The organism is Streptococcus suis (assembly GCF_002964045.1).
GTDB lineage: Bacteria > Bacillota > Bacilli > Lactobacillales > Streptococcaceae > Streptococcus > Streptococcus suis_U.
Map to the genome: position 1 here is coordinate 1 of NZ_POPB01000317.1, position 57,671 is coordinate 57,671.

General features: G+C 41.8%; 55 protein-coding genes and 1 pseudogene (1 of these 56 running past the window's edge). 42 read left to right on the forward strand and 14 right to left on the reverse strand.

Going from position 1 to position 57,671, the window contains the following annotated elements; translation table 11 throughout:
* Nucleotides 1-418 precede the first annotated feature (418 nt).
* On the reverse strand, nucleotides 419-1,279 hold the full coding sequence (gene metF / locus C1E99_RS05460; protein ID WP_105206862.1) for a methylenetetrahydrofolate reductase [NAD(P)H]: 861 nt from the start codon (nucleotides 1,277-1,279) through the stop codon (nucleotides 419-421).
* A 3-nt stretch (nucleotides 1,280-1,282) separates the two neighbouring features.
* Entirely contained in the window at nucleotides 1,283-3,532 is a 2,250-nt protein-coding gene (gene metE, locus C1E99_RS05465; RefSeq protein WP_105206863.1) for a 5-methyltetrahydropteroyltriglutamate--homocysteine S-methyltransferase, read from the reverse strand.
* A gap of 379 nt (nucleotides 3,533-3,911) precedes the next feature.
* Here metE and C1E99_RS05470 point away from each other — a divergent pair, with 379 nt between their 5' ends.
* The 14 genes from C1E99_RS05470 to C1E99_RS05535 all read left to right on the forward strand — a co-directional run bounded on the left by C1E99_RS05470 (nucleotide 3,912) and on the right by C1E99_RS05535 (nucleotide 20,339).
* Nucleotides 3,912-4,601, forward strand: coding sequence for a gamma-glutamyl-gamma-aminobutyrate hydrolase family protein (locus C1E99_RS05470; protein ID WP_105206864.1), 690 nt, complete (start codon nucleotides 3,912-3,914; stop codon nucleotides 4,599-4,601).
* 110 nt (nucleotides 4,602-4,711) lie between these two features.
* The gene (locus tag C1E99_RS05475; protein ID WP_105206865.1) at nucleotides 4,712-8,692 is read left to right on the forward strand and encodes a hypothetical protein; all 3,981 of its coding nucleotides are present in this window, start codon (nucleotides 4,712-4,714) and stop codon (nucleotides 8,690-8,692) included.
* Between the two features lie 181 nt (nucleotides 8,693-8,873).
* A complete protein-coding gene (locus tag C1E99_RS05480) occupies nucleotides 8,874-9,731 on the forward strand; it encodes a MetQ/NlpA family ABC transporter substrate-binding protein (protein ID WP_105206866.1) in 858 nt (285 codons plus the stop codon).
* Nucleotides 9,732-9,886: 155 nt separating this feature from the next.
* Nucleotides 9,887-11,254: a M20/M25/M40 family metallo-hydrolase gene (locus C1E99_RS05485; RefSeq protein WP_105206867.1), complete on the forward strand. Its 1,368-nt coding sequence runs from the start codon at nucleotides 9,887-9,889 to the stop codon at nucleotides 11,252-11,254.
* Nucleotides 11,247-12,311 (forward strand): methionine ABC transporter ATP-binding protein, encoded by a 1,065-nt coding sequence (locus C1E99_RS05490; protein WP_105206868.1) that lies wholly within the window; start codon nucleotides 11,247-11,249, stop codon nucleotides 12,309-12,311. The genes C1E99_RS05485 and C1E99_RS05490 overlap by 8 nt, the downstream gene beginning before the upstream one ends.
* Nucleotides 12,312-13,004, forward strand: a complete 693-nt coding sequence (locus C1E99_RS05495; RefSeq protein ID WP_105206869.1) for a methionine ABC transporter permease — start codon at nucleotides 12,312-12,314, stop codon at nucleotides 13,002-13,004.
* Between the two features lie 280 nt (nucleotides 13,005-13,284).
* On the forward strand, nucleotides 13,285-14,046 hold the full coding sequence (locus tag C1E99_RS05500; RefSeq protein ID WP_105206870.1) for an elongation factor Tu: 762 nt from the start codon (nucleotides 13,285-13,287) through the stop codon (nucleotides 14,044-14,046).
* A 195-nt stretch (nucleotides 14,047-14,241) separates the two neighbouring features.
* Nucleotides 14,242-15,159 (forward strand): glycine--tRNA ligase subunit alpha, encoded by a 918-nt coding sequence (glyQ, locus tag C1E99_RS05505; RefSeq protein WP_105206871.1) that lies wholly within the window; start codon nucleotides 14,242-14,244, stop codon nucleotides 15,157-15,159.
* Nucleotides 15,159-15,530, forward strand: coding sequence for a hypothetical protein (locus tag C1E99_RS05510; protein WP_105206872.1), 372 nt, complete (start codon nucleotides 15,159-15,161; stop codon nucleotides 15,528-15,530). Before glyQ ends, C1E99_RS05510 begins: the two co-directional genes overlap by 1 nt.
* A complete protein-coding gene (gene glyS, locus C1E99_RS05515) occupies nucleotides 15,508-17,544 on the forward strand; it encodes a glycine--tRNA ligase subunit beta (RefSeq protein WP_105206873.1) in 2,037 nt (678 codons plus the stop codon). The genes C1E99_RS05510 and glyS overlap by 23 nt, the downstream gene beginning before the upstream one ends.
* A gap of 10 nt (nucleotides 17,545-17,554) precedes the next feature.
* Nucleotides 17,555-18,454, forward strand: a complete 900-nt coding sequence (locus C1E99_RS05520; RefSeq protein ID WP_105206874.1) for an RES domain-containing protein — start codon at nucleotides 17,555-17,557, stop codon at nucleotides 18,452-18,454.
* Between the two features lie 21 nt (nucleotides 18,455-18,475).
* Nucleotides 18,476-18,733: a DUF896 family protein gene (locus tag C1E99_RS05525; RefSeq protein WP_105107262.1), complete on the forward strand. Its 258-nt coding sequence runs from the start codon at nucleotides 18,476-18,478 to the stop codon at nucleotides 18,731-18,733.
* Nucleotides 18,734-18,813: 80 nt separating this feature from the next.
* Nucleotides 18,814-19,890, forward strand: coding sequence for a site-2 protease family protein (locus tag C1E99_RS05530; RefSeq protein WP_105206875.1), 1,077 nt, complete (start codon nucleotides 18,814-18,816; stop codon nucleotides 19,888-19,890).
* A 77-nt stretch (nucleotides 19,891-19,967) separates the two neighbouring features.
* Nucleotides 19,968-20,339 carry a hypothetical protein gene (locus C1E99_RS05535; RefSeq protein ID WP_105206876.1) on the forward strand — a complete coding sequence of 124 codons (372 nt, stop codon included), beginning with the start codon at nucleotides 19,968-19,970 and terminating at the stop codon, nucleotides 20,337-20,339.
* 24 nt (nucleotides 20,340-20,363) lie between these two features.
* Here the strand turns inward: C1E99_RS05535 and C1E99_RS05540 are convergent, their stop codons facing one another.
* The 4 genes from C1E99_RS05540 to C1E99_RS05555 all read right to left on the reverse strand — a co-directional run bounded on the left by C1E99_RS05540 (nucleotide 20,364) and on the right by C1E99_RS05555 (nucleotide 24,599).
* Nucleotides 20,364-21,701, reverse strand: a complete 1,338-nt coding sequence (locus tag C1E99_RS05540) for an MATE family efflux transporter (RefSeq protein ID WP_105206877.1) — start codon at nucleotides 21,699-21,701, stop codon at nucleotides 20,364-20,366.
* 68 nt (nucleotides 21,702-21,769) lie between these two features.
* Nucleotides 21,770-22,435, reverse strand: coding sequence for a potassium channel family protein (locus tag C1E99_RS05545; protein ID WP_105206878.1), 666 nt, complete (start codon nucleotides 22,433-22,435; stop codon nucleotides 21,770-21,772).
* Between the two features lie 153 nt (nucleotides 22,436-22,588).
* Nucleotides 22,589-23,938: a TrkH family potassium uptake protein gene (locus C1E99_RS05550; RefSeq protein WP_105206879.1), complete on the reverse strand. Its 1,350-nt coding sequence runs from the start codon at nucleotides 23,936-23,938 to the stop codon at nucleotides 22,589-22,591.
* Nucleotides 23,939-24,059: 121 nt separating this feature from the next.
* Nucleotides 24,060-24,599, reverse strand: coding sequence for a Gx transporter family protein (locus C1E99_RS05555; protein ID WP_105206880.1), 540 nt, complete (start codon nucleotides 24,597-24,599; stop codon nucleotides 24,060-24,062).
* Between the two features lie 259 nt (nucleotides 24,600-24,858).
* Between C1E99_RS05555 and C1E99_RS05560 the strand changes: the two genes are divergently transcribed.
* The 3 genes from C1E99_RS05560 (at nucleotide 24,859) to menA (ending at nucleotide 27,410) form a co-directional block, all read left to right on the forward strand.
* Nucleotides 24,859-25,338 (forward strand): FMN-binding protein, encoded by a 480-nt coding sequence (locus C1E99_RS05560; RefSeq protein WP_105206881.1) that lies wholly within the window; start codon nucleotides 24,859-24,861, stop codon nucleotides 25,336-25,338.
* 73 nt (nucleotides 25,339-25,411) lie between these two features.
* Nucleotides 25,412-26,461, forward strand: coding sequence for an FAD:protein FMN transferase (locus C1E99_RS05565; protein ID WP_105206924.1), 1,050 nt, complete (start codon nucleotides 25,412-25,414; stop codon nucleotides 26,459-26,461).
* Nucleotides 26,454-27,410: a 1,4-dihydroxy-2-naphthoate polyprenyltransferase gene (gene menA, locus C1E99_RS05570; RefSeq protein ID WP_105206882.1), complete on the forward strand. Its 957-nt coding sequence runs from the start codon at nucleotides 26,454-26,456 to the stop codon at nucleotides 27,408-27,410. Before C1E99_RS05565 ends, menA begins: the two co-directional genes overlap by 8 nt.
* Before the next feature lie 41 nt (nucleotides 27,411-27,451).
* Here the strand turns inward: menA and C1E99_RS05575 are convergent, their stop codons facing one another.
* The 6 genes from C1E99_RS05575 to C1E99_RS05600 are packed head-to-tail and all read right to left on the reverse strand — an operon-like array spanning nucleotide 27,452 to nucleotide 30,125.
* Nucleotides 27,452-27,880 carry a NusG domain II-containing protein gene (locus C1E99_RS05575; RefSeq protein WP_105206883.1) on the reverse strand — a complete coding sequence of 143 codons (429 nt, stop codon included), beginning with the start codon at nucleotides 27,878-27,880 and terminating at the stop codon, nucleotides 27,452-27,454.
* Nucleotides 27,881-27,932: 52 nt separating this feature from the next.
* A complete protein-coding gene (locus C1E99_RS05580) occupies nucleotides 27,933-28,280 on the reverse strand; it encodes a hypothetical protein (RefSeq protein ID WP_105206884.1) in 348 nt (115 codons plus the stop codon).
* On the reverse strand, nucleotides 28,277-28,615 hold the full coding sequence (locus C1E99_RS05585) for an MFS transporter (RefSeq protein ID WP_105206885.1): 339 nt from the start codon (nucleotides 28,613-28,615) through the stop codon (nucleotides 28,277-28,279). Before C1E99_RS05585 ends, C1E99_RS05580 begins: the two co-directional genes overlap by 4 nt.
* A gap of 12 nt (nucleotides 28,616-28,627) precedes the next feature.
* Nucleotides 28,628-29,710: a DUF3278 domain-containing protein gene (locus C1E99_RS05590; RefSeq protein ID WP_105206886.1), complete on the reverse strand. Its 1,083-nt coding sequence runs from the start codon at nucleotides 29,708-29,710 to the stop codon at nucleotides 28,628-28,630.
* A gap of 10 nt (nucleotides 29,711-29,720) precedes the next feature.
* On the reverse strand, nucleotides 29,721-29,921 hold the full coding sequence (locus C1E99_RS05595) for a hypothetical protein (RefSeq protein WP_105206887.1): 201 nt from the start codon (nucleotides 29,919-29,921) through the stop codon (nucleotides 29,721-29,723).
* Nucleotides 29,922-29,936: 15 nt separating this feature from the next.
* Nucleotides 29,937-30,125 (reverse strand): helix-turn-helix transcriptional regulator, encoded by a 189-nt coding sequence (locus tag C1E99_RS05600; protein WP_002942681.1) that lies wholly within the window; start codon nucleotides 30,123-30,125, stop codon nucleotides 29,937-29,939.
* Nucleotides 30,126-30,539: 414 nt separating this feature from the next.
* Here C1E99_RS05600 and rsmH point away from each other — a divergent pair, with 414 nt between their 5' ends.
* The 24 genes and pseudogenes from rsmH (at nucleotide 30,540) to greA (ending at nucleotide 55,867) form a co-directional block, all read left to right on the forward strand.
* Nucleotides 30,540-31,490 carry a 16S rRNA (cytosine(1402)-N(4))-methyltransferase RsmH gene (gene rsmH / locus C1E99_RS05610; RefSeq protein ID WP_105206889.1) on the forward strand — a complete coding sequence of 317 codons (951 nt, stop codon included), beginning with the start codon at nucleotides 30,540-30,542 and terminating at the stop codon, nucleotides 31,488-31,490.
* Nucleotides 31,491-31,501: 11 nt separating this feature from the next.
* Nucleotides 31,502-31,825 (forward strand): cell division protein FtsL, encoded by a 324-nt coding sequence (gene ftsL, locus C1E99_RS05615; protein ID WP_002942683.1) that lies wholly within the window; start codon nucleotides 31,502-31,504, stop codon nucleotides 31,823-31,825.
* On the forward strand, nucleotides 31,825-34,074 hold the full coding sequence (gene pbp2X, locus C1E99_RS05620; protein WP_105206890.1) for a penicillin-binding protein PBP2X: 2,250 nt from the start codon (nucleotides 31,825-31,827) through the stop codon (nucleotides 34,072-34,074). The genes ftsL and pbp2X overlap by 1 nt, the downstream gene beginning before the upstream one ends.
* Before the next feature lie 7 nt (nucleotides 34,075-34,081).
* Nucleotides 34,082-35,080 carry a phospho-N-acetylmuramoyl-pentapeptide-transferase gene (gene mraY, locus C1E99_RS05625; RefSeq protein WP_105206891.1) on the forward strand — a complete coding sequence of 333 codons (999 nt, stop codon included), beginning with the start codon at nucleotides 34,082-34,084 and terminating at the stop codon, nucleotides 35,078-35,080.
* A 115-nt stretch (nucleotides 35,081-35,195) separates the two neighbouring features.
* Nucleotides 35,196-36,539 (forward strand): DEAD/DEAH box helicase, encoded by a 1,344-nt coding sequence (locus C1E99_RS05630; RefSeq protein ID WP_024406634.1) that lies wholly within the window; start codon nucleotides 35,196-35,198, stop codon nucleotides 36,537-36,539.
* 18 nt (nucleotides 36,540-36,557) lie between these two features.
* The gene (locus C1E99_RS05635) at nucleotides 36,558-36,782 is read left to right on the forward strand and encodes a DUF4059 family protein (protein WP_105206892.1); all 225 of its coding nucleotides are present in this window, start codon (nucleotides 36,558-36,560) and stop codon (nucleotides 36,780-36,782) included.
* A gap of 11 nt (nucleotides 36,783-36,793) precedes the next feature.
* Nucleotides 36,794-37,711 carry a thioredoxin-disulfide reductase gene (gene trxB / locus C1E99_RS05640; protein ID WP_029996834.1) on the forward strand — a complete coding sequence of 306 codons (918 nt, stop codon included), beginning with the start codon at nucleotides 36,794-36,796 and terminating at the stop codon, nucleotides 37,709-37,711.
* A 9-nt stretch (nucleotides 37,712-37,720) separates the two neighbouring features.
* Nucleotides 37,721-38,260 (forward strand): YceD family protein, encoded by a 540-nt coding sequence (locus tag C1E99_RS05645; RefSeq protein ID WP_029996835.1) that lies wholly within the window; start codon nucleotides 37,721-37,723, stop codon nucleotides 38,258-38,260.
* Between the two features lie 87 nt (nucleotides 38,261-38,347).
* Nucleotides 38,348-39,775 carry an NADP-dependent phosphogluconate dehydrogenase gene (gndA, locus tag C1E99_RS05650; protein ID WP_105206893.1) on the forward strand — a complete coding sequence of 476 codons (1,428 nt, stop codon included), beginning with the start codon at nucleotides 38,348-38,350 and terminating at the stop codon, nucleotides 39,773-39,775.
* 80 nt (nucleotides 39,776-39,855) lie between these two features.
* Nucleotides 39,856-40,545, forward strand: coding sequence for a response regulator transcription factor (locus tag C1E99_RS05655; protein ID WP_105206925.1), 690 nt, complete (start codon nucleotides 39,856-39,858; stop codon nucleotides 40,543-40,545).
* 342 nt (nucleotides 40,546-40,887) lie between these two features.
* Nucleotides 40,888-42,018, forward strand: coding sequence for an AI-2E family transporter (locus C1E99_RS05660; RefSeq protein WP_105206894.1), 1,131 nt, complete (start codon nucleotides 40,888-40,890; stop codon nucleotides 42,016-42,018).
* 71 nt (nucleotides 42,019-42,089) lie between these two features.
* Nucleotides 42,090-42,581, forward strand: coding sequence for a transcriptional regulator NrdR (gene nrdR / locus C1E99_RS05665; protein ID WP_105107285.1), 492 nt, complete (start codon nucleotides 42,090-42,092; stop codon nucleotides 42,579-42,581).
* Nucleotides 42,568-43,719 carry a replication initiation/membrane attachment protein gene (locus C1E99_RS05670; RefSeq protein WP_105206895.1) on the forward strand — a complete coding sequence of 384 codons (1,152 nt, stop codon included), beginning with the start codon at nucleotides 42,568-42,570 and terminating at the stop codon, nucleotides 43,717-43,719. The genes nrdR and C1E99_RS05670 overlap by 14 nt, the downstream gene beginning before the upstream one ends.
* Complete coding sequence (dnaI, locus tag C1E99_RS05675; RefSeq protein ID WP_105206896.1) at nucleotides 43,719-44,618, forward strand: primosomal protein DnaI; 900 nt, start codon at nucleotides 43,719-43,721, stop codon at nucleotides 44,616-44,618. The genes C1E99_RS05670 and dnaI overlap by 1 nt, the downstream gene beginning before the upstream one ends.
* Nucleotides 44,615-45,328: pseudogene (locus C1E99_RS05685) on the forward strand (NADPH-dependent oxidoreductase). Before dnaI ends, C1E99_RS05685 begins: the two are co-directional and overlap by 4 nt.
* A gap of 236 nt (nucleotides 45,329-45,564) precedes the next feature.
* Nucleotides 45,565-46,875 carry a ribosome biogenesis GTPase Der gene (gene der / locus C1E99_RS05690; RefSeq protein ID WP_099810276.1) on the forward strand — a complete coding sequence of 437 codons (1,311 nt, stop codon included), beginning with the start codon at nucleotides 45,565-45,567 and terminating at the stop codon, nucleotides 46,873-46,875.
* Nucleotides 46,876-46,944: 69 nt separating this feature from the next.
* Complete coding sequence (locus C1E99_RS05695; RefSeq protein ID WP_105206899.1) at nucleotides 46,945-47,283, forward strand: MFS transporter; 339 nt, start codon at nucleotides 46,945-46,947, stop codon at nucleotides 47,281-47,283.
* Between the two features lies 1 nt (nucleotide 47,284).
* Entirely contained in the window at nucleotides 47,285-47,593 is a 309-nt protein-coding gene (locus C1E99_RS05700) for a hypothetical protein (protein ID WP_105206900.1), read from the forward strand.
* 119 nt (nucleotides 47,594-47,712) lie between these two features.
* Nucleotides 47,713-50,805 carry a DEAD/DEAH box helicase gene (locus C1E99_RS05705; RefSeq protein ID WP_105206901.1) on the forward strand — a complete coding sequence of 1,031 codons (3,093 nt, stop codon included), beginning with the start codon at nucleotides 47,713-47,715 and terminating at the stop codon, nucleotides 50,803-50,805.
* 80 nt (nucleotides 50,806-50,885) lie between these two features.
* Nucleotides 50,886-51,548, forward strand: coding sequence for a hypothetical protein (locus tag C1E99_RS05710; protein ID WP_105206902.1), 663 nt, complete (start codon nucleotides 50,886-50,888; stop codon nucleotides 51,546-51,548).
* A gap of 1 nt (nucleotide 51,549) precedes the next feature.
* Nucleotides 51,550-52,881, forward strand: a complete 1,332-nt coding sequence (murC, locus tag C1E99_RS05715) for a UDP-N-acetylmuramate--L-alanine ligase (protein ID WP_105206903.1) — start codon at nucleotides 51,550-51,552, stop codon at nucleotides 52,879-52,881.
* Between the two features lie 56 nt (nucleotides 52,882-52,937).
* Nucleotides 52,938-53,423, forward strand: coding sequence for a GNAT family N-acetyltransferase (locus tag C1E99_RS05720; protein ID WP_105107293.1), 486 nt, complete (start codon nucleotides 52,938-52,940; stop codon nucleotides 53,421-53,423).
* Between the two features lie 70 nt (nucleotides 53,424-53,493).
* Nucleotides 53,494-55,305 (forward strand): endolytic transglycosylase MltG, encoded by a 1,812-nt coding sequence (mltG, locus tag C1E99_RS05725; RefSeq protein ID WP_105206904.1) that lies wholly within the window; start codon nucleotides 53,494-53,496, stop codon nucleotides 55,303-55,305.
* A gap of 79 nt (nucleotides 55,306-55,384) precedes the next feature.
* A complete protein-coding gene (greA, locus tag C1E99_RS05730) occupies nucleotides 55,385-55,867 on the forward strand; it encodes a transcription elongation factor GreA (RefSeq protein WP_044676942.1) in 483 nt (160 codons plus the stop codon).
* Nucleotides 55,868-55,947: 80 nt separating this feature from the next.
* On the opposite strand, the gene yidC is transcribed toward greA, so the two are convergent.
* Both yidC and C1E99_RS05740 read right to left on the reverse strand, forming a co-directional pair.
* Entirely contained in the window at nucleotides 55,948-56,862 is a 915-nt protein-coding gene (gene yidC, locus C1E99_RS05735; protein WP_161951158.1) for a membrane protein insertase YidC, read from the reverse strand.
* Nucleotides 56,863-56,927: 65 nt separating this feature from the next.
* Entirely contained in the window at nucleotides 56,928-57,209 is a 282-nt protein-coding gene (locus C1E99_RS05740) for an acylphosphatase (RefSeq protein WP_105206906.1), read from the reverse strand.
* A 70-nt stretch (nucleotides 57,210-57,279) separates the two neighbouring features.
* Here C1E99_RS05740 and C1E99_RS05745 point away from each other — a divergent pair, with 70 nt between their 5' ends.
* Nucleotides 57,280-57,671: the 5' portion of a TrmH family RNA methyltransferase gene (locus C1E99_RS05745; protein ID WP_105206907.1), read on the forward strand. 349 nt of this gene lie beyond the right edge of the window; the window shows 392 of its 741 coding nt (coding positions 1-392); its start codon is at nucleotides 57,280-57,282; the stop codon falls past the right edge of the window.

Below are 57,671 nucleotides of genomic sequence, written 5' to 3' on the forward strand. Positions count from 1 at the left end.
CCAAGAGAGTAGAAACAGAAAGAAAAACACAGACAGTTCGGCTGGATTTCATCTGAAGCAGCTCAATCTGTCTGTGTATTTTTTTAGTTATTGGCTAGTTTTTGCCCAGCCTCTTTTTATTTACGATTAAAATATATGGAAATCAACGTGATTCAGTTAAAAAAATACTGTCTAGAACATTGTAAATTGAAAACGGTTGGACTTTATTTTTCCATTTCATCGATTCTCTGTATTCTCTTAGTGCCATTTTTACTCCTTATGACGGTATTTTAAATGGCTATTCACTATTGTAAGCAAGATGTCACATACCTAGACATCTGCTGGATTAATGTCATGATGGGGTAGAAAATGATCAAGTAGTCTTTGAGAGTCACAGGGCATAGAATAAAACCCTGAGCTTGGGCTCAGGGGGAGTTTTCTAACTATAATGTTTGAATAGCGAATGAGTTGCTTGATGGATGGTGCGAGCCGTTTCTGCATTATTCATGGTATAAAGATGGACACCTGCGACATCATTGGTTACCAAATCGACAATCTGATCAACGGCATAGGCTAGGCCAGCTGCACGTAGGGATTCAGGATTGTGCTCGTATTTTTCCAAGATGGCCTTGAATTTACGAGGGAGGCGAATATTCTCACAAGTTTTCAAGAGACGAAGTGCCTGATTCCTGTTGATGATAGGCATAATACCTGCGATAATAGGCACTTCGATGTCTGCGAGAGAACATTTCTCCTGAAAGTTATAAAATGCTTCGTTATCGAAGAAGAGTTGCGTGACCAAGGTTGAGCAACCAGCATCAACTTTCTTCTTCAAATTTTTGATGTCGGATACAGAATTTGGTGACTCAGGATGAACTTCAGGATAACAGGCTCCGATAATGTCAAAATGTGGAGCTTCTTCCTTGATAAAGGAAATCAAGTCAGTTGCATACTGGAAGTCCTCTTTAGGGGGAATACCTTCAATAATGTCGCCACGAAGGGCTAATATCTGGTGAACGCCGATTTCATCAAGAGAGTGCAGCACAGACCGAACCTTTTCTTTGGTTAAGTAGGCGGCTGGTAAATGGGCAATGGTTGGGATATGTAACTCGTTGTGTACATGGTCAGCCAATTTAACAGTCGTTTCTTCTACGTTAAGGTTGTTATTGCTACAAGTCACACTGATAAAATGAGGGGCCAAACCCTGCATCTCATCAAGTGTTAGGAGTATCTTTTCATTGCCTACTTCTGGTTTTGGAGGAAAAATTTCAAATGAGAGACTTGGGGTTTGACCAATCATAAATTAGAGTTCCTTTCTGGCTGCCTTAGCTGCTTGGGTCAAGTGGATAAGGCTAGATTTTGTTTCTGATTCGCCACGCGTTTTAAGACCGCAGTCTGGGTTAATCCAAACTTTTTCTTTCGGTACTTTTGCAAGGATGGCTTGGATAGTGTGTGCAATTTCATCAACTGCAGGGACACGTGGAGAGTGGATGTCATATACACCAGGACCTACCTGAGTTTGGAAGTTCTTAGCCTTGAGTTCATCGAGGATGACTAGATTTGAACGGCTAGCTTCAAAGGAGATAACGTCCGCATCCATATTGTCGATGGCAGGAATGATGTCTGTAAATTCGCTATAGCACATGTGAGTATGGATTTGTGTGTCTGGTGCAACAGTTGAGTGAACCAAACGGAAGGCTGGAATTGCCCAGTCAAGATACTCGCTGTACCAGTCGCTACGGCGGAGTGGTAATTTTTCACGAAGTGCTGCTTCGTCGATTTGGATAATCTTGATACCTGCAGCTTCAAGGTCGAGAACTTCTTCCTTGATAGCAAGGGCGATTTGAAGAGTTGACTCTTTGATAGAGATATCTTCACGTGGGAATGACCAGTTGAGGATGGTTACAGGACCTGTCAACATCCCTTTGACTGGTTTGTTGGTACGGCTTTGTGCATAGCTAGACCATTTAACAGTAATTGGGTTCAAGCGAGTAACATCACCCCAGATGATTGGTGGTTTTACTCCACGAAGTCCATAAGATTGGACCCAACCGTTTTTGCTGAAGAGGTAGCCAGATAGGTTTTCACCGAAGTATTCAACCATGTCGTTGCGTTCAAATTCACCGTGAACCAGTACATCGAAGTCAACTTCTTCCTGCCACTTGATCCACTCATCCGTACGTGCTTCTACAAAAGCATCGTACTCTGCTTCGGTAATTTCGCCACGGCGGAAAGCCAAACGTGTGCTACGAACGTCCTTGGTTTGAGGGAAGGATCCGATAGTAGTTGTTGGAAGAAGGGGTAGGTTCAATTTTTCGCGTTGAATAGCTTCACGTTCTGCAAAGACAGGGAGACGAGTGTAGTCTGCATCAGTCAAACCTGCCAAGCGGTCTGCAAGAGCTGCATCACGACCAACACGCTCAAGGGCAAATAGCTCCTTGTTGGCTGTGAGAGCCGCTTCCCCTTGACCATTACGGATAGCATCCAAATCGCGCAACTCGCTCAATTTTTCAACCGCAAAGGCAAAGTGATTGAGGATAGCTGGCTCAAATACTTCATTAGCTGTAGTAAATGGTACATGAAGAAGGGAACAAGAAGTTGTTAGAACGACATGTTCAGCTGGGATAGCCTCCAAGACAGCAAAGCTCTTTTCATAGTTGTTACGCCAGATGTTTTTACCGTTGACGATACCAGCGTAGAGGGTCTTATCAGTCGGGAAGCCTGTTGCTACAAGTGCAGCTGTTTCCTTACCTTCTACAAAGTCAAGACCGATGGCATCGACTGGTAGGTTTGTTAATTCTGTGTAAATATCACGCACATCTCCGAAGTAGGTTTGGATAAGGACTTGCAAGCCTTTCTTGTCTGCTAATAGAGTTTGGTAAATATTGAGGAAAAGGGCTTTTTCTTCAGCAGTCAAATCCTTGACCAAGCTAGGCTCGTCTAACTGAATTTTTTCAGCACCAAGTTCTACCAATTTTGCAAATACTTGTCCATAGGCAGCAACCAAGCTATCTGCTACATCTTCAGCTTTCAGACCTTCTTCAAAATCAGTTAATTGCAAGAGAGTGAATGGACCAATCAAAACTGGACGAGTAATAATTCCCAGATCCTTTGCTTCTTGGAATTCATCGAAAATCTTATGACCAGCTAGTTTGATTTCTGTGTCTTTTTCAATAGTTGGAACGATATAGTGGTAGTTGGTGTTGAACCATTTTTTCATTGGTCTAGCACGAACATCACCCTTATCTCCTTGGTAGCCACGCGCCAACGCAAAGTATTTTTCAAGGTCAGTCAAGTCAAGCTCTTGAACGGCTTTTGGTACGATGTTGAAGAGTACAGCTGCATCCAAAACATTGTCATAGTGTGAGAAGTCATTGCTTGGGATTTCAGTAATGCCAGCTTCTTTAACAATAGTCCAGTGCTTTGCACGCAGGTCTTTAGCTGCTGTCAAGAGCTCTTCTTGTGGAATTTCATTTCTAAAGTATTTTTCAGTGATAAATTTTAATTCACGGTGTTCTCCGATACGTGGGAAGCCGATAATAGTTGTTGTCATAGGATTTCCTCCAAAATTATTTCTATGTTCATATCCTAACAGAAAAGCAAACACTTGTATAATTGTAAAAAATTAGAGATAGTTATAAGTATTGACTATAACGGATGAAAAATGAGCTACTTTTTGATATTTCTACTATATAAAAGTCTGAAAAACGCCTGTTTATCAAGCTTGACTTTTTAATTCCGGCTCCGATATAGTTTTTTCTTAAGCCTGGTATAGATTTTATCTATGGAAGGGTAACAGGCATGCTCATGCTTGAGAGCAATAGTTTATTGGTCGGTCTGATAGTTATTTTTTATCGGCCCATAAAACTTCTATATTAGACAGGCTTGGCTGGTCGTGTTAAAATGTAAAAAATCACAGAAAGGAGTTTCTCATGGGAAAAGTCATTATTGGAATTTCAGGAAATGAACAAGAATTTCCAACAAAATCTGGTCGAGTTTACGTGACAGTTGCGCGTGAATTGGCAGACAGTGTTCGTCAGGCAGGTGGTGTCCCAATGGTCATCCCGATGGGAACTCCTGATTTAGCCAAAGACTATATCGACATGATTGATAAGTTGATTTTATCAGGTGGTCAACATGTTGATCCAAGTCTGTATGGGCAAGAACGTTTAATTGATAGTGATGATTACCTATTGGAGCGTGACGAATTTGAATTGGCTTTGATTAAAGAAGCACTCCGCCAAGGGAAACCGATATTTGCGGTCTGCCGTGGCATGCAGTTGCTCAATGTCGCACTTGGTGGTAGCTTAGAACAGGAAGTGGCTGACCATTGGCAAGAGGATATAGAAGGAACTTCGCATCGTTTGCAGGTTAAACCTAAAAGTCGTGTTAGTCAACTATTTGCTCAAGGAAGCTCCATCAATTCTTTCCATCATCAGCGGATCAAAGATTTGGCACCTGGTTTGGTGGCAACTGGTCTGGATCTGAGAGACGGTACGATTGAGGCCTATGAAAGCAAGGGCAAGCAGGCCCTGTTTGGTCTTCAATGGCACCCAGAATTTCTATACAATGACTGCAAACAGCATAGAAACTTATTTCAGTATCTGGTGGAGGTATTTTAGTCATATTCTTTGCACTCAAGTAATTGAGTGTTTTTTGTAATAATTTGCCAGTAAATACTTTATAAATCAGATAAAATTGTATATAATAACACTAATTAAAGGAGGGCTATATGATTAAGAAATGTCAAGAATCCAAAGGTTATGGAAGTATTAGAAAAGGTATTCATGGGGCAGTCGGAGTGCTAGCCCTAGGTTTGCTGTTTTCTACTACGGCTGTTGTTTATGCTGATGAAGTGAGTGAGAATACTCCCACAACAGCAAGTTCTGAACAAGTTATAAATGCTTCAGAAACTGTTGAATTAACTGCAGATAATGATGTCGCAACATCAACTTCAACTGGAACTATAGGAAACGAGGGGACTTCGGAGGTTGAAACCACGACAGCTACAAATTCTTTGGTAGCAGAAGCGGTTTCTTCAACTGCTGTAGAAACAAGTAATGCAAATGGGGAGTCAATTTCAACTACACCAGATTCAAATACGGATTTAGCGGTCAATATTTCACCGGCCAGCGCTTCAGCAATAGATGGAGCTGCAGAGGTATTGGAAGACCGTACAGCACCCAAACTGGTTTCTTATACATTAGATAAAACCGATTATCAATCAGGTGAAACTGTAACCTTAACAGTTGATTCTGAGGAAGATAGCAACCTTGCGACTGTATCTGCAGATTTTAGCTCATCAGATGGTAGACAAAGTCTTTATTTTTCTTCTAGCAGTGTCGAAAAGTTGGCAAATGGCTTATATCGTTCAGTATTAACTAGTTCAATTCCAGAAAATCGCCCAAGTGACATTTATAATTTAACTTTTATATCTCTAAGAGATGAGATTGGAAATAATGTAACTTATTATGATTCTTCAAACAATTCATGGTCAGAACATACATTTGCACCACTTTCGATGACGGTTACTGGTACAGTGACCGACCGTACCGCACCCAAACTGGTTTCCTATACATTAGACAAAAGGGAATATCGGGCAGGTGAAACGGTAACCTTAACGGTTGATTCTGAGGAAGATAGCAACCTTGCGACTGTATCTGCAGATTTTAGCTCATCAGATGGTAGACAAAGTCTTTATTTTTCTTCTAGCAGTGTCGAAAAGTTGGCAAATGGCTTATATCGTTCAGTATTAACTAGTTCAATTCCAGAAAATCGCCCAAGTGACATTTATAATTTAACTTTTATATCTCTAAGAGATGAGATTGGAAATAATGTAACTTATTATGATTCTTCAAACAATTCATGGTCAGAACATACATTTGCACCACTTTCGATGACGGTTAACAGTATTACTTCAGGTTCAGTCTTGATTCATTATCAACTTGAAGATGGGACTGCCATAGCTGAAGACAAGAGAATTTCGGGCGTAGTGTCAACGTTAGCATTGGGTTCGGAAGAACCAGTTGCGACAGGGATTACATACGATACTAGTGGCGAAGCTCCATTACTTCTGAACGGCATGGATGGTAGGCAATATTATAAGGTTAAAGTAGACGGTGTAGAGCAGGGGCTTTTGAAAGCTGGTTTGACGAAAATAACCTATACCTATACACCTTATTTAGTATCCACAGAGCAGGTCGAAAAGAAAACAGGCAAAGTGATTGTTCAGTATCAAACAAGGACAGGGCAAACGCTTAAAGAATCAGTAGAAGCTGTTCCAGAGACATTGATTAGTTATCGTGAAAAGACAATTTATGCAGATGGATCAGAGAGTTTGTCAGAACCAATTCAAAACTATCCAACTTTCTATGCCTATGATTATCAAGTACAGAAAATTGAGCAAAATGGCAAAATTTATAGATTATCTTATGAGAACCAACCTTCTCTCTATGGAGAACTTGTAGAAGGCGATACGGTATTGACCCTACAGTATATTCCGATTCCTAAATTGGAATCCCTGATATTTGATAAAGAGTCTTACCAGCCTGGGGACAACCTGACTGCAAGTTTTGTGGTTTCGTCTGAAGAGGAGATGGAGCGTATTTACTTTGATCTATCTGATAAAAAATTAACCAGTCAGTATGTGCTTAGAGGAGAGAGTAATAACCCAATCAAGCTAGTGGATGGACTATATCGCTTTGATGTAACTGTACCAATAGCAAGTGATTATCCTAGGTCAGACTTATCTTTAGATTTTGTTTATTTGAATGCTAAAAACGAAAGTTCATCAAATAGTTTTTCAGAACCTGAAATTATTCAAAATATTACTACCCAGGCTATCGTCAACTCACCTAATATTGTTAGTGATTTTACCGCACCTAAGTTTATAGAGTTAGAAACTAGTCGAAATGAAGCTAAACAAGGTGAAACAGTCGAAGTGGTACTTTTAGTGGAAGATGATTCAAATATCGCATCTGTTAATCTCGGATTTGAAAGTGAGTCAGGAATACTCCGATTTGGCGAAAATATTACCAATATTGAGCAATTGGAGGGTAATAAAAAAAGGATAACCTTATCGGAAACAATTCACTATTCTTATTCGCTAGGTCAATATGAGTTGAAGTATTTATATCTGACAGATATTTATGGCAATACGAGTTATTTATCTACTGTTGATAGTTTGCCTGCGAAATCCATAGTTGTCAATCAGTCTACTGATGTAGAGAATGTAAATCCTGTTGTAGAAACGACAGTGGTAACCAATATTGAGGTTGTTGAAAAATCGAGTGGGCAAGTACTCATTCGCACGAATTTCCAAGGTGAAGACCATGAAGCAATGAAACAATTGATTCGTGAGCTAATTTCAGCATATGAAAAAGAACATGGTGTAACATTTGACTTAGCTGGTGCGGGGGGGACTCAAATCTCTTCAAGGTCAGTTACCGTTGGAAATCGAACTCAAACTGATGTAATTCGTTCATACCAGCAACTGGTTGTAAACACATCGGATACTCCTCTGCCTGAAATTGAGAAAAGACTTCTACCAGAAGGTGTGATTTATGATAATTCAACTATCAGGCAAGCCTTATATACTATTCAATTTAAAGATGGGGAATCAACTGTTAAAGAGAGTCGCCGAGTTGCAAACTCCACAATTGATAGCATTATTCGTGATGAAAGCAATGGTATTGATGAGAAGGCATATTATTTTGAATCTGTTGAGGTAAGTCAAGGTTTCACTTCAATTTTTAGTAGCGACTTGAATTATAATGGTCCCTTTTATGAAATTATTGTCAATTTGAAATCAAACTCGAAAGTAGAAAATTCGGGATCAATAACTCCGCCGATAGAGGTTGTTCCACCAGCTACTGAGACCCCAATTTCCCCAACAGAAGTCGAGTTACCAATCGTAGAAACACCGGTCACTCCAATAGAAGAGAGCTCTCCAGTGGACGAAACACCGGTCACTCCAACAGAAGAGAACTCTCCAGTGGACGAAACACCGGTCACTCCAACAGAAGAGAACTCTCCAGTAGACGAAACACCGGTCACTCCAACAGAAGTCGAGTTACCAATCGTAGAAACACCGGTCACTCCAATAGAAGAGAGCTCTCCAGTGGACGAAACACCGGTCACTCCAACAGAAGAGAACTCTCCAGTGGACGAAACACCGGTCACTCCAACAGAAGAGAACTCTCCAGTAGACGAAACACCGGTCACTCCAACTGAAGAGAGCACCCCAGTTGAAGACACACCGGTCACTCCAACAGAAAAAAGCACCCCAGTTGTAGAAACACCGGTCACTCCAACTGAAGAGAGCACCCCAGTTGAAGACACACCGGTCTCTCCAGTCGAATTGAGCACTCCAGTTGAAGACACACCGTCATCTCCAGTCGAATCGAGCACCTCAGTTGAAGACACACCGTCATCTCCAACAGAAGTAGTACCATCAGTGACTGAAAACTCAAGTATCCCAACTAAGGTAGATAAGTTGGTTAGCGAAGCACCACTACAATTAACAAAGGAAAATACTCATGATGAGGATTTGTCTTCAGCAACTACCGTTTCGGGACAGAAAGTAGAAACTGAAAAAACGTCGGCTCCTACTTTACCTAGAACGAATGGTCATCAGTCAAAACTACCAATTTTGGCGGGACTTGCACTTCTTAGCCTAACTGTAGCTAAAAGAAAAAATGATTTCTTAGGCTAGCAAACTGGGAAGTTATTATGAAAGAGGGAACTAGCTTCCCTCTTTTTATTATCAATTCTTATAATTGCAAGGGTATTTGTTATAATTAAAACTTATAACACTCTATAAAAAAAGCCAATTAGTCAGATTGACTTTTCTGTGTTAAGATAGTCTCAGTTCAATAAATTAAGGAGATATTTTTATGAAATTAAAAAAATTATTTAGTTTAGCAGCAGCTGCCTTGTCAGTAGGTGTGCTGGCTGCATGTGGTAGCTCGTCTTCTAGCTCTTCATCTGATTCATCAGCAACAACTGTTCGTGTTGGTGTGATGAGCTTGAGCGACTCTGAGCAAGCTCGTTGGGACAAAATCCAAGAAATTCTTGGTGATGATGTGACTTTGGAGTTCACTCAATTTACAGACTACTCACAACCAAACAAGGCTGTTGCAGAAAACGAAGTTGACATCAACGCTTTCCAACACCATAACTTCTTGAACAACTGGAATGAAGAAAATGGTGAAGACTTGGTTGCTATTGCAGATACTTATATCGCACCAATCCGTCTTTACTCAGGTACAGCTGATGGCAAAAACAAGTACACGAAAGTGGAAGAAATTCCTGATGGTGCAGAAATTGCGGTTCCAAATGACCCAACAAACGAAAGCCGTGCTCTTTACCTTCTTCAAGCAGCTGGTTTGATCAAGGTTGGTGTATCCGGTACAGAATTGGCAACGATTGCTGATATTACTGAAAACAAGAAAAACTTGAAAATTACTGAGTTGGATGCAAGCCAAACAGCAAGCTCACTTAGCTCAGTTGATGCAGCGGTTGTAAACAACACCTTCGTATTGGAAGCTGGCTTGGATTACAAAAATGCCCTTTACAAAGAGCAAAAAGATGAAAATTCATCGCAATGGTACAACTTGATTGCAGCTCGTAGCGACTGGGAAAAATCAGACCAAGCAGCAGCGATTAAGAAAATTATCGAAGCCTACCACACAGATGAAGTGAAAGAAGTCATTGAAACAACATCTGACGGTATGGATGAGCCAGTTTGGTAAAATGTAAATAGGTCGAGGACTGGACAGAATTGTTCAGCCCTCTATCTGTTTTTATAGAGATAAGAAAAATCTCTTAACCAGAGTCAGAAATGCGAGAGAATTTTTGATTTTGGTTAGCAGATTTGATTGATTTTCATTGAGTATGAGGAGGAAGTATGGCAGATAGTAAAATTCAAGCTTTTGAACAGGATGCGATTATTCAGCACTATTTTGAAAAGTTAAAAGTCTTGATTGCAAAGAAATCCATTTTCGCTCAACAGATTGGTCTCTTGGATGTGGCGACTTACTTGAAAGAGATGTTTGAAGAAGCTGGGGCGGAGGTTATTCTAGATGACAGTTATGCAGCACCTTTTGTCATGGCTAAGTTTGCAGCGACAGTCCCAAATGCCAAAACTTTGATTTTCTATAACCACTACGATACAGTGCCAGCAGATGCCGATCAGGTCTGGGAGAAGGGGAACCCCTTTGAATTGACCATTTCCGATGGCTATATCTATGGTCGCGGGGTAGATGATGATAAGGGGCATATCACAGCTCGTCTGTCAGCCTTGAAAAAATACCTGGCTAGACAAAACGGTCATTTGCCAGTCAATGTAATCTTTATTATGGAAGGGGCAGAGGAGTCAGCTTCTGTTGACTTGGATAAGTACCTTGCCAAATACAAGGAAGACTTGCTTGGAGCTGACTTGTTGGTTTGGGAACAAGGGCATCGCAATAGCCTGCATCAGCTAGAGATTGCTGGGGGAAACAAGGGAATTGTGACCTTTGATCTTCAGGTCAAATCAGCTGACTTGGATATTCATTCTTCCTTTGGTGGTGTCATTGATTCTGCAAGCTGGTATTTATTATCAGCACTTCAATCCATGCGGGCTGCAGATGGACGAATTCTAGTAGAGGGCATTTACGAGCAGGTACAAGAGCCAAATGAGCGTGAATTGGCCTTGGTAGAGGAATTTGCACTGGCGACCAATCAGTCTATGAAAGACATTTATGGCTTGACCCTACCAACCTTGGTAAAAGACCGTCGTGAATTTCTGAAGCGTTTGTATTTTGAGCCGTCAATTACTATTGAAGGTTTGTCAACAGGCTATCTTGGTCAAGGTGTCAAGACCATTATTCCAGCTCAGGCTTCTGCAAAAATGGAGGTCCGTCTGGTTCCTGGTTTGGAGCCACACGATGTTTTGGACAAGATTCGCCAGCATTTGGACAAGCATGGATTTGACAAAGTTGAGGTTATCTTCACTTTGGGGGAAATGAGCTACCGAAGTGATATGTCCCATCCTGCCATTGTCAATGTGATTGAATTGGCTAAAAAATTGACGCCAGAAGGAGTTGCTGTTTTGCCGACTTCTCCTGGGACAGGCCCTATGCACACAGTTTTTCATGCTCTAGGTGTGCCGATTGCAGGATTTGGATTAGGAAATGCCAATAGCCGTGACCATGCAGGTGATGAAAATGTCAGCATCGCTGACTACTATAGCCATGTTGAATTAGTAGAGGAGTTAATTGCAAGTTATGAGTAAGGAAATGATTAAGCTAGATAATATTGATGTAACCTTCCAGCAGAAGAAACGGACCATCGAAGCGGTCAAGGATGTGACCATCCATATCAATCAAGGGGATATTTACGGTATCGTAGGTTATTCTGGTGCAGGGAAATCTACCCTTGTTCGTGTCATCAATCTGTTGCAGGTGCCGACAGCGGGTAAAATTACTATTGATGAGGATGTAATTTACGAGGGAGAAAAGGTCACACTTACCCCAGCTCAATTGCGAAGCAAACGCCGTGAAATCGGCATGATTTTCCAGCATTTCAATCTGATGGCTCAAATGACGGCAGAAGAAAACGTAGCTTTTGCCCTCAAGCATTCTGGCTTGAGCAAACAGGAGAAGAAAGAAAAAGTTGCTAAGTTGTTGGACTTGGTTGGGCTTTCTGACCGTGCTGAAAACTATCCAGCTCAGTTGTCTGGTGGTCAAAAACAACGTGTTGCCATTGCCCGTGCCTTGGCCAATGACCCTAAAATCTTGATTTCTGATGAGTCTACTTCTGCCTTGGATCCGAAAACGACTAAGCAGATTTTGGCACTTTTGCAGGAATTGAATGAAAAACTGGGCTTGACCATTGTTATGATTACCCACGAGATGCAGATTGTAAAAGACATTTGTAACCGTGTGGCGGTTATGCAGGATGGTCGCTTGATTGAAGAGGGGTCAGTTTTAGAAATTTTCTCTCATCCAAAAGAAGAATTGACCCAGGATTTCATCAAAACAGCAACAGGAATTGATGAGGCCCTGGTGAAAATTTACCAGCAGGATATTGTTAAGAATTTGCCTGAGAACAGTATCTTAGTTCAATTGAAATATGCTGGTTCCAATACGGATACGGCAATTGTCAATGATTTGTATAAATTCTATCAAGTGTCTGCCAATATTTTATATGGTAATATTGAGATATTGGACCATACGCCAGTCGGTGAGATGGTGGTGATCTTATCAGGTGAACCTGGTCAATTACACCGTGCGATTGAGGCAGTGACAGAGGCCCGTGTAGAAGTGACGATTTTGAAAGGAGCAAACTAGATGTTAGAATGGATTCAAACGAATTTTCCAGATATTTATAAATTGGGCTGGGATGGTCAGACAGGTTGGTTAACACATTTTAATTTGACCCTCTATATGACCTTTGTTTCCTTTGCTTTTGGTGGATTTATGGGCTTGGTGTCTGGTTTATTCTTGGTTTTGACAGGTCCACGTGGGGTTATTGCCAATAAGACTGCCTACTGGATTTTGGACAAGGTGGCTTCTATCTTCCGAGCCATTCCTTTCATTATTTTGTTGGCGGCCATTGCTCCTTTGACAAAAATTATTGTTGGAAAAACCATTGGTACAGAGGCGGCTTTGGTTCCGCTCGCCCTTTCAGTCTTTCCTTTCTTTGCACGTCAGGTTGAAGTGGTCTTGTCAGAATTAGACCGTGGTGTCATTGAGGCTGCTCAGGCATCAGGTGCGACTTTCTGGGATATTGTCCTTGTCTATCTGCGTGAGGGGCTACCAGACTTGATTCGTGTGACGACCTTTGCCTTGGTTTCCTTGGTCGGCTACACTGCCATGGCTGGAGCCATCGGAGCAGGTGGTTTGGGACAAGTTGCGCTATCATACGGCTACCTACGGTATAATAATGATGTGACCTTTTTAGCAACTCTTTTGATTTTGGTTATCATCTTTGCCATTCAATTCATTGGTGATTTCTTGACCAGGAAGATTAGTCATAGATAGTTGCCACGATTTTCTAGACAAATGCTTATTTTTCTGCTACAATACTAGGCATGAAAGAAGGTTGTTTCAAAAGCCTGTCTAGCGAGCTTGGGAGAGTGAAAGCCAAGCCAGTCTTGAAATAATTGGCACTTTCCCAGTCGTGATCATGTCCGACTTCATCAAAATCATACAAACGAAGTAATAAATTAGGGTGGAACCGCGTTCTCAACGCCCCTATGTCTGTTGACAGGGGAAGAGAATGTGGTTCTTTTTCTGTTTTATCAGAGAGGAAAGAGAGGATATGAAGAATTTTTATCTAGTGGATAGCCAAGAACAGCTGTTTAACTATCAGCAATTTGTCTCAAAATACGAGGCAAAATGGCATGACTATATCCATTTTCTAAGGAAGGAATATCAAGTTCGTGATTTGCCCCAAGCCCTTATCTGGACAAATGAAGAAGCCGCAAGAAAATTACTTGGCCAAAGTCCCGTACCAGCCTACACTAATGATATCCGCATGGTCATGACACCAGACTTAGCAGTTTGGAAAAAGATATACCAGCATCAACTAGATAGCTACGAGAACAGCCCAGACTTGCAGACATTGAGTGCTCACTACAAAGGTTTGTCGGAAAATCATCTGTTGCAAATTATCGGTCATGAGCTGGCGCATTGGTCAGAACTTTTTCTGGATGACTTTGCGGACTATGATGCAAACATCTGGTTTGAAGAGGGCATGGTCGAGTACATCAGCCGACAGTATTTTTTGACAGAAGAAGAGTTTGCTCAAGAGCGGTTCTGTAATCAGCTCTTGGTTGACCTCTTTCAAGAAAAACACGGCTGGCATTCCTTGGATGCTTTTGGAAAATCCACTTACGAAGGAGATTACGCGAGTATTTTTTACGAGTACTGGCGAAGTTTTCTCACCATTGACCAGTTAGTAGAGAAAGCAGGTTCGGTCCAAGCACTTTTTGAAACCTATCATAAATGGGCGCAGTCAGACCAAAGCATTTCGCTACTCAACTGGTTTGTGCAGGAAGAATTATTAGAAAAAGAAATTTAAAAAGAAACAGGAGTAACTTATGGCAAAAAAACTTACATTCCACAGCGTCAGTGGCATAGTCTCCTTTCAGTCGAATTGCCACACGCTCATCGCTAGTGCGATTGAGCTAGACGCTGTACTAGTTCGCCTTTCCTAGCAATATCGGCTAGGAAGGCTCACGTCGCAAGATTATTTAAAATAGAAAGAAGGAAGAATATGTCTAAAAAATTTACCTTTCAGGAAATTATCCTGACCTTACAACAATTTTGGAATGAGCAAGGCTGCTTGCTCATGCAGGCTTATGATACGGAGAAGGGTGCGGGTACTATGAGCCCTTACACTTTCTTGCGTGCTATCGGTCCTGAGCCTTGGAATGCAGCTTATGTGGAGCCATCCCGTCGTCCTGCGGACGGTCGTTACGGAGAAAACCCAAACCGTTTGTATCAACACCACCAATTCCAAGTGGTTATGAAACCATCTCCATCTAATATCCAAGAACTCTACTTGGAGTCTTTGGAGCGTTTGGGTATCAATCCTTTGGAACATGACATTCGTTTCGTTGAGGACAACTGGGAAAATCCGTCAACAGGATCAGCTGGTCTGGGCTGGGAAGTTTGGTTGGACGGTATGGAAATCACACAGTTTACCTACTTCCAACAGGTTGGTGGTTTGGCGACAGGTCCAGTCACAGCCGAAGTAACCTATGGTTTGGAGCGTTTGGCTTCTTACATCCAAGAGGTTGACTCAGTGTACGATATTGAGTGGGCAGACGGCGTAAAATACGGCGAGATTTTTATCCAGCCAGAATATGAGCATTCAAAATACTCCTTTGAAGTATCCGACCAAGACATGCTCCTTGAAAACTTTACCAAGTTTGAAAAAGAAGCAGAGCGGGCTTTGGAAGAGGGCTTGGTTCATCCAGCATTTGACTATGTACTCAAATGCTCTCATACCTTTAACCTGTTGGATGCCCGTGGAGCTGTGTCTGTAACCGAGCGTGCAGGTTACATTGCCCGTATCCGTAACCTTGCCCGTGTCGTTGCCAAGACATTTGTGGCAGAGCGGAAAAAACTCGGTTTCCCACTTTTAGACGAAGCAACACGAGCAGAATTATTGGCCGAAGAGGTTGAATAATGCCGGTAGAACCTGAACAGAATGACAATGACAAGGCTATTGTGTTGAAAATCTGGCTGGAATTTACACAAGAATTCCAGGGAAAAGTATCAAATCAAGAACTTGGTGAGTCAATTCGTAAATGGTTGAAAGAGGAGTTAGAGCTTGATTGTCTAGAAGGTGGTATTATATGTCAACTAGATAATGACAATAGTCGGAGAGTTTTATTTGGTTTTGTTAAAATTGATATTGAGCATTCTGACATTATTTTTCAAAATATACAAAGCAAGAGATTTATTTATATAACTAAGGGGACTACAATAGTGAATGTGCTCAATGTAGAAAAAATAGAAATTGCAGAGGAAGATTATGACAAAGAATTTACTTGTTGAACTTGGCTTGGAAGAAATTCCTGCCTACATCGTAACCCCAGCCATGCACCAGTTGCGTGACCGCATGGCGACTTTTTTGACAGACAATCGCTTGGCTTTTGACAGCATTGATGTCTTTTCAACGCCACGCCGTTTGGCTGTTCGTGTGCGTGGTTTGGCAGATCAGCAGACTGATCTTACAGAAGATTTCAAGGGTCCTGCTAAGAAGATTGCCTTGGACGCAGACGGAAACTTCACTAAAGCTGCAGAAGGCTTTGTCCGTGGTAAAGGCTTGACGACAGCGGACATCGAATTCCGCGAGATCAAGGGCGAAGAGTATGTCTATGTGACCAAGCATGAGGCGGGTCAGCCAGCTAAGACAGTTTTGGCGGGCATTCCAGAGGTCTTGAAGGCTATGACCTTCCCAGTCAGCATGAACTGGGCATCCAACAAATTTGCTTACATTCGCCCTGTCCACACCTTGACCGTTCTCTTGGACGATGAGGCACTGGATATGGATTTCTTGGACATTTCATCAGCTCGCATCAGTCGTGGTCATCGTTTCCTTGGAAATGAAACCGAGATTGCAAGTGCAGATTCTTACGAGGCTGATTTGCGTGCACAGTTTGTTATCACTGATCCCGCAGAGCGTCAACATATGATTGTCGAGCAAATCCAGGCTATCGAGGACAAACACAATGTGACAGTTGAAATTGATGAAGATTTGCTCAATGAAGTTCTCAACCTGGTCGAGTACCCAACTGCTTTCATGGGTTCCTTTGACACCAAATACTTGGAAGTGCCAGAAGAAGTTTTGGTCACTTCTATGAAAAATCACCAACGTTACTTCGTGGTGCGGGATAAGGCTGGCAAACTCTTGCCAAACTTCATCTCCGTCCGCAACGGTAACGACCAACACCTTGACAATGTCATCAAAGGGAATGAAAAAGTCTTGGTGGCTCGTCTGGAAGACGGCGAGTTCTTCTGGCGTGAAGACCAGAAACTCAAGATTGCTGACTTGGTAGAGCGACTCAAAGTCGTGACCTTCCATGAGAAAATCGGCTCACTTTACGAGCACATGGAACGCACCAAGGTGATCGCAGAAAAACTGGCTGACTTGGCTGGCTTGTCTGCGGATGAAAAAGCAGATGTGGCGCGTGCGGCGGACATCTACAAGTTTGACCTCTTGACAGGCATGGTCGGCGAGTTTGATGAATTGCAAGGGATTATGGGTGAGAAGTATGCACTTCTTGCAGGGGAAAAACCTGCGGTGGCAGCAGCAATCCGTGAGCACTACTTACCAAACTCAGCAGAAGGCGAATTGCCTGAGAGCAAGGTTGGTGCGGTCTTGGCATTGGCTGATAAATTTGATACCCTCCTATCCTTCTTCTCAGTTGGCTTGATTCCTTCTGGCTCAAACGACCCTTACGCCCTTCGTCGTGCAACACAGGGTATCGTGCGGATTTTGGAAGCATTTGGTTGGGAAATTCCATTGGATGAGTTGATTGCAGAGCTCTACAGCTTGAACTTTGCCAGCTTGACCTATGACAACCAGCCAGCTGTTATGGACTTTATCCGTGCCCGTGTAGAGAAGATGATGGACAAGGCCATTCCGAAAGACATCCGTGAGGCTGTACTTGCCAGCTCAACCTTTGTGGTCAGACTACAACTGGCAGCCAGCTCTGCTATTTTCCAAAAATCAAAAGAAGCTGACTATAAGGAAGCCGTGGAAAACTTGTCACGGGTTTTCAACTTGGCTGAAAAGGCGGAGGTGACTGCGATTGACGAGGCCCTCTTTGAAAATGAGCAGGAGAAAGCCCTTGCTGCAGCAGTGGCTGGCTTGGAGTTGACGGAAGACATGGCAGGCAACTTGGACAAGCTCTTTGCTCTCAGCCCAATCATCGCGGCCTTCTTCGACAATACCATGGTTATGGCAGATGACGCAGCAGTCAAAGCCAACCGCTTGGCTCTATTGAAAGCTCTGGCGGATAAGGCAAGTGCTGTGGCGGTCTTCAATCTCTTGAACACGAAATAGAAATATTATTATGAAAAGAAAAGATTTTGTAACATTTTTAAATCAGTTTGGTTTATCTTTTCAAGATTTTCAAAAAAGCTGGTTTAATTCACGTCAAATACAAATTACGTTCGGTACGGCAATACAAGATACGAAAGAGGAACGTTATAGAAAGGTTTCTAGCTATCTTGATAGTGTATCAGATAAAGGGTTAAAATCTTTTTACTCTAAAATAGATGAGTATATTAGTACTCCAGATGCTGACAGATTTAAATACATCAAACAAGAAATTGATAAGAGAATTTTCATAGCAGGTAAGGGGGTATTTCGTAAACTATCCTATCAATTAGGGCGAGGGACTAAGCTATATAGAATAGTTAGATTACCTGATGACGACAAAGAAGTTTCAAAATTTAAGGAAATAGTTCCGATAGAATTTGTAAAACAATACAGATTGAATAGGGGAGATGAGCAAATGTTTTATGCTGCTTTTTCTAAGGAAATTGCAATTGCTGAAACAGGTGTTACAGATTTGGATAAGTATGCATTACTGACATATGAAGTAAAATCAGATGTTGACCTGCTTGCAATCGTTAGGAACTCAAGCATTTTAGCTACAAGAGATAAATTCACAGCATTTTATGGAGCCAAGTCTAATGAAATTTTGGTTAATATCTTCTCAAGACCAGCCAGCCCAAATGGATCTGAATATGAACTTTCAAATTATATTAGAAGATGTAATGAGTTTTCTTTAGATACCAAGCATTCAGGTTGGATTTATCCGTCTGTTAAAAGTACAAATACTAATGGAATTGATTTTCGGACATCTTGCGTGGCATTTCCATTAGAACATTATCTAAATGTTGTTGATTTAGATAGTGTAAAGTGGGAATTTAGTCAAGCTTGTGAAAGTATTGATTATAATTATTAGCTTTTTAAAGAAAGGGTTATTATGGAACAAGCAAAAATCGATCGCATTAACGAACTGGCCCGCAAGAAAAAGGCGGAAGGTTTGACAGAGGAGGAGTTGCAGGAACAGGTAGCTCTTCGTGAGGAGTACATTGAGGGCTACCGCCGTAGCGTGCGTGCCCATGTTGAAGGTATCAAGATTGTCGATGAAGACGGCAACGATGTGACGCCAGAGAAACTCCGCCAAGTCCAACGTGAAAAGGGCTTGCATGGCCGTAGTTTGGATGATCCAAATTCCTAAGAATAAGATTGCCAAAAAAAACAAGGAAAGACTGGGTTTTCTAGTCTTTTTTTGTTATACTATTAAAAAGGAGGTTTGTTATGAAGAAAATATGGAATTGGTTTGTGATTGGACTTTCTATCCTATTAAGTTTTGTTGGAGCATGTTATTGTTTCATTGGTATGGAGGAAGTGCTTCCTATTCAGTCGGATGAGGGCATCTTTTTAATTGTTGGTCTAGGTTATGTCTGGTTTTTAGGTACTTTTTACCTAACCCTCATTCTCCACGAACTAGGTCACGTTTTCTTTGGTTGGCTGACAGGCTTTGACTTGGTGGCGCTTGGCTTGGGCAATCGTTTGTTGGTCAAGACTGACCAAGGCTGGACATGGAAGAAAACGGTGATTGTGCAAGGGGCAGCTGCTCAGTATATCGGAGTCAAAAGAGATGAGGATGACCCTCGGGCGATTCTGATGTTTGCGGGTGGCTTGATTGTCCATCTCAGTCTCATCCTTGTTTCTGTTTTTATTGGATTCTTGACAGGGCATTGGAGTCTGCCTCTATCGCAAATTCTCCTCAATCTATCCTTGTTTGCACTCAATGCCAACCCTGCTGGTATGGCGGATGGTGCTAAGATACAAGAGTTGCGTGCTCATCCAGACTATAGTCGCTTGGTTTATCAAGCGCTTAGACACACCTCTCAAGTCATGGTGGACCCAACTGCAGCAAACTTAAGCGATTTTGTCTTGGATCTACCAATCTTGCCAGGGCATTTACCACAAACCCACTATCTAAACTGGACGGAGTTGCTGATTTTCAAAGGGGAGTATCAAGAAGCGCGAGAGCGATTGGAGAAGTTGATAGCAAAATCGGATAATGATTACATCATCAAGGCAAGCAAACTTGTTTTGCTAGAAGTCTATATCTTACAAGGCTTGGAGGAAGAGGCTAGAACATTAGGCCAGGACAAGCAGGTCAAGGCTCTACTCAAGTACCCTATGGGAAATTACCAAGTCATTGCGGCTCTCTACCACCAACGTATTACTCGAGATAGAAAAGCCTTGAAAAAATCTCTGGCTCAGGCTAAAAAAATGTTGCCTTATAGTCCACTATTGGCTGATGAGCAGGATTATTATAGCAAGCTCTTGGCAGAAGTTGAGTTAGAAAGTCAATTGCCATAGTAGATTATTCTGACTAGTATTTGCGATATAATTTATGTTAAAATAGGTACGGAAAAAAATAGATAGGAAGGTTGGTCATGAAAAAACTGATGTCCACCTTGTTGGTGCTTGCCTATGTTACGGTCGCTTATTTGTCGGTTTACGTCCTTCCTCACTATTATTCTGGTGCAATTATAGGGGCGGCAGGAGCCAGTCTTGGAGCTAGTTTCAAACAGTTCAAGGAAGTGCAAGCCTGTCCTGACCAATCCTTGTTAGCCTATTTTAAGAGGGATAAGAAAAAGACAAGTAGTTTGTTATTGGTCCTTCTTGGAATCATCCTTTTTGTCAGCCTTGTGCTGGAATTTAATTGGCAATATGGCATAGCTTTTGTAGTGGCTATCAGCAACGCTATTCTTTGGAATGTCCTTCATATTCAATTCTTACGAAAATACTATTTAAAAAACGCATGAGCTTATTTCATGCGTTTTTCTTGTTTATATACTTTGTCCAGCTTTTAATTTTTTCATAAAGATGATGGAACTTGGAATCAGGACGATAATGCTACCGATCCAGGCGGCAGGGTTGGCAGCTACTGTACCATAAAAACCGAAATACTGCATACCGATGATGGCGACTGCTGCTCGGAAAATTAATTCCCCAAAGCCAGCCAGTGTTGGGATAAAGCCCTTGCCAAGTCCTTGAATAAAGCTACGAAGAATAAAGAGAGAGGCAACAATCCAGTAACAAGAGCCGTTAATGATGTAGTAAACAAGAGCCAAGTCCAGCACTGTTTGGCTGGCATTTGGCAGAAAGAGACCAGAGAAGAAGCGATTGGCCAAGATGAGAATGACCGCAAATACAATAGCCCAAGCAATGTTCAGAAATAGGGAATGGCGCACCCCTTCTCGGATTCGATCGTAGAGTTTAGCGCCGTAGTTCTGGGCTGTAAAGGTTGCAATAGCCAGCCCCAGATTGACCATAGGTAGCATAGCCAGCTGGTCAGTACGCAGAGCGATGGCCTGGGCAGCGATGGCATCTGTTCCTAACTGGTTGACCATAAACTGTAGGGTCATGGCTCCGATGGCAATGATACTAGCTTGAAATCCCATAGGAAAACCGAGTTGGGCATGTTTCTTGAGATTATCCTTGTCTAATCTTAAGTCTGATAGACCAATATGGTACTGGGGAACCTTTTTGACGATGTAGAAAATCAGAAAAATAACGGAGCATGCCTGAGCCGTGATGGTTGCAAAACCAGCTCCGAAAACACCCCATTTCATGACTAGGATGAAGAAAAAGTCTAATCCTATATTGATAAAACAGGCAATAATAAGGGCTATTAGAGGCGTTTTAGAATTTCCAAGACTTCGTAGGGCTGAAGACAGGAAATTATAGAAAATGGTAAAGGTCAATCCGCCAAACATAGCTGTCAGAAAGGCGTGGGAATGTTGGATGATACTAGCAGGAGTCTTCATCAAAACCAAAATGGGATCTAAAAAAGACAAAGCAAGGACAGTCAAAATGATGCTGATAAGGATGGAATAGAACAGACCGTGAACAAAGGATTTTTTCAGTCCTTCCAAGTCCCCTGCTCCAAAGCGTTGAGCAGAAAGAATGGTTAGTCCATTTGTCACACCCTGGGCGAAGCCGATGATGAGGAAAATCAAGCTGGCAGTAGCTCCAACGCTGGCAAAGGCATCCTTGCCCAAGGTATGACCAACAATCATAGAATCAGCAAAGTTATAGGCTAATTGGAAGAATGAGCCAATCAGTAAGGGAATGGCAAATTGTAAGATAACTAGAATGGGTTTGCCCTTGGTTAAGTCGCTCATAAAATCTCCTTTATAAACAGAGCATAAGCCTATTAGAATGTATGGTTTCTAATAGGCTTAGGGGATTATCAACTGGTTAAATCTTCAAAATGGTCAACCGTATTATGGTCTGTTACGGCTAGTATGAGTTGGTCGTGTTTAAATTCAAAGTCTGGTGTCAATTGAATATTCAATTCTTGATTCTCACCGCTCCTATATCCGATAATATTGAGTTTATAGTTTTGGCGTAATTTTAGTTCTCCAAGCGTTTTACCAATCCATTTTGCAGGTGGGTGGAATTCAACGATGGAAACATTTCCTTCTAATTCGTACAGACTAGTTGTATCCCGATGGAGGAGTTGTTTGGCAAGTGAAATTCCGGTTTCGCGTTCAGGAGAAATAACTTTATCTGCACCGACACGAAGAAGTACTTCTTTGGTAGTTGTCCCCTTGACTTTAGCAATAACGGTTGGCACACCAAGTACCTTGCTGTGCATGACTGCTAACACGCTGGATTCTAAATTATCACCAGTTGCGACAACAACGGCGTCACAATTGCCTATTCCTGCAGCTCTTAGTAACGAACGGTCGGTAATATCTCCGACAATTCCACGTGTTAGAATTGATTCGAGATGGTTAATTTGTTGTTCATGGTTATCGATGGCGATGATGTTACAATCATACTGGTGTAGAGTTTTTGCGATTGTTGTACCGAATACTCCTAAACCTAGGATTCCAATAGTATAGTTTGACATAATTTCTCCTTCTTAGAACTTGTATTCACAAGTGAAGTGCTTGAATATAAGAGATAGTTTTTCAGCTAAACAAGGCAGTTTTGTGAGCGATTGCTGACTGAATTTTGAAAAAGACTAGTTTAGATGGAAATGTTGAACTGTGAATACAGTTTCTTATACAAGCATGGAAGATTTGGCGTACTGAAGACTTTCTGTTTTTGAAAGTTTGCGGGCAGAAAGGCTAGCCAGCATTGAAAGTGGGCCAATTCGTCCAAAAAACATAAGGGCCATGATGATGGCTTGACCAGCCATGGTTAGGTTGGGTGTCAGGTTCGCTGTTACCCCAACAGTAGCAAGGGCAGACATGACCTCAAACATGAGGAATAGCAAGGGTTGCTTGTGGTCTGTTATGGATAGGGTAAACAAGCCGATTAGAAACATTAATAGAAAGACTGAAAATGTTGCGAAAGCTTTACGAATGGTCAAGTTGTCAATCGTTCTCCCCATGAAGTTGGTGTGGGGCAGGCCTAGAATTTCACTACGTGCGTATAAAAACAGGGTGATGAAAGCAGTAATTTTTATTCCTCCAGCAGTCCCACCTGGCGCTCCCCCTAACATCATTTGGAAAATATAGAGAAGCAAGGTGATTGGCTGAGCCTTTGTATAGTCAATGCTAGCAAAACCAGCGGTACGCATGGTAACCGTCTGGAAAAAGCTGACGAGCAGTTTCTGACCAAAGGAGTAATTTCCAATAGTAGAAGGATTGTTCCATTCAGTAATCAGAGTTAAGACTGTGCCGAGGAGTAAAATGATTGCAGTCAGACTTAAGACAACTTTTGTATGAAAACCTAATTTTTTAAAGAGTCCTTTTTGACCAATCTGTGTTTGAAAATCAAACCAAACAGAGAAGCCCAGTCCCCCCATAATGATCAGACTTGCCAAGGTTAAATTAATCAGAGGATTGTCTGCATATTGGACGATACTCGTAGCCCCGAAATTATCAAATCCCGCGTTACAAAATGCGGAGACAGCTAGAAACATGGAAGTAAAGATTCCTTTCGCAAAGCCAAAATCCGGTACGAAATGAAAGGAAAGGAACAAGGCACCCAAAGCTTCAATTGCTAAAGTAAATCCAAAGGCTGACTTAATAAAGCTTCTGAAATGTTTTGTGTCGGAGCGATTGAGGGCTTCTTGGAGGGTTGCCATGCTCATGAAATTGATTTTTCTCCCACCACGTAAGGCAAAGAGACCAACAAAGCCTATTAAACTCAGCCCACCAATTTGAATTAAGAGCATACAGATAATCTGACCGAAAATGGAGTAGGTATCTGCTACTGCTTTGGTAAAAAGTCCTGTCACACAAACCATGGAAACAGAAGTGAACAAATGGTCCCAGTAATGTGCTGTGGACGTGCTAGCTTGTGAAATAGGCAAGCTAAGCAAAAGTGAACCAGTCAATATCACCAATAGAAAACTAATGATAATTCGTTGGCCTGGTGAAAGTGTAATCCTAAATGGTAACATAATTCGACCTTTGTATAAAATTGTAAGATGAGGATATTGTAGCACAAATGGGCAAAAAAGTATGTTACAAACTCGGAATTTTTGTAGCAAAAAAAGCCTAGCAAGTTGATGTTAGCTAGACTTATTCCCATTGAGATAAAACTTGATGATGGTAGTGTCGTAGTGGACCGACTTTTTCTAGCAGATATGTGGCTGCTAGCCCAACCAATAATCCAGATAAAATTCCTGTAAAGGAGAGAATTGGCAGGTAGTTGAGGACATAGAAAGACCGAGCAATGGTTGCAAATACAATCAACTGTCCCAGATTATGCAACATGCCTCCTAATATAGAAATACCGATAGGGCTGACACGTTTAGGACCAAGTTGCTTGGCTGCAAGCATACCAAGGTAACTCAAGCTGGTGCCTGCAAAACCATAAAGAAAGGTTGAAAATGTTCCGCCAAGAAAAGTTGAAATCAGGAGACGGAGTGCGACAACTTTCACAGAATCTCTTGCAGGTAAAGTGAAAATAGCGATTAAGCTAATCAAATTTCCAAGTCCTAGTTTGGCACCTGGAGCAAAGGCGAAGGGCGGCGTAATCATTTGCTCAATTAAGGAAATAACCACTGCTTGAGCAGCTAACATGGTAATAAAATTAAGGGTTTGTCGTTTGGAATTCATAGAACTGTAATAGAAAACTCTTTCTAGTTGAATATCTATTTTACTATCATACTTGTTTTTAGTCACTCTGGCAAGTTTTGTCTGGTGAATATTACTAATTATTGAAAACAAAGTTGTCAACTAGAAGTTAAAGGAGTATAATAGAACTATATCATTTGTTTTTAATTTCACAAGGAGGTAAAATTGTGACGAAAAATATTGTGATTGTCGGCGCAGGCTATGCATAGAAAAACTATTTACTTTACAAAGGAGTATTGTTATGAAAACAACTAAAGTTGTCTTGAAAAGTTTGGTCGTTCTAGGTGCAGTCTTTGCGCTTGCTGCTTGCGGTTCTAAACAAGAATCTACTTCAACTTCATCTTCAACTACAGAAACAGTAGTATTGAAAGATGGTACTTACAAAGCTGAGTCAGGCAAAGACGATTACGGCTACAAAATCGTTCACACTTTGACAGTTAAAGATGGCAAAATTACAGAGTCTAAATTTGATTACGAAGCAGAAGATGGTAGCTTGAAGTCTACGAACGAAGAATACAACAAAAACATGAAGGACAAAGCAGGAGTTTCTGCTGGTGAAGCAATTGAACAATTGAATGCTGCTTTGGTTGATACGCAAGATATCTCAGCAGTTGAAGTTGTTTCAGGTGCGACCCATACTTCAGAAGACTTCAAGAAGTCTACAGAGGCCCTTCTTGCTGCAGCTGCTGAAGGAAATACAGAAACTGTAACTCTTGACTAATTTAGTCAATACCGATAAGACACAGGAGCATCAAGTCGCAACTGTGTCTTCTTGTTTATATGAGGGAATTCTATTGAAAAAATTGATTCGACTACTTGGGTTGGCACTGGTCACAGTATGGTTGGTAGCTTGTGGACAATCTCAATCAGCAAGCTTACCAGTTGTGAGGACGCCATTGACACGTAGTGAAAGCTTGCTTCACACTGTTGTACAATTAAGCATCTATCATGAAGACCAGGAAGAAGTGATGGATGAAGCTGTCTCTTATATCAAGGAGATGGAGAGTCTACTGTCTACAAACCTGGAAGGGGCAGATGTCTACCGTATCAATCAGGCTGCGGGAAAAGAAGCTGTTGAGGTGGATGAACGTACATTTGAAGTGATTGAAACAGCTATTGACATGAGTAAAGAAAGCCAGGGGCTATTTGACATTTCCATTGGAGCTGTGAGCAATCTGTGGAAAATTGGAGATGAGGATGCACGCAAGCCCAGTGATGAAGAAATCAAGGCTGCTCTGCCATTTATCAATTATAAAGACATTACTTTAGATAAGGAGAAGAAGACTGTCTTTATCAAAGAAGGAATGACGCTAGAATTAGGAGCCATTTCCAAAGGTTACATTGCAGATAAGGTTAGAGAATTGTTTGCCAGCAAAGGGATTACGACTGCTATCATCAATCTAGGTGGGAATGTAGTGGTTATGGGGGATTCGCCAACGACACAAAATGGTTGGAATGTTGGAGTTCAAGACCCAGACCAGGTGCGTGGAGCCACAGTTGGTTCTGTACCAGGGACACATGACTCGGTCGTTACTTCAGGTATTTACGAGCGCTTCTTAGAGGTGGACGGTGTTAAATACCACCATATTCTGGATCCAAAAACTGGCTATCCTGTGGAAAACGATATTTCAGGTGTGACAGTCTTTTCCAAAACATCTGTCGAGGGAGACGCCTTATCCACAACTCTCTTCTTACTAGGTGTGGAAAAAGGTCTTGACTTTATCAATCGGATGGACGGTGTAGAAGCTGTTTTCATTGATAAGGAGCAGGGTGTTCATTTGAGTGATGGCTTGAAGGAAAGTTTTGGATTAACGAATGAGGAGTATCATCTTGTCAATGAATAAATCAACTAAAGGTCTCAGTTTACCTGTCTTTCTAGAATTTGTTGAAATGAAGACCAAGGTAGCAAGTTTTTTTCCGATGACCTTGGGAATCCTCTGGGCTATCTATCGCTATCAAACCTTTAACTGGCTAAATACGCTTTTGTTCGTTCTGGCAGTCCTTAGCTTCGATATGTGTACAACTGCCATCAACAATAGCATGGACTACCACAAGGCCAAGGATGAAACCTATCGTCAGGAAAGTAATGTGATAGGAAAATTTTCTCTGGATTTTCGTCAGATGATTGGAATCGTTCTTGCCCTACTAATTTTTTCAGTGATTATTTCATTGGTGCTTGTTTGGCGGACCAGCTGGCTCCTCCTACCGATGGGAGCTCTCTGTTTCCTCATTGGTATCTTTTATACCTTTGGACCTATTCCGCTTTCGAGAATGCCACTGGGTGAAGTTTTCTCTGGAGTAACCATGGGATTTGGGATTTTCTTCTTAGCAGTCTTTATCCAAGACCCAGCTGGGCTATTGACCAGTCAAGTGAGCGACCAGTGGATGACCTTGCAGTTCTCTTGGACAAAAATAATAGACATTATTTTCATGTCCCTTCCTTTGGTAACCTTGATTGCCAATATCATGTTGGCCAACAATACCTGTGATTTAGAAGAAGACATTCGCAACCATCGTTATACTCTGGTTTACTATATTGGCAAGAAAAATGCTCTTAAATTGTATTTTGTCTTGGCAAGTTTACCATGGTTGCTGTGGATAATTTACTGTCTGACTGGATTCTTACCTATCTGGGCATTGCTTGGTTTATTCGGAGCCTTGCCTGCTTATAAGAGTCTAGAAATATTTTTGAAAAAGCAAGTCAAACGGGAAACCTTTATCGAGGCAGTAAAGAGTTTTGTACTCTTTGCGCTGCTATATGTGGTGATACTTGCTTTAGCCCTTATTTTCTAAAAAGGAAAGACACAGTCGTTCATCAGGCTGTGTCTTCTTTGTTATAGTGGTAAAATGAGTTCTTCTTCTTCAGTGCTTTCTCCGCCAACGGATTTGATTTCAATCAACAGGTTATGTGGCAGGCAGACGGAGAGCTGACCCGGCTGGCTAATCCAGCTGGTCATAACGGCGATTTGGTCTGGGCTATTGTCTTCCTTGACCCGAATGCGTTCGCCATCAACTTCAATGATATTGTATTGCCCTTCATTGGGATAGTAGGTCTTTTCTTGATGGGGTGTGTCCTTTGATAATTCAAATTGGTCGACCACCTCACCATTGATGCGGACATAGGCAATTGTTTTTGCCTCATTTGTATCTGTTGTCAGATGTGTGTAGGTAAAAATTGCTGGAAGAAAGGATAAAACTAGGGTGAATCCGATTAAGATATAATCAAATAGTTTGAGCTGTTTGAGAATGGATTTGAATGTCATATACAATCTATTTTATAGAAAAAATCCTACTTTGTAAAATGTTGGATGCAGACTACTTTTTCAATTGTCCAATAAAGAGCAGGATAGCAAGGATTCCCCAAAATCCAGCTAGGAGCGGTTTGATTTGTCCAGTGAAAAATCCAATGGAGAAAGTTAGGGCAAAGCCTGCAAAGAGAAACCAGAGCAATGGTTTACGATAAAGATAGATAGCTTTTTGGACAGCATTTGCTTCTGGACTGGTAGTTTTCCGATCACTATTCAAAATTGGAAGTATAGTGAACAGTAAGATAAGGATTGGTGGGGCGTCCCCAGTCAGAAAACTGTGGATAAACAAGCCACAAATGGTTGCATAGGCGAGAACAAACAAGGAAAGGACTAATTTTGTGTTGAAGTTGTTCATCTATCTTCCTCCTTTTTGAAATACAGTTGATAAAGAATTGCCAGAGCAAATCCAGCAGGAAGGATGAGAACACGTGGTTTGACATGTCCTAGCCAAATGCCCACGGAATAGGTCAAGGTCATGGCAAACAGGGCAAAGATGGCTTGGATGATATAGTAGCGTTTTTCTTCTTCTGTTTTAAAGGACCTGATAATCTGAATGGGCGGTAACATGAGCAAGAATGAACCGCTAATCGGCTCATTGACCATGTAAGAGTAGATGAAGAAGGTAGAAAATAAAGCATAAAATAGAACAAAAAATCGACAGGTTTGTTTGGGTGTAAAAGGTTTATCCATGGTGTTAGGTCCTTATTTTTTCCTGGCAGTATCTGCTTCCAGTTTTTGCAGATAGGCAAGGGCAGACAGGGCTAGACTGGCAAAGAGGCCCATCATACCACCGAAGAGGAGGGATTTTACGTGGAAGATGGAATCCAGTAGGGGAAGCTGGAGGCTAAAGAGGTCTGCCAGCCCAGCAAAAAGGCTAGATAGCAGGGCAACTCCCAGTCCCCAAACCAGTGGATTGAGGGTCTGTCCTTGTTTTTCCTCAGGACTTAGTTCTTCCATGTCATATTGAGGCAGGTCAGCATGGAGGGTGCGCATATTAACGATACCAATTAGGATAATACTGAAGAAGGCAATGATCATTGGATAGTAAGTAGCCACCTCGACAGGATAGCGGTAGGCTAGGAAGTAGGCGATGGCATTTCCGAGAGCTAGGAAGTAGAAGTGGTAGATAAAGGCTATTCCCCCAATCTCATCTGCCTTAGTCCGTCGGTACTCGTCTAAAGGCCCGCGAATACCATAAACGTGCCGTATCATGTTTTGGATCCACTTAGGTTCTTTTTTGGCAATAGCAGAGCTAACAGTTAGTTGTTCCGCTTTTTTCATGCGCTTGCGTAACATGATTTCGATAGCAATACCCGTGAAAATACCTCCTAGACAGGCTGCTAGGAATTTTCGGAGGTCAAATAGATGGTCGAGAGGATTGAGTCCATCCATCCAGGCAGCAAAAACAACAGTCCAAATGTACATAACGGTAGTGAAATAGAGGGCGAATTTGATACTCGCTCCCTTGAGCTGCTTTTGTTCCTTGGTAGTCAGCTCTTCTACATCTAAACTGTCCACTTGACTGTGCCGGAGTTTAAACATGATGTAGGTACTAGTCGCTAGATAGCTTAGGAGCAGGGCAACGGGATAGCCAAATGCAACGACTTCTGGGAATCGTTTGGATAAGGCAAGTGCCAGTAGGGTAAGAGCCATGGTGCCCCAAAATAGGGGGATGAAGCAGGTATTGCCTAGACGGAAGGCTTCTTTTTGGCGAAATTCATCCAAGGGCCCTGCGATACCGTAAAATCGTTTGATTAATTTATCTTGAAAGGTTTCTTTTTTCATAAGCAGCTCCTTATTTTTGATCGAACAATGGTAAGATGTAAACAAAGCCTAAGAAGTAGATGGTCCCAGCAATCAGCAATTGTAGCCAAAATTGTGCTTGGCTGATGGTGTGCAAGATTTCTGCTCCGCTATTGCCCCAAAGCTGAAAGAGGACAAAGAGCGGGATAAAAATAAGGGTAGAGATAAGAGCTTTACGTGTATTCTTTTTCATGGGGTTTCTTCCTTTCTATTCATTCCAAAAGAGGCTATTGAGATCGGTCTGTAGAGCCTTTGCAAGGTTGATGCAGAGATCCAGTGAGGGGTTGTATTTGTTGTTTTCAATCATGTTGATTGTCTGCCTGGATACGCCGATGGCCTTGGCCAAATCTAGTTGGGAAATACCTAACAGTAGGCGGTAATCTTTGACACGGTTCATGTGCTCTCCTTTCTGTGTCAATTATATCTGACACAATTGTCTAAAAATGAGGGAGTGGGAAAGAACTCGACCATTCATAGAAGAGTTCGTCTTCCCACCCCCGCACAGTTGATTAGGTCAGATTTGGAGTGTAAAACACGAACAAATCTGCCAATCAACCACTGCGCTGAGATGTTGACACTAACTTTGAGAAGCGGGGCTTGAGTCCAGCCTCTTTAAAATGTTGTCAATTATATCTGACATACTAGTGTAAAAAAATGTGGAGACCCTCCCTGTTGATGTCAACTATATGTGACATGTTTCTTTACTGTTAGTATATACCTGTTCATATAAGTTGTCAACTATATTTGACACATTTTTTGTAAAAAGTTTGCAACATCTTTTTGATTTATTTTGTGGTACAATAGATAAGATATGAGCAAGGAATTTAATCACACTACTGTGCTTTTGCATGAAACAGTAGATATGTTAGACATCAAACCAAATGGAATTTATGTAGATGCAACCTTGGGTGGAGCAGGGCACAGTGAGTACCTGCTCAGTCAGTTGACGGGTGGTGGGCATCTTTATGCCTTCGACCAGGATCAGACTGCTATTGATCATGCCCATATTCGCTTGGCATCCTACATTGAAAAGGGACAAGTGACCTTCATCAAGGACAATTTTCGCAATCTCAAGACTCGCTTGGCAGAGCTGGGTGTAACAGAGATTGATGGGATTTGTTACGATTTAGGTGTGTCTAGTCCGCAGTTGGATGAGCGGGAGCGTGGCTTTTCTTACAAACAAGATGCTCCGCTTGATATGCGAATGAATCGTGATGGTCTGTTGACGGCCTATGATGTGGTCAACAACTATGACTACCATGACTTGGTGCGGATTTTCTTCAAATATGGTGAGGAAAAATTTTCCAAGCAGATTGCTCGTAAAATCGAACAGGTGCGTGAGGTCAAACCTATTGAAACTACGACAGAGTTGGCAGAAATTATCAAGTCTGCTAAGCCGGCTAAGGAACTCAAGAAGAAGGGCCATCCTGCTAAGCAGATTTTCCAGGCTATTCGGATTGAAGTCAATGATGAATTGGGAGCGGCAGACGAGTCTATTCAGCAGGCCATTGACTTATTGGCTCTGGATGGACGCATTTCTGTTATTACTTTCCATTCCTTAGAAGATCGTTTGACCAAACAGCTCTTTAAGGAAGCCAGTACGATTGATGTTCCAAAAGGTTTGCCTTTTATCCCAGAAGACTTGAAGGCACCTCTTGAATTGGTCAATCGTAAACCAATTTTGCCGAGTCAGGAGGAGTTGGAGGCTAATAACAGAGCACATTCAGCTAAATTGCGTGTAGCTAAGAAGGTACATAAATAGGAGAAGGATTTATGGTACAAGAGAAACGTAGAGAAGCAACCATGCGAGTAATTGGTGACAAAATCAAGACATTTACTCGTGTTGAAAGAGCCTTCTATTCTAGTATTGTAATTTCAGGTCTGGCATTGGCTGTTGGTATTATTTTTATGCAGGCGAGACTTTTGCAAGTTCAATCAGACTTGGCGAAAGTGAATCAAGACATTAACCAAAAACAAGTAGAACTGAATGACTCAAAGCAGGCAAAAAATGAGCTAACAAGATCTGCTCGATTAATGGAAATAGCTGAAAAAGTAGGATTAACATTTAATAATGACAATATTGGAGTAGCAGAGTGATGTCTAGAAGAAACAATCGACTTTTGAGGTATGTTTTACGAAGAAGATATGTTCCAACAAAAAATCGTCAGAAAGTAGGGCAGAATCTACTACTCTTGACGGTTTTCATCTTTTTTCTTTTTTTGAGTAATTTTGCGCTCATTATTGGAACGGATAGTAAAGCAGGTGTGTCGCTTTCTGAGAGGGCAGATGCTGTTCATCAACAAGAAGTGACTGTACAAGCGAGACGTGGTACAATTTATGATCGAACCGGAATTCCAATTGCAGAAGATTCTACCACCTACACAATCTATGCAATTATAGACACAGATTATGTTTCAGAATTTAAAGAAGTCTTGTATGTTGAAGCAACACAATTTAGCAAGGTTGCAGAAATACTAAATAAGTACCTTGGTATGGAGACAGACTATGTCAATCAGCAATTAAATCAACCAGAATTAAAACAAGTCTATTTTGGTACACTAGGGAAGAATATTTCTTACAGTACAATGTCTAGTATCCAAGAGGAGATGAAGACCGCGGGTATAAAGGGGATTGCCTTTAATGCCAGTCCAGGACGAATGTATCCAAATGGAAATTTTGCTTCAATTTTCGTGGGGTTGGCTAACCCGGTTGAAAACAAGGATGGTAGTCATAGTTTACAGGGTGTGAGCGGTATGGAATACTACCTTAATGATATTTTGGCAGGTCAAGATGGTAAAGTACTTTATGAGAAAGATAGCCAGGGGCGGATTTTACCAGGTACTGAAAATGTAGAACAAGAAACTGTAAATGGTCAAGATGTTTATACGACTCTATCTGCTGATTTGCAACGTTCGCTAGAAACCAACATGGATATTTTCTTTGATAAGACAAAGGGGAAATACGCCAGTGCGACCTTGGTATCAGCCAAAACTGGGGAAATTTTAGCAACAACTCAACGACCAAGCTATGATGCGGATACAAAAGAAGGGTTAGCTGATAAAGATTTGCTCCAGTACTCCCTTCTGTATCAGGCCACTATGGAGCCAGGTTCGACCATTAAGGTCATGACCTTGGCATCAGCAATCGATAGCAATGTCTTTGATCCTAATCAGATGCTTGTCAATAATGGCTATACCATTGCGGATGCAACGGTTAACGACTGGACGGTCAATGGGGGAGAGTCTGCTGTTTCCCTCAATATGGCCCAGGCATTTGCCCTATCCAGTAACGTCGGGACGATCATGTTGGAACAAAAAATGGGCAATGAGAAATGGTTGGATTACCTAGCCAAGTTCCGTTTTGGCTATCCGACACGTTTTGGAATGGGGTCTGAAAGTGCAGGCCTCCTGCCGGGCGACAACATCGTAACCATTACCATGTCTTCATTCGGTCAGGGTATTTCAGCGACTCAGGTCCAGATGTTGCGGGCCTTCTCGGCTATTGGTAATGACGGAACCATGTTGCAACCCAAGTTCATCTCAGGCTTGTATGATCCAAATTCCGATTCGGTGCGTATTGCCAAACCTGAAGTGGTTGGCCATCCTGTATCTGAAAAAGCAGCTTCAGATACACGGGATTACATGATCACAGTTGGGACTGATCCAGTTTTTGGTACGCTCTATAACAAGTGGACTATGTCTCCTGTTATTCAGGTTAATGGTTATGATGTGGCAGTAAAATCAGGTACTGCCCAGATTGCCAAGGAAGATGGAACGGGTTACATTGATGGTCAATACTTTCAGTCAGTCGTAGCCATGGTTCCAGCTGAGGATCCAGAATTTATTATGTATGCAACCGTGAGAGAGCCAGAATCCTATACTGGAATGGAGTGGGAGGATATATTTAATCCAATACTGAAAGAGGCTATGTTATTGAAAGATAATTTAAACTTGGATAATGTTGCTCCTTCATTGCAGTTTGTGGAAAATGAAACAGAATTTAAGTTACCAGATGTTATTGGTCAAGGCCCAGGCACAACTGCTGAGGAATTGCGTCGTTATTTAATTCAGCCAGTTATTGTAGGGAATGGTTCCGAAATAAAGAAAGTATCCGTAGATGTTGGAACAAATCTTACTTCAAACCAGCAAATTCTCTTGCTGACAGATTCAGTAGAGGATATGCCAGATTTATATGGTTTGACAAAAGAAAATATGGATATTCTTGCAGAATGGCTAGGTCTTGAAGTCACTTATGAAGGAGCAGGTTCGATGGTTGTTGAACAGAGTATTGAGTTTGGTACAAAAATCAGTAAACACAAAAAAATAACGATTACACTAGGAGAGTAAAATTAAAATGCAATTTTCACTATTATCGGGATTGGTTGCTTTTTTAGCAACGGTGATTCTGATACCACGCTTTATTACTTTTTATCAAGCCAAACGCATCGAAGGGCAACAGATGCACGAAGATGTAAAACAACATCAATTTAAGGCAGGTACACCAACAATGGGGGGAACAGTTTTTCTCGTTGTTGCTATCTTAGTTACATTTATTTTTGCTGCTAGCCTTAACATGTTAACTGGTGGTGTTTTAGCTATTCTCTTCATCCTTGCACTCTATGGATTGGTCGGTTTTTTGGATGATTTCTTGAAAATATTCAAAAAAATCAATGAAGGTCTTAACCCTAAACAAAAATTAGCATTACAGATTTTAGGTGGACTTGTTTTCTACTTTGTCCATGTAAGAGCTGCTGGTGGTGGTGAACTCAATGTATTTGGTCAAATCATCAATCTCGGTATGCTTTATTTACCCTTTGTTCTTTTCTGGTTGGTTGGTTTCTCAAATGCAGTCAACTTGACGGATGGTATTGATGGCTTGGCCTCCATTTCGGTTGTTATTAGTTTGCTTGCCTATTCTGTCATTGCCTACAAGGAACAGAAGTTTGACATTCTTTTGGTCTGTGTAACCATGATTGGTGGCTTGCTTGGATTTTTCGTCTACAATCGCAAACCCGCAAAAATCTTTATGGGGGATGTCGGTTCGCTAGCACTGGGCGGCATGCTAGCTACGATTTCAATCGCTCTTCGTGTGGAATGGACCCTGCTCCTCATCGGCTTTGTTTATGTCCTTGAAACGTCATCCGTTATGCTACAGGTTTCATATTTCAAATACACCAAAAAACGCTTTGGAGAAGGTCGTCGTATCTTCCGAATGACTCCTTTCCACCACCATTTAGAATTAGGTGGTTTGACTGGTAAGTCTGAAAAATGGAGTGAATGGCAGGTTGACTTCTTTTTATGGTCAGTTGGACTTGTCATGAGCTTGATTACCCTGGCTATTCTTTATCTATAGATTTTCAGAAACAGCAGAAATGCTGTTTTTGTGCTATAATAGTAGGCAGTAAAATGAAGAACCTCTATTTGCAGTCGTCGTTTCGCCTGTCCATACAGGTTCCAAAGAGGAAACTATGAAATTTACAGATATGAAACTCAAGCCTTACATTCAGGAGGCTTTGAAAGAAATTAACTTTGTTCAGCCGACAGAGGTTCAGGAGAAATTGATTCCTGTTGTTTTGTCAGGCCGCGATTTGATTGGGGAATCAAAAACAGGTTCAGGGAAGACCCATACCTTCTTGATTCCGATTTTCCAAAAACTAAATGAGGAATTGGACCAGGTTCAGGCTGTTATTACAGCACCATCACGAGAACTGGCAACTCAAATCTACCAAGCAGCTCGTCAGTTGGCCAGTCATTCGGACATCGAGGTTCGTGTGACCAATTATGTTGGTGGTACGGATAAGAACCGTCAGATTGACAAGCTCCAAGCTGGTCAGCCTCACATTGTTGTTGGGACACCGGGGCGTATCTATGACTTGGTCAAATCAGGTGACTTGGCTATCCATAAGGCTAAAACCTTTGTAGTGGATGAGGCTGATATGACCTTGGACATGGGCTTCTTGGAAACAGTTGATAAGATTGCTGGTAGCCTGCCAAAAGACTTGCAATTTATGGTTTTTTCAGCCACCATTCCGCAGAAACTGCAACCGTTTTTGAAAAAGTATTTGTCTAATCCTGTCATGGAACAAATCAAGACCCATACGGTGATTTCAGATACTATTGAGAACTGGTTGATTTCAACCAAGGGCCGTGACCGCAATGCGCAGATCTTGGAAGTGACCAAGCTCATGCAACCGTACTTGGCCATGATTTTCGTCAATACCAAGACACGCGCAGATGAATTGCATAGCTATTTGACGGCAAATGGTTTACGCGTTGCAAAGATTCATGGAGATATTCCTCCACGCGAACGCAAGCGGATCATGAACCAGGTGAAGAACTTGGATTATCAATACATTGTAGCGACTGACTTGGCAGCACGTGGGATTGATATTGAAGGCGTCAGCCATGTCATCAATGATGCTATTCCACAGGACCTTTCCTTCTTTGTCCACCGTGTGGGTAGGACGGGTCGTAATGGTTTGTCAGGTATTGCCATTACCCTTTATCAGCCAAGCGATGATGCGGACATCCGTGAGTTAGAAAAGCTCAATATCAAATTCTTGCCAAAAGAAATGAAAAATGGGGAATTTGTCGATACCTACGACCGTGACCGCCGTGCTAACCGTGAAAAATCGCGTGAAAAACTAGATTTGGAAATGATTGGCTTGGTCAAGAAGAAAAAGAAAAAAGTTAAGCCAGGCTACAAGAAGAAAATTCAATGGGCTGTTGATGAAAAGCGTCGTAAGACCAAGCGTGTGGAGGCGCGTGCTAAAGGCCGTGCAGAACGTAAGGCCAAGCGCCAAACCTTCTAAAGGGAACTGGGGAAGACTATGTTACAAAATATTCTCAGTTTATATTTACAAGGCTTGCTAGTGTCAGCAATAGTCGTTATTTGTATTAGTTTGGTTTGGTTTATCGCTCGTGCCAGTCGAAAAGTCGATCAAACAACACAGGCACGTCAAGATTTCTTGTTTGATTTGTTGATGATCAACGTCATGACCATTCCAATACTTGCTTTTGGGGTCATGGGGATTTTGTTAATGTTTAAAGCATAGAAGGAAAAGATATGTACGATACAATTGTTGTTGGAGCGGGTCCTGCTGGGATGACTGCTGCCCTCTACGCAGGACGAAGCAATCTAAAAGTGGCACTTTTGGAGCGTGGAATTTACGGCGGCCAGATGAACAACACCGCTGAAATTGAAAACTATCCAGGCTATGACCATATTTCTGGTCCAGCCTTGGCTGAAAAAATGTTTGAACCTCTGGAAAAATTCGGAGTAGATCACATTTTGGGTACCTTGGTGCGTATCGAAGAAGATGGACCAATCAAGAAAGTTATTACAGAAGATGGTGTTTTGGAAACAAAAACGGTCATTCTAGCTATGGGGGCTAAACACCGCTTGCTAGATGTTTCAGGTGAAGATACCTACAATAGCCGAGGTGTTTCCTACTGTGCCGTCTGTGACGGAGCCTTCTTCCGTGGTCAGAAGCTCTTGGTAGTTGGCGGTGGTGATTCTGCGGTCGAAGAAGCCCTATTCTTGACGCAGTTTGCGGAATCTGTGACCATTGTTCACCGCCGTGACCAACTTCGTGCTCAAAAAGTCATTCAAGACCGCGCCTTTGCCAATGAAAAAATCAACTTCATCTGGGATAGCGTCGTGGAAGAAATCAAGGGCGACGACTTACGTGTGCAAAGCGTTGTTATCAAAAATGTGAAAACGGAAGAAGTTAGCGAACTGGACTTCGGTGGTGTCTTTATCTATGTTGGTTTGGATCCGATGACGGATTCGGTTGCCGATTTGGGCATTACGGACGAGGCTGGCTGGATTATCACAGATGAAAAGATGGCAACTAGCAAATCTGGTATTTACGCCATCGGTGACATTCGCCAAAATCAACTGCGCCAGATTGCGACTGCCGTTGGAAATGGGGCAGTTGCCGGTCAGGAAGTCTATAACTACATCACAGAACTAGCTGAATAGGGGGATACAATGTTTCATATTTACGACATTCAGAAAAATCCAGATGGGATTTCCTTTGAGAAAACCTTGGACTTGCAGGAAGAATTGCAGGCTCGAAATAGTGAAGTTTTAGGCTTGTCGCCTGTACAAGTAAGTGGAAATGTTCGCTTTGAGTCAGGTTTCTTTTTCTTGGACTACCAGATGACTTACGACATTACCCTGGCTTCCAGCCGCTCCCTGCAGCCTGTTCTTTTACATGAAGTGCAGGAGGTTAATGAACTCTTTGTTGCCAATGAAGCTACTCTCAAGGAGCAGGACTTGATTGATGAGGATATGGTTTTGGTGGTAGAAGATGACCACATCGTCTTAGAAGAAAGTGTAGCGGATAATATTCTCCTAGCTATTCCTATCAAGGTTTTGACACCGGAGGAAGTGGCAGGAACCGACCTACCATCTGGTCAAGCCTGGGCTTTAATGACTGAGGAAGATTTTCAACAAAAAGCTCAAGAGAAAAAAGAAGCCAACAGTCCTTTTGCTCAATTGCAGGGCTTGTTTGATAGTGAAGAATAGTTTGGATGGTTAAATTATCTGAAAATTCTTGTCAACTTTCCCCATTCGGTGTATAATGAAGGGGATACAAATTAGAGGAGTAAACAAATGACAAAAGCAAATTTTGGTGTTGTAGGGATGGCTGTTATGGGCCGCAACCTGGCACTTAACGTTGAATCACGTGGCTATTCTGTAGCCATTTACAACCGCTCTGCTGATAAAACAGAAGACGTTGTAGCAAGCAACCCAGGTAAAAACTTGGTCCCAAGTTACGATGTAGAAAGCTTTGTAGCTTCTATTGAAAAACCACGCCGTATCATGCTTATGGTTCAAGCTGGTCCTGGTACAGATGCAACCATTCAAGCTCTTTTGCCACACTTGGATGAAGGGGACATCTTGATTGACGGTGGAAATACCTTCTACGAAGACACTATCCGTCGTTCAAAAGAATTGGCAAACTCAGGTATCAACTTCATCGGTACAGGTGTATCTGGTGGTGAAAAAGGAGCCCTTGAAGGCCCATCTATCATGCCTGGTGGTCAAAAAGAAGCCTACGAATTGGTGGCAGATGTCTTGGAAGAGATTTCAGCAAAAGCACCAGAAGATGGAGCACCATGTGTGACTTATATCGGTCCAGATGGAGCTGGTCACTATGTAAAAATGGTTCACAACGGTATCGAGTATGGCGATATGCAGTTGATTGCGGAGTCTTATGACCTCATGCAACACTTGCTTGGCTTGTCAGTAGATGAAATGGCTGACATCTTTACTGAGTGGAACCAAGGCGAATTGGATAGCTACTTGATTGAAATCACAGCGGACATCTTGAAACGCAAGGATGACCAAGGTCAAGATGGTCCAATTGTTGACTACATCATGGACGCTGCTGGTAACAAGGGTACTGGTAAATGGACTAGCCAATCATCACTTGACTTGGGTGTGCCATTGTCACTAATTACAGAATCGGTATTTGCTCGTTACATCTCTACTTACAAAGATGAGCGTGTGGCAGCAAGCAAGGTTCTTCCAAAACCAGCTCCGTTTGCCTACGAAGGTGACAAGGCTGAATTGGTGGAAAAAATTCGTCAGGCCCTCTACTTCTCAAAAATCATGTCTTACGCACAAGGTTTTGCACAATTGCGCGTAGCATCTAAAGAAAACAACTGGAACTTGCCATTTGGCGAAATCGCTAAAATCTGGCGTGCAGGTTGTATCATCCGTGCTCGTTTCTTGCAAAAGATTACAGATGCTTATGGACGTGATGAAGACTTGGCAAACTTGCTCTTGGATGAATATTTCCTAGATATCACAGCTAAATACCAACAAGCTGTTCGTGATGTCGTAAGCTTGGCTGTTCAGGCTGGTGTACCTGTTCCAACCTTCTCTGCGGCTATTACCTACTTCGATAGCTACCGTGCAGAAAACTTGCCAGCTAACTTAATCCAAGCACAACGTGACTACTTCGGTGCTCACACTTATAACCGTAAAGACAAAGAAGGTGTCTTCCACTACGATTGGTATAGCGAATCAAAATAAAAAGGATGGGCGTGTGAGCGCCCTTCTTTCTAATTTGTTGCTTGCCATTCCGATTGATAGAGAGAATAATGAAAGAGATAATGGCTAAGAAAATTTTAATCGCTGGAAGAGAACGAAATCTTTCGCATTTTGTTTCTATGGAGTTACAGAAACACGACTATTTGGTAGACTATGCCTCAACAGGTGAGGAGGCTATTCAGCTAGCTCATGAAACTGATTTTGACTTGATTTTGATGAGTTTTCAGCTTTCTGATATGTCCAGTAAAGACTTATCTAGAGAGTTATTGGCTATCAAACCTGCCAGTGTTATCATCGTTGCGATTGATTCTGAGGATGTCACTCGGTACGGTGAAGAAGTACTCTCCTATGCAGTTTCTTATGTCGTCAAACCTTTTGTCATTAGTGAATTGGTTGAGCAGATTTCCTCTATTTTTCGTGGTAGAGACTTCATTGACAATAATTGCAAACAAGTCCGACTTCATGCAGCCTACCGTGATTTAACGATTGATTTTCAGAATCGAACAGTCACTCGTGGAGATGAGTTGATTAATTTGACAAGGAGAGAATATGACCTTCTGGCAACATTGATGAACAGCCCAGAACCTGTTAGTCGTGAGCAATTACTTGAACGCGTTTGGAAATATGAGGCGGCTTCTGAGACCAATGTAGTAGATGTCTATATTCGCTATTTACGTGGAAAATTAGATGTTGCTGGAAAGCCATCTTACATCAAGACAGTTCGTGGTGTTGGTTATGCCATGAGAGATTAAAAGGGAGTGGGAAAGAACTCGACTAGGTCAAAAAGAGTTCGTCAACAAGTCTTTATTTCTAGTTGTTGAGCTGAAACAGTCTATCCCCAGACTGTTTCACTCCCACCCCCGCATAGCGCCAAAGGTTCGGGGATCCTTTGGAGGTTGGAGATGAAGCGAACTTTGTTCGCAACAGTCGTGATGGTCAGATTTGGAGTGAAAAACACGAACAAATCTGCCAATCAACCACTGCGCTGAGATGTTGACACGAACTCTGAGTAGTGGTCCTGGGCTTTTGCCCAGTCTCCTTTTTGTATTCCTGTGATAAACTGGAAACCAATCATAAAATTTTTTGGAGATAAAATGAACAAATCATTTAAAGAAAAAGTTCTTTTGATTTTACTGGCGGGAGCAACGCTTTTAGCGGTTCTCAATTGGTCGAGTATCTATGGAGCTATAGGTGTCTTACTTGGTAGTATGAATTCCTTGTTTATCGGAGCCATTATTGCCTTTATATTAAATGTGCCGATGAAAAAAATTGAGGACCAGTTGGAAAAGGTATCCTTTCTAAAAAAATCAAAACGCTCATTGGCAATCGTTGGTGTATTGATTGGTTTCTTGCTCATTGTAACTGGACTTGTATTGATTGTATTGCCGACATTGATGACAACTGTTTCACAATTGGTAACGGTCAGCAGTACGGCTATTCCTAAATCAGTCAATGCCTTGACCAGCTTTTTAGAAGAAAATGGTCTCTTGACCGGTCAGGTTGGGGATCAAATTGCAGGAATGTTAGACCAATTAAAAAATCTTACCTTTATTTCCAATCTGGTAACTCCAATCTTGTCTGGTTTGGTGTCAAATGTCACTGGAATTTTTTCAAATACTATGACGCTTGTTATGGCCTTCTTCTTCACCTTAGCAATTCTAGGAAGCAAGGAACATTTGCAGTCTATGACAAGGCAATTCCTTCAAGCTACCTTGCCTGCGAAAGTGGTAAGGGTTATCAGCTACATCGGTGAAGTGATTATCGATACCTATGATAAATTCCTGATGAGTCAGATTGTGGAAGCCTGTATTATTGGAACCTTGGTTTTTGTCAGTTACTCCCTATCTGGTATTCCTTATGCCAGTATGGCGGGGATTTTAGCGGGTGTCTTATCATTCGTTCCTTACATTGGCCCCTTTACAGCCTGTCTGATTAGTGCCTTGTTTGTGGCGGTTCAAAATCCGCTCTTGGCACTCTGGTCTATCGTACTCTTCCAGATTCTTCAGTTGATTGAAGGGAATGTGATTTATCCGCGCGTGGTTGGTCAATCAGTTGGTCTTCCGACCTTGTTTACCCTTGCGGCAGCCTTGATTGGTGGAAATCTGTTTGGTCTACTTGGTATGGTCTTCTTTACCCCAATTTTTGCAGTTGTCTACCGCCTAGTTCGTGAATGGGTTGCCAGTCGATTGAAAAAACAGGACGAATTGTTGATGGAAAGTGAGTAATTCTCGCTTTCTTTTATTTTTGTTAATTTTATGCTATACTGAAGTGATAAAGTTAATGTAGGAGAAAGAGTATGCGTTGTCCAAAATGTCAGAGTTTGAAATCAAGTGTCATTGATAGTCGTCAGGCTGAAGATGGCAATACCATTCGTCGTCGCCGTTCCTGTGATCAATGCGGTCAGCGTTTTACTACCTATGAACGGATTGAAGAAAAGACCCTTGTTGTTGTCAAAAAAGACGGAACGCGAGAGCAGTTTTCACGGGAGAAAATCTTCAATGGGATTATTCGATCTGCTCAAAAACGTCCTGTATCAACGGATGATATTGATGAAGTAGTCAATCGGATTGAGCAAAAAGTTCGGGCTCAAGGGGAGAGTGAAATCGAGTCGGATGTTATTGGGAATTTGGTCATGGAAGAATTGGTCGAATTGGATGAAATCACCTATGTGCGTTTTGCGTCTGTTTACCGTTCCTTCAAGGATGTGGAAGAATTGGAAAATCTCCTAAAACAGATGATTTCCAAGGGTAGTAAGGTAAAAACGGGATCAAAAGATGAAGCCAAATGATCTGTTTGCCTATATAAAAACCAGTCCCTTTACTCCTGATATTGTCAGTCTTAGCCAATGTTACCAGCCCATTATTGGATTTGATGCCTTGGCACTTTATTATTATTTCTATAGTTTTGCCGATCAGGGCCAAGGTCGTTATAAATGGGCTAGTGTACTTAACCATATGGATTTTGGGATGAATCGATTAGAGACAGCTTTGGATGTCTTGACGGCCATGGGGCTCCTGCAACTGTACCGTGCAGAAGAGTTGACTGGTCTGGCTTTGCAGGCACCATTGACTGTGAAAAGTTTTTTAGACAAGCCCTTGTATAAAAACATTCTTGCTAAAAAAATTGGTGAAACGAGTGTAGAAAATCTGTTTGTCCACCAACCAAATCGGGAACAGAATATCTCAAAAACATTTTCTCAGGTCTTTACCATGGATGGGCAGGCTCCAGTTGTATTTGAACCGAAACATGATTTTGATTGGTCTGCCTTTAAGGCATTAATGGCCAAAGACAAGCTACTTTTTCAGGATGAAGCTGAGGATATTATTGCGCTTAGTTACATAGCAGAGCAGGCAGGTTGGACCTGGTTGGAAACCTATCGTCAGGCTAAAGCAACAGCTATTGGACAGACCATCTCGACCAAACGCCTTCAGCAGTCACGTCAGTCATTGCCAACAGAAAGCGCCAACCTCACTGCCCAAGAACAAGCCATTGTTCGTGAAGCGAAATCAAAATCCAGTCTAACCTTCCTGTCCTTTATCAAGGAGCAACGGAAGGCAGCTGTGACCGCAACAGAACGAAAATGCTTGACGGATTTGGCCAATTTGGGTCTTCTTGACGAGGTTATCAATGTCTTGGTCCTCTATACCTTTAACAAGGTGGACTCAGCCAATCTGAATGAAAAATACGCTATGAAGCTGGGCAATGATTTTTCCTACAAGGGAATTGGCAGTGCAGAGGCAGCTGTTGTCTATCTCAGGGATTTGAAAGCTGGTCAACCACAAAGTAAACCCAAGCCTGAAACCAAAACCAATGTGCCTGACTGGAGTAAGGAAGAGGTTCAGCAAGAACAAACGCAGGAAGGTCAAGCCAAGCTGGCAGCCCTTTATCGTGAATTAGAAGAAATGGAAAACAAAGGAGGTAGCTGATGAAATCAGTACAAGACAGGTTGTCGCAGGCAACCAATCCAAGTCCAAAATCTTATCAGCAACTCTATCAGGAGATAGTGAGTGATCCTGAAGTCGCTGCTTTTATCAAAAAAGAAGGTTTGACCCAGCAGGAAATCACCCTCTCCATTTCTAAGTTTTTGGAATATATCAGTCAGCGGGACCTCTTTATCAAACAGGATGAATCCTATATTGCTAAGGGATATCAACCAGTTTTGGTCATGAATGAGGGCTATGCGGATGTTTCCTATCTTGAGACAGAAGAATTGGTCGAATACCGTCGTTTGGAAGCTATCAAGAACCGTATCCAGCTCATCAATATGCCAGCAAGTTTGAAAAATGTAACCGTGGCGGCTATTGATAAGAGCGATGAAAATCGTGTGGAAGTCATGCTAGCCATTGCGGATTTTGTCAAACGTTTTGAAGAAAAGCCAAAAGGTCTTTACATCTATGGTAACTTTGGTATTGGAAAAAGTTATTTGATGGCTTATTTAGCCAATCTCTTGTCCAAGACTCATCTTCAATCAACCACCATGCTCCACTATCCAACCTTTGTTGTCGATATAAAAAATGCCATCAAAGATGGTTCTGTCAAGGAGCGAATTGATGAAATCAAGATGGCTCAGGTCTTGGTGCTAGATGACATAGGAGCGGAGCAACATAGTCCTTGGGTACGTGACGATGTGCTGCAGGTCATTCTTCAATACCGCATGCAGGAAAATCTGCCGACCTTCTTTACCTCCAATTTCTCCTTTGATGATTTGGAGCGTCATTTCGCCTCTGGTAAGTCTGGTGATGAAACCTGGCAGGCCAAACGGGTAATGGAGCGGATTCGCTATCTGGCTCGCGATTTGCATTTGAAAGGAAAGAACCGCCGATGAATGAAACCATTGATTTGATGCTGAACCATACTTCCGTCCGTCGTTTTACGGAAGAGCCCATTGAGTCGGAACATTTGCAAGCTATTATATCAGCTGGGCGAGCTGCGTCTAGCTGGAAGAATTTCCAGTCCTATTCCATCATTATGGTGCAGTCAGAGGAGAAAAAATAGGCACTCTATGACCTGGTGCCCCAGCCAGCTATTTTACAGGCTCAGGCCATTCTGGTTTTTGTGGGCGATCATAACCGTGCCAGCAAGGCGGCTCAGCTCCATGGTTCAGACTTTAATGTCAAAGGGACAGAGAATCTCCTGATTTCTTCTGTTGATGCGAGCCTAGCAGGGCAAAATGCCCTTTTAGCAGCTGAAAGCCTGGGTTACGGTGGGGTCTTTATCGGTATGATTCGCCATAAGGCCTTGGCAATAGCAGAGCTGTTCAACTTGCCAGATTATACCTATCCAATTTTCTGCATTGCCTTGGGTCGACCAGCCCAAAACCATCCTGTCAAACCACGTTTGGCAAGTGAAGCCATTGTCTTTCAGGAAGAATATGTGGAGCAAGGCCTGGAAGTAATCCAAGCCTACGACCAAGTTCAGTCAGACTATGCAGGTGCTCGTCAGACAGAAACCTGGTCGGAGCGTATGGTTGCCCAGTTTGGTCAGCCAGAGCAGCCTGAAACGAGGGCTGTATTAGAAAAAAATAAACTATTGTAAGTTATAGTCTTTTTGTTTGCTTTTAGTACTCGCTCAAACTGTCTGGGAGACAGTTTGAGATTGGAGATAAAGTGAACCAAGTTCACATCAAAAGCTGCAGACAGTACTGGAGTACGGCAAAGCGAGTTCAAATAATGATGACATTATTTGAAGTTGGAAATGGGGAAACGAAGTTTCCTCATGCGTCGACGTAATAAAAGATAAACGAAAACGACTATATTAGAAGAGGAGGAGCCATGGCTCAACCAACTATCGCCATCGTTGGACGTCCCAACGTTGGTAAATCAACACTATTTAACCGTATTGCGGGGGAACGCATTTCTATCGTAGAAGACGTGGAAGGTGTGACCCGCGACCGTATTTATGCTACTGGTGAGTGGCTGAATCGTAAGTTTTCCTTGATTGATACAGGTGGTATCGACGATGTGGATGCACCTTTCATGGAGCAAATCAAGCATCAGGCTGAGATCGCCATGGATGAAGCGGACGTTATCGTCTTTGTCGTATCAGGCAAAGAAGGTGTGACGGATGCTGACGAGTATGTATCGCGTATCCTTTATAAGACAAACAAACCAGTTATTTTGGTTGTCAATAAAGTCGATAACCCTGAAATGCGGAACGACATCTACGATTTCTATTCGCTTGGTCTTGGGGATCCCTATCCAGTATCTTCTGTGCATGGTATCGGAACAGGGGATGTCTTGGATGCTATCATTGAAAATCTTCCAGTCCAAGAAGCAGAAGAAAATCCAGACATTATCAAGTTTAGCTTGATTGGTCGTCCAAACGTTGGTAAATCCAGCTTGATTAACGCTATTTTGGGTGAAGAGCGCGTGATTGCTTCGCCTGTTGCGGGAACGACTCGTGATGCCATTGATACGCACTTTACAGATCCAGAAGGTCAAGAATTTACTATGATTGACACCGCAGGGATGCGCAAGTCTGGTAAGGTCTATGAAAATACGGAGAAATATTCTGTTATGCGTGCCATGCGTGCCATTGAACGTTCCGATGTCATATTGATGGTTATCAATGCCGAAGAAGGTATCCGTGAGTACGACAAACGCATCGCAGGCTTTGCCCATGAAGCTGGTAAGGGAATGATTATCGTGGTCAACAAGTGGGACACGCTTGAAAAAGACAACCACACCATGAAGCAGTGGGAAGATGACATTCGCGACCAGTTCCAGTATTTATCATACGCACCGATTATCTTTGTGTCAGCCTTGACCAAGCAACGCTTGCACAAGTTGCCTGAGATGATTAAGGCTATTAGTGAAAGCCAGAATACCCGCATTCCGTCGGCTGTCCTCAACGATGTCATCATGGATGCCATTGCTATCAATCCAACACCGACTGATAAAGGGAAACGTCTCAAGATTTTCTACGCGACACAAGTTGCGACCAAGCCACCAACTTTTGTGGTCTTTGTCAACGAAGAAGAGCTCATGCACTTCTCCTATATGCGTTTCTTGGAAAATCAAATCCGCAAGGCTTTTGTCTTTGAAGGAACACCGATTCACTTGATTGCACGGAAACGGAAATAAAAGAGGGCAACCTCTTTTTTCTTTGCACCTATTCGTAAATATGCTAGAATGGGACTAGGAGGTGTTGGTATGGTAGCGTTTCCGATTTGGCGAATTTTCTTTATACTGCTTTCTGTTTCCACTTTTAATTTTATTTTCTATGAAGACAGTCAGTACAAACCTTTTGGTCTTCGGTATTGGCTGGGACTGGTGGCTTGCATCTGGCTCAATTTGGTGACTTTGGCATCCTATTTTATCTCCTTTACAGGTGGTTCGATTATGGTCTATCATCGATTTGAACAGCCTACGGTTTTGCTTTTCATCTTCTTTTTGTTATGTGCAATTGGCCTAAGCTTCCTATCCCTACATGCGATGAAAACCCTCATTCGACGAACCAAGTATTACCGACAGCTGAGAAAGGGAGTCTAGTATGGAATTTTTAGGCGAACTAGTATTTGAATTTTTGGCGGGTTTGGCAGATTTCGATGAAAGAAAGTATGCTCCTTTTGGGCTTCGCTATTGGCTAGGTTGGTTGGGAGTTCAGATTCATTTCTTACTCCTAACCTTGCTCACTTGTGTGACCGTCTTCTTTTTCAAGTTTTTCTTGGATGGAAAAGGCTTGATTAACGTAGTGGTGGCAGTTGTTTTCCTGCTATTTGCCCTATTTTGGCTTTGGAAAAGCGGAAAAACAATCTTGAAAATGTGGCAAGCAACGATTTATTATTTAGCTATTCATTAGAGACACCAGTTTACCAGCTGGTGTTTTTTTGATGCCTAGGCAAGGAATTATCTCTTGAAATATGCTATAATGAAAAGATAATATTTTAGAGATTGTGCTAGGTCAAAAGAGGTATTGCTATGGGGCGTATGATGCCGGGGCGGGTTCGCCAAGAAGGAATTGATTTGTATGAGGCTGGGAAACTGACTGTTCTTCAGAGCGAGAATGGGAAGTTGGAGCTGGATATTGCTGGAGAACGTTTTACTTACAGCGATGAGGACAGTGATTTGCAGTGTAGTTGTCACTTGTTTCAAAGTAAGGGCTACTGTCAGCATTTGGCAGCCACGGAGTATTATTTAAAAAATGATGGGGCTGGTAAAAATCTGGAGCAGGAGCGGAAAGAAGAGGGGAATCAACACAAGGAAACGGTCCGGCGGACTTATTTTGGTGGCCTCTTTTTAGATGAGATTTTGCGTCCCAAGCCAGAAATGGGAATCAAGTATCGCCTCTCTGTTGAGGGGAGCTTGTTGCCTTATGATCGTCAGATAGACTGGACCTTGAAAATTAGCCGTTTACCAGACACCCGTGCCTATATTGTAAGGGACATTGGTGCTTTTTTGCGTTTGCTCAAGACCAATGGACATTACCAAATCGGGAAAAATTATTATGAGCAATTAGCCTATGAAAATTTTGATGAGCCTAGTCAGGCAGTCCTAGATTTTCTTTGGAACTTGGTTCCTGAGAAGGCTAGTTTAGATTCGGATATTTTGATCCACTTTGGCCGTCATTTTCGGTTGCCTCAAGCCTATTTTGAAGAGGGCTTAGAATTGTTGAATCGGTTGGATGGCTTTGTCTTTACCTATGAACAGCGTTCCTATTCGTCCTTGATGGTGCTTCCTTTGACGGAGGAAACTGGTCTGTATCATTTTGAAGTAATGGTCCATACGCTCATGATTGAGATGGTCATTCATGAAAAAGCTGTTCGTCCCCTTTTTCAAGGTCGCTACATCTTGGTAGATGGCGTTATTTATAGTGTTGATCGGAAGCAAGAACACCTGATTGCTCAGATTTCGAATCTGGTTCCTACCGAGTCAGGATTGAGAAAGGTTCAGGTCGATTTTCAAGATCAGAATCGTTTGGCTCTGAGTTTGCTGGATTTGCAGACCATAGGGACGGTCAAGGCGCCTAAACGCTTTAAAATTCACGATTTTACACCTCATTTCTATATGGAGATGGAGGCAAGTGGTAGTTTAATCTTGCACTTGGTTTTGGATTTTGATGGTCGCTTGGTCAGAAGTGAGGAAGAGTTGAGTTTGCTGCCATTTGCCAGTCATTTCCAGCACCTAGAAGCTGTCTATCAGGCGATTGGTTTGGCTGGTTTTCGTGGGAAATATTTGGCGCATAGACCTGCTCTTGGCCAACAGGAAGTCTATCCATTTTTCCGCCAGCAGTTACCACTTTTAGAGAGAATGGGGCAGGTCCGTTTATCAGAAGACCTTCAATCTCTTTTGGTAGAAGCCAAACCCCAGTTGGAAATTGTCAGAAATGGCTCGCTTTTGGATATTTCATTTGATCTGACAGGCATTGCTCAATCCGAAATTGATCAGGCACTGGAAGCCTTACTCAATCAAGAAGACCACTATACCAGCCCGAGTGGTAAGGTCCTAGTCTTTGATGAGGAAACTAAGAAAATCAGCCAGACCCTGCTGCAACTGAGAGCCAAGCATGGCAAGGGAGGGCAGGTTCAGGTTCATGCCTTGGCAGGTTATCAATTAGCCCAGTCCTTGTCAGGCTTTGATCAGGTTCGTTTTTCCAAGGATTTTCAGGAAATGGCTACCTATCTTGCTCAGCCAGACAGTTTTCCAATGCCAGATTTGGATGTGAAAACAGCACTCAGAGATTATCAGCAGACAGGTGTAAAATGGTTGTCCATGCTGGATCATTATGGTTTTGGTGGGATTTTGGCAGATGACATGGGACTTGGGAAAACACTACAAACCATTGCCTTTCTGTCCAGTCGGATGACGGAAACCACTCGTGTGTTGATTCTGGCTCCCTCTAGCTTAATTTATAACTGGGCGGAAGAATGCAAGCGATTTGCTCCAGACTTGGACCTAGCTGTTGTTCATGGAAGTAAGGAACAGCGAGTAGACTTGATTGGTCAGGAACATCAAATCTTGGTAACCTCCTATCCATCCTTTAGACAGGATAGTGACCTTTATAAGCAAGAGCATTTTGACTACCTGATTTTAGATGAGGCTCAGGTCATGAAAAATGCCCAATCTAAAATAGCTCAGCTACTGAGAGAATTTGAGGTTGGGAATTGTTTCGCTCTTTCAGGTACACCGATTGAAAATCATTTGACGGAATTGTGGTCTATTTTCCAAATTGTCCTCCCAGGTTTATTGCCCGGAAAACAAGCCTTTGGGAAAATGGCAACCAAGGACATTGCCAGAACTATTCAGCCCTTTGTCCTCAGACGGCATAAGGAAGATGTTTTGCAGGAATTGCCTGATTTGACAGAGGTCAATGTTCTGAATGAATTGACTGATGAACAAAAGACCGTCTATTTGGCCCAGCTCCAGCAAATGCAGTCCAAAATTATGGGTGCAGATGATGCCCAAATCAATCGAAGCAAGATTGAAATATTGTCTGGGATTACGCGATTACGTCAAATCTGTGATACGCCTAGTCTCTTTATGGATGATTTCAAGGGAGAAAGTGGCAAGCTCAATAGCCTGAAAGAACTGTTGGTACAACTGAAAGAAGGGGAACACAGGGTCTTGATTTTCTCCCAATTTAGAAACATGTTGGAGCAAATCGAAGGTCAATTAAATGAGCTTGGTCTGACTTCCTATACGTTGACAGGCTCGACCCCTGCCAATCAACGCCAAGAAATGACCCAGGCCTTTAATGCAGGTAGTCGGGATGCCTTCCTCATTTCCTTAAAAGCAGGTGGGGTTGGTCTCAATTTGACAGGGGCGGACACGGTTATTCTAGTTGACCTCTGGTGGAACCCTGCTGTGGAAGCCCAGGCCATTAGCCGTGCCCATCGAATGGGTCAGACTGAAAAAGTAGAATGCTACCGCCTGATTACCAGAGGTACCATTGAAGAAAAAATCCAAGCTCTGCAAGAAAATAAGAAAAATCTGGTCAAAACAGTCCTTGATGGAAATGAAAGTCGTGCAAACTTGACGGTTGAAGATATTCGTGCTATTTTGGGGATAGAGTAGAATAGTTAGATATAGTCCTATCATGGAATTAGGCAAATTTATACCAAGTGTGGTATAATATGGATTCGAAAGGATGACTTATGATTAGACAAGAAAAAAGGTTTCCACTAGTAGCAGATGATGAAGTACTGGTTGGAGAAAATCCGATTATGAGTTTATATGATGAGAGCGACTTGATTAGTAATATCAAAGGTCCTTATCAAGAAAAAGAATATAGCTGGGATGGAGATTCCCAACGGGGATCTCAGGCTAGTCCAATTGTTCAAACGGAAGATGAGCTTTTGCCACCTCTATTTGAAGCCAAGCCTAGCCATTATTCTCGGAAGGAACGGCTTCATCATACCTCGCCTGTTAAAATAACTTATGAAAAGACACAAGGGCAGTTGGCACGGGAACTTGCGAAAAAAGATTTAAAGAGAAAACAATCAGCAAGTTACCTGAGAGATGAAAAAACGGCTCCTGCAAAAGTTATTGTAAAGCCACCAGTTGCCGAAGCATCTGAGTCTAAAGCCAGTCAATTGAGTTGTTTGGCAGATCATTTAAGGCAGGATGACTATATTCTAGCAGATATGCCGGCGGTTTATTCACTGAAGAAGGAAGACAGAGAACAGGAACAGTCATTCAAAAAAAATTCATATGATTTTTTGAAGAAAAGTCAAGTCTATAATTATCCAGAACGACAACAACAAAAAGTACGTCAAATTGCTCAAGAGTTAAATTTGACAAATATGGGAGAAGAATAGCATGTCAAAAAAGTATCATTTTATCGGAATTAAAGGTTCGGGAATGAGTGCCTTGGCGCTGATGTTGCACCAAATGGGCTACCAGGTTCAGGGAAGCGATGTAGAGAAGTATTATTTTACCCAACGTGGTTTGGAACAGGCGGGAATTGAAATCTTGCCATTTGATGAAAAAAATATCACAGCAGATGTTGAATTGATTGCAGGGAATGCCTTCCGTCCTGATAATAATGTTGAGATTGCTTTTGCTGATGCCCAAGGTTTTAGCTACAAACGCTACCATGAATTTCTTGGTGAATTTATGAAAGGCTTCACGAGTTTCGGAGTTGCTGGGGCTCACGGAAAAACGTCAACTACAGGACTTTTGGCGCACGTGATGCGCAATATCACAGATACTTCATTCTTGATTGGTGATGGTACAGGGCGCGGTTCTGCCAATGCTCAGTATTTTGTATTCGAATCAGATGAATATGAACGTCATTTTGCCCCATATCATCCAGAATACAGTATCATTACCAATATAGATTTTGACCATCCTGATTATTTTACAAGTCTGGAAGATGTCTTCAATGCCTTTGATGACTATGCAAAACAAGTAAAAGAAGGCCTATTTGTCTTCGGTGAAGATGAGCAACTCCGCCGTATTACTGCAAATGCACCAATTTATTACTATGGTTTTGAGGAAAACAACGATTTTGTTGCCTATGATTTAAAACCTTCGACAACTGGTTCACAATTTAAAGTTCGTTATAAAGAGCAAGAATTGGGTGAATTCCAAATTCCAACTTTTGGTAAACATAATGTTATGAACGCGACGGCAGTCATTTCCAATCTTTATATTGCTGGATTTGACTTGGCGTTAGTTGCTGAGCATTTGAAAACTTTCGGTGGTGTGAAACGTCGTTTTACAGAGAAAATTGTTAATGATACTGTCATTATTGATGATTTTGCACACCATCCAACAGAAATCATTGCAACCATTGATGCTGCACGTCAAAAATACCCAAGCAAAGAGTTGGTTGCCATTTTCCAACCGCATACATTTACTCGTACCATTGCGCTCTTGGATGAATTTGCAGAAGCCTTGAACGGAGCTGATGCTGTTTATCTAGCACAAATTTATGGTTCGGCGCGTGAAACAGATAATGGTCAAGTGAAGGTGGAAGACTTAGCAGCTAAAATTAACAAAAAAGGTGGACTTATTACAGTCGAAAACACTTCGCCTCTCTTGGATCATGAGAATGCAGTCTATGTATTTATGGGAGCAGGGGATATTCAGTCCTATGAGTACTCTTTCGAAAGACTCTTATCAAATCTAACAAATAATGTTCAATAAACGAGGAAGACGGAGGCCGAAGGCCCCTGTTTTTCCGCTATATAAGGGAGAAAAATATGGAAATTCGTTTTGCAAATCCCTTGGATTTAGAGCAAGTGATTCGGCTAGAAAAAGAAAATTTTGCGCCTGAAGAACAGATTTCAGAAGCAGTTTTGGAAACCTATTTGATGCACTTACATCAAACTTGTCTTGTAATGGAACAGGATGGTGAAATAGCAGGCTTTATTCTTTCCAGTCCTTCAGAGTCACCGACTGTTTCAGATGCTATTTTTCATCTAAACAGTGACCAGCTACCTATTGGAGAGTATTTAGCTATCGCCAGTCTTTCTGTTTCAGATACATTCAAGGGACAAGGAGTTGGCACCCTTCTCTTGGCAGCCTTAAAAGAAGTAGCTCAATCAAGAGGTTTTATGGGGATAGCCTTAACTTGTAAGGATTATTTGATAGGCTACTATGAAATTAATCATTTTGAAGATTTAGGCCCATCTTCGTCTCAATTTGGTGGACAATTATGGTACGACATGTACTGGAAAGCTTTGTAAAAAGGTAGTTCTTGCAATTCGTCTGCCTTTAAGATATAATGTATAGTAACTGTGTGAAAGGAGCAAAAGCGTGACAAAGGATACGAATGAAAATAACACGCAGTCTTCAAGTTTTCGAGATCAGATTTTACGTGATTTAGAAGAATTGAGGGTGAAACGACAAGCAGAGCAGGAAGGGAATATTCTTTCTGATCAAAGAAATGAAATTATCAACGAACTTCACGTGCCACATACTGAAGATACTGTTGTTGAACAGAATTTAGATACAATTAAAATAGAGAATATCTCCCCAACTGATACAAATCAAATCGAATCTAATATAGACGTCCAGTTCAGCACACCTTACGAAGATGTTAGCCCAAGTCTCTCAAGTGAAGAACCAGAATTTATCATTGAAAAAGAAACTTCGACTTCAGTTCCTCAGGATACCGTTGAGAGAAACCTTGCCGAATTACGTCATTTAGTTGCTGCAAATGAGTCGGAATTTGCGAGTGCGCCAGCAACGCACAATGAACTAGTAGAAGAAAGTCTGAATCAAGAATCTTTAGATGATACTTTTGTAGACTTCCCACTGGAGGATGTATCAGCAGTTACCGGAGATACAGAAGTGTTGACTCTTGGAGAAACCATCATTGCATCTAAAGCTTTGGTAAATCCAGAAACTGATGAAGTTGAAGAACAAGAACCCACTGTCAGTCAATCTAGAAGAACAGCATTACAAAAGACAAAGACTAGTAAGCAACGTCGCCAAAGTCAAGACAAGGCAGCGAAACGCATTGTTTCAATTATTATGTCAATTGTTGTTGTGGCCTTATTGGTTACCGGTATTGCAGGTTTCATGTGGGTTAAATCTAGTCTAGAACCCGTCAATGCCAAAGCAACTGAGGCAGTACAAGTGGAAATCCCAGAAGGATCAACAACACTTGATATTGGTAATATTTTGGTAGACAATAAGTTGATTAAAAATGCTACAGTCTTTAACTATTATTCAAAGATTAAGAGCTATAATAATTACCAAAGTGGCTATTATAATTTGTATCAGAACATGTCTGTAGATGACATTGCAAAAGCATTGCAAGAGAGTGGAACTCCAACCCCACAAAAAGAAGCAGCTGGTAAAATTCTGATTGTAGAAGGCTATACTTTGGCACAAATTGCCCAAGCAGTCACAAATAATACTAAAACTGAAGATAAGAATGATAAGACACCATTTACTGCAGAGCAGTTTATGGCTACAGTAACCAACCAAGAATTCATTAATCGTATGGTCGCTGCTTATCCGCAATTGTTTGCAAGCCTACCTGCAACGGATAGTGGTGTAATCTACCAGTTGGAAGGCTATCTGTTCCCTGCAGTTTATGAATATGCTGATGATACAACAATTGAAGAATTAGTTGAACAAATGATTGCAGCAATGGATACTCGTTTGCAACCTTATTATGAAACGATTGCGGCGAAAAACTTAACTGTAAATGAAGTATTGACACTTGCTTCACTTGTAGAAAAAGAAGGTTCAACGGACGAAGACCGACGTAATATTGCAAGTGTATTCTTTAACCGCATCAATGCAGGAATGCCTTTGCAATCAAATATTGCAATTCTATATGCGCAAGGTAAACTTGGTCAAGAAACTACTTTGGCAGAAGATGCAGGTATCGATACCAATATTGAATCACCATACAATATTTATTGGACAGCAGGTTTGATGCCTGGTCCAGTTGATAGCCCAAGTGTATCTGCTATTGAAGCAGTTATAAATGCAAGCACAACAGATTACTTGTACTTCGTAGCTGATGTAACTACTGGAACAGTTTATTTTGCAAAAACAATTGAAGAACACGATCAAAACGTTGCAAAATATGTAAATGCTCACTTACAGTAATAATTAGTATATTTAATACAAAATTATGTGGTTTTCCACATAATTTTGTTTTCATAAAAATAATGAAAAGGAAATGAAAATGGCAGAAAAAACATATCCAATGACCTTGGAAGAAAAAGAAAAACTTGAAAAAGAATTAGAAGAGCTTAAGCTCGTCCGTCGTCCTGAAATTGTAGAACGTATTAAAATTGCACGTTCATACGGGGATCTCTCAGAAAACTCTGAGTACGAAGCAGCTAAGGATGAACAAGCCTTTGTAGAAGGTCAAATTTCAACGATTGAAACCAAAATTCGTTACGCTGAAATTGTTAACAGTGATGCAGTTGCAGCAGATGAGGTAGCGATTGGTAAGACTGTTACTGTCCAAGAAGTAGGTGAAACGGAAGAGGAAGTTTACCATATCGTTGGTGCTGCAGGAGCAGATGCCTTTGCAAGTAAGATTTCTAACGAAAGCCCAATCGGTCATGCCTTGATTGGTAAGAAGACAGGAGATGTGGCTACGATTGAAACACCTGCTGGTAGCTACGATGTTAAAATCTTAAAAGTTGAAAAAACAAAATAAGGTGTGGAGAGGGTCAAATTTGACTCTCTTTTTTGAGCACAATAAAACAACCACCTGACCAGATGGTTGTTTGCTATTGCTTATCTAGACCGTTGTTTACCAGCGTTTCGATTGCTTTTTTTAGAAGTTTTTTCTTCAATGATAGCTGATGCTTTTGGAGTCACATCTTTGATATTTGATTTATATGGTTTTGGAGGATTGTTTTTGAACTCTTCTTCCACTTTTGCACGAATACGTGGTTTCAAGATAAAGTTAGTGAGAGCTTGTTGGATTAGACCGATAAGACCTCCGACTACCCAGTAAAGTGTAACGCCTGCAGGCGAAGACCATGAGAACATGACAATCATGAGGGGATTCATAATAGCAACAGTACGCATTTGTTTCTTCTGTTCTTCATCCATACCAACCTGCATTAAGAGGGATTGGATGTAATACAGAATACCAGCAACAGCAGTGAGGATGAGGCTTGAAGAACCGAGGTCAATACCAAGGAAGGTCGCTTCAGAAATTCCAGGAGTGTAACGAGCTGCATAGAAGAGGGCTGTAAAGAATGGCATTTGGATCAACAAAGGTAGGCACCCCATACCACCAAACATGCTGACACCGTATTGTTTTTGAGCTGCAAAGAACTCTTGTTGTGCAGCCAATTGCTCTTCTTGCGAGCTAGCATTTCTCATCCGTTCTTGGATTGGACCTAGAATTGGTTTGAGATAATTCATTTTCTCAGACTGGTAGGTTGATTTCCAAGATTGGTAGATACCAAGTGGCATGATGAGTAGACGGACAATCAATGTTACGATGATGATAGCAATACCAAAACCGAGACCTTGATTTTCAGCAAAGAACTTAATCAAATTCCCCATTGGTTCGACGAGATAGTTGTAGACCCATCCCTCACCAGTTGGAACACCATTTTTAGTTTGAACACATCCAGATAGGAAAAGTAAGGTTGACAGCGCTAGGCCAGTCAATAACATTCGTTTATTCTTTTTCAAATTGATACATTCCTTTTTTACAAGATACATTCTATTTTACTTTTTTTATTATTAAACTTCAAGTTTTATCTATGACTGACCTGAAAATCATGGAAATCTTCAAAATTTGCTAGGGTTACATCCAAATAGCTCACTTTGGCCATTCGGGAAGGACCTTTTCGGATTTCGTGGATAAAATGGCTGAGCTTCTCAGCGTTCTCGGATTGAGCTAGGATGGTGACCGTACCATCATCATTGTTCCAAACTCTGCCGTAAATATCACCGATTTCCACTGCTAAAAATTGAACAGACCAACGAAAACCGACCCCTTGCACTCGGCCAGATGCAATCATTTTTACCTTTCGCATAAGATTCTCCTTTTGACAAGAATTTTACTTTATTATATCATTGTTGAATAAGAAAGAAAATGAGGAAATTATGGAAGTTATCCGTTCAAAATCCAATAATTTAATCAAGCAGATTAAGAAATTACAGCAGAAGAAGTACCGTCGTTCTTCCTACTTGATAGAAGGTTGGCATTTGTTAGAAGAGGCTTTGGCTGCTGGTGCAAGTATTGAACACATTTTGGTAGTTGAAGAGCATGTAGACAAGGTTGCCCAGTTGGAAAAGGTGACAGTGGTTAGTCCAGAAATCATGCAGGACTTGGCTGATTCCAAGTCACCTCAAGGAGTAGTAGCCCAACTAGCCCTTCCTAGTCAGGAACTCCCTGATCAGCTAGCAGGTAAATTTCTGGTCTTGGAAGATGTGCAGGATCCAGGAAATATCGGAACGATCATTCGGACGGCTGATGCAGCAGGTTTTGATGGTGT

Excerpts from the sequence above, each read along its gene's own strand:
- metF (WP_105206862.1), bottom strand. The coding sequence starts at position 1,279 with ATGATTGGTCAAACCCCAAGTCTCTCATTTGAAATTTTTCCTCCAAAA.
- metE (WP_105206863.1), bottom strand. The coding sequence starts at position 3,532 with ATGACAACAACTATTATCGGCTTCCCACGTATCGGAGAACACCGTGAA.
- C1E99_RS05470 (WP_105206864.1), top strand. The coding sequence starts at position 3,912 with ATGGGAAAAGTCATTATTGGAATTTCAGGAAATGAACAAGAATTTCCA.
- C1E99_RS05475 (WP_105206865.1), top strand. The coding sequence starts at position 4,712 with ATGATTAAGAAATGTCAAGAATCCAAAGGTTATGGAAGTATTAGAAAA.
- C1E99_RS05480 (WP_105206866.1), top strand. The coding sequence starts at position 8,874 with ATGAAATTAAAAAAATTATTTAGTTTAGCAGCAGCTGCCTTGTCAGTA.
- C1E99_RS05485 (WP_105206867.1), top strand. The coding sequence starts at position 9,887 with ATGGCAGATAGTAAAATTCAAGCTTTTGAACAGGATGCGATTATTCAG.
- C1E99_RS05490 (WP_105206868.1), top strand. The coding sequence starts at position 11,247 with ATGAGTAAGGAAATGATTAAGCTAGATAATATTGATGTAACCTTCCAG.
- C1E99_RS05495 (WP_105206869.1), top strand. The coding sequence starts at position 12,312 with ATGTTAGAATGGATTCAAACGAATTTTCCAGATATTTATAAATTGGGC.
- C1E99_RS05500 (WP_105206870.1), top strand. The coding sequence starts at position 13,285 with ATGAAGAATTTTTATCTAGTGGATAGCCAAGAACAGCTGTTTAACTAT.
- glyQ (WP_105206871.1), top strand. The coding sequence starts at position 14,242 with ATGTCTAAAAAATTTACCTTTCAGGAAATTATCCTGACCTTACAACAA.
- C1E99_RS05510 (WP_105206872.1), top strand. The coding sequence starts at position 15,159 with ATGCCGGTAGAACCTGAACAGAATGACAATGACAAGGCTATTGTGTTG.
- glyS (WP_105206873.1), top strand. The coding sequence starts at position 15,508 with ATGACAAAGAATTTACTTGTTGAACTTGGCTTGGAAGAAATTCCTGCC.
- C1E99_RS05520 (WP_105206874.1), top strand. The coding sequence starts at position 17,555 with ATGAAAAGAAAAGATTTTGTAACATTTTTAAATCAGTTTGGTTTATCT.
- C1E99_RS05525 (WP_105107262.1), top strand. The coding sequence starts at position 18,476 with ATGGAACAAGCAAAAATCGATCGCATTAACGAACTGGCCCGCAAGAAA.
- C1E99_RS05530 (WP_105206875.1), top strand. The coding sequence starts at position 18,814 with ATGAAGAAAATATGGAATTGGTTTGTGATTGGACTTTCTATCCTATTA.
- C1E99_RS05535 (WP_105206876.1), top strand. The coding sequence starts at position 19,968 with ATGAAAAAACTGATGTCCACCTTGTTGGTGCTTGCCTATGTTACGGTC.
- C1E99_RS05540 (WP_105206877.1), bottom strand. The coding sequence starts at position 21,701 with ATGAGCGACTTAACCAAGGGCAAACCCATTCTAGTTATCTTACAATTT.
- C1E99_RS05545 (WP_105206878.1), bottom strand. The coding sequence starts at position 22,435 with ATGTCAAACTATACTATTGGAATCCTAGGTTTAGGAGTATTCGGTACA.
- C1E99_RS05550 (WP_105206879.1), bottom strand. The coding sequence starts at position 23,938 with ATGTTACCATTTAGGATTACACTTTCACCAGGCCAACGAATTATCATT.
- C1E99_RS05555 (WP_105206880.1), bottom strand. The coding sequence starts at position 24,599 with ATGAATTCCAAACGACAAACCCTTAATTTTATTACCATGTTAGCTGCT.
- C1E99_RS05560 (WP_105206881.1), top strand. The coding sequence starts at position 24,859 with ATGAAAACAACTAAAGTTGTCTTGAAAAGTTTGGTCGTTCTAGGTGCA.
- menA (WP_105206882.1), top strand. The coding sequence starts at position 26,454 with ATGAATAAATCAACTAAAGGTCTCAGTTTACCTGTCTTTCTAGAATTT.
- C1E99_RS05575 (WP_105206883.1), bottom strand. The coding sequence starts at position 27,880 with ATGACATTCAAATCCATTCTCAAACAGCTCAAACTATTTGATTATATC.
- C1E99_RS05580 (WP_105206884.1), bottom strand. The coding sequence starts at position 28,280 with ATGAACAACTTCAACACAAAATTAGTCCTTTCCTTGTTTGTTCTCGCC.
- C1E99_RS05585 (WP_105206885.1), bottom strand. The coding sequence starts at position 28,615 with ATGGATAAACCTTTTACACCCAAACAAACCTGTCGATTTTTTGTTCTA.
- C1E99_RS05590 (WP_105206886.1), bottom strand. The coding sequence starts at position 29,710 with ATGAAAAAAGAAACCTTTCAAGATAAATTAATCAAACGATTTTACGGT.
- C1E99_RS05595 (WP_105206887.1), bottom strand. The coding sequence starts at position 29,921 with ATGAAAAAGAATACACGTAAAGCTCTTATCTCTACCCTTATTTTTATC.
- C1E99_RS05600 (WP_002942681.1), bottom strand. The coding sequence starts at position 30,125 with ATGAACCGTGTCAAAGATTACCGCCTACTGTTAGGTATTTCCCAACTA.
- rsmH (WP_105206889.1), top strand. The coding sequence starts at position 30,540 with ATGAGCAAGGAATTTAATCACACTACTGTGCTTTTGCATGAAACAGTA.
- ftsL (WP_002942683.1), top strand. The coding sequence starts at position 31,502 with ATGGTACAAGAGAAACGTAGAGAAGCAACCATGCGAGTAATTGGTGAC.
- pbp2X (WP_105206890.1), top strand. The coding sequence starts at position 31,825 with ATGTCTAGAAGAAACAATCGACTTTTGAGGTATGTTTTACGAAGAAGA.
- mraY (WP_105206891.1), top strand. The coding sequence starts at position 34,082 with ATGCAATTTTCACTATTATCGGGATTGGTTGCTTTTTTAGCAACGGTG.
- C1E99_RS05630 (WP_024406634.1), top strand. The coding sequence starts at position 35,196 with ATGAAATTTACAGATATGAAACTCAAGCCTTACATTCAGGAGGCTTTG.
- C1E99_RS05635 (WP_105206892.1), top strand. The coding sequence starts at position 36,558 with ATGTTACAAAATATTCTCAGTTTATATTTACAAGGCTTGCTAGTGTCA.
- trxB (WP_029996834.1), top strand. The coding sequence starts at position 36,794 with ATGTACGATACAATTGTTGTTGGAGCGGGTCCTGCTGGGATGACTGCT.
- C1E99_RS05645 (WP_029996835.1), top strand. The coding sequence starts at position 37,721 with ATGTTTCATATTTACGACATTCAGAAAAATCCAGATGGGATTTCCTTT.
- gndA (WP_105206893.1), top strand. The coding sequence starts at position 38,348 with ATGACAAAAGCAAATTTTGGTGTTGTAGGGATGGCTGTTATGGGCCGC.
- C1E99_RS05655 (WP_105206925.1), top strand. The coding sequence starts at position 39,856 with ATGGCTAAGAAAATTTTAATCGCTGGAAGAGAACGAAATCTTTCGCAT.
- C1E99_RS05660 (WP_105206894.1), top strand. The coding sequence starts at position 40,888 with ATGAACAAATCATTTAAAGAAAAAGTTCTTTTGATTTTACTGGCGGGA.
- nrdR (WP_105107285.1), top strand. The coding sequence starts at position 42,090 with ATGCGTTGTCCAAAATGTCAGAGTTTGAAATCAAGTGTCATTGATAGT.
- C1E99_RS05670 (WP_105206895.1), top strand. The coding sequence starts at position 42,568 with ATGAAGCCAAATGATCTGTTTGCCTATATAAAAACCAGTCCCTTTACT.
- dnaI (WP_105206896.1), top strand. The coding sequence starts at position 43,719 with ATGAAATCAGTACAAGACAGGTTGTCGCAGGCAACCAATCCAAGTCCA.
- der (WP_099810276.1), top strand. The coding sequence starts at position 45,565 with ATGGCTCAACCAACTATCGCCATCGTTGGACGTCCCAACGTTGGTAAA.
- C1E99_RS05695 (WP_105206899.1), top strand. The coding sequence starts at position 46,945 with ATGGTAGCGTTTCCGATTTGGCGAATTTTCTTTATACTGCTTTCTGTT.
- C1E99_RS05700 (WP_105206900.1), top strand. The coding sequence starts at position 47,285 with ATGGAATTTTTAGGCGAACTAGTATTTGAATTTTTGGCGGGTTTGGCA.
- C1E99_RS05705 (WP_105206901.1), top strand. The coding sequence starts at position 47,713 with ATGGGGCGTATGATGCCGGGGCGGGTTCGCCAAGAAGGAATTGATTTG.
- C1E99_RS05710 (WP_105206902.1), top strand. The coding sequence starts at position 50,886 with ATGATTAGACAAGAAAAAAGGTTTCCACTAGTAGCAGATGATGAAGTA.
- murC (WP_105206903.1), top strand. The coding sequence starts at position 51,550 with ATGTCAAAAAAGTATCATTTTATCGGAATTAAAGGTTCGGGAATGAGT.
- C1E99_RS05720 (WP_105107293.1), top strand. The coding sequence starts at position 52,938 with ATGGAAATTCGTTTTGCAAATCCCTTGGATTTAGAGCAAGTGATTCGG.
- greA (WP_044676942.1), top strand. The coding sequence starts at position 55,385 with ATGGCAGAAAAAACATATCCAATGACCTTGGAAGAAAAAGAAAAACTT.
- C1E99_RS05740 (WP_105206906.1), bottom strand. The coding sequence starts at position 57,209 with ATGCGAAAGGTAAAAATGATTGCATCTGGCCGAGTGCAAGGGGTCGGT.